A 57671-nucleotide genomic window follows, 5' to 3' on the forward strand; every position below is an offset into this window, starting at 1 on the left:
TCGCGGCACTCATCGCGTCGGTCGTGGCCTTGCTCATCCCGAACGTCCTTCAGCGGCTCGTCGACGGCCCGCTCTCGAGCGGGGACTCGTCGCAGGTCTGGCCGGCATTCGCGATCGTGCTGGGCCTCGGCGTCGTCGAAGCGCTGATGATCATGGGACGTCGCTGGCTCGTGCTGACGCCGAGCACGCACGTCGAGTCGAGCATGCGCAACGGCCTCTATGCGAAGCTGCAGGACCTCCCCGTCGCATTCCACGACCGCTGGCAGAGCGGTCAGCTGCTGAGCCGCTCGGTGAGCGACCTCAGCCTGATCCGCCGCTGGCTGGCGTTCGGCGTCGTGCTGCTGGTGGTCAACTTCCTGACCATCCTGGTGGGCTTCGTCGTGCTGTTCTTCTACAGCTGGCTGCTCGGCATCATCTTCCTCGTGGCGTCCGTGCCGATCTGGGTCGTGAGCATCCGGTTCGAGACCCGGTACTCGGTAATCGCCCGGCGCAGCCAGGACCAGGTCGGCGATCTCGCCACCAGCGTCGAGGAGTCGGTCCACGGCATCCGCGTGCTCAAGGCCTTCGGCCGAGGCAAGCACTCGCTCCGCGACTTCGCGAAGCGGGCCGAAGACCTGCGTGGCACCGAGATCGAGAAGTCGAAGGCTATCGCGCAGCTGTGGCTGTGGCTCCTCCTGGTGCCCGACGTGGCGTTCGCCCTGTGCCTCTTCGCGGGCATCGGGCTCGCAGCCGGCGGCAGCATGACCGTCGGCGAGCTGTTCGCGTTCTTCGCGACGGCGACCGTGCTGCGGTTCCCCGTCGAGTCGATCGGCTTCCTGCTCTCGATGACGTTCGACACGCGCACCGCCGTCGACCGCTTCTTCGAGGTCCTCGACAGCGTCAACACGATCACCGACCCGGAGATCCCCAAGACGATCACCGAGCCCCGCGGGCGCCTGGAGTTCCGGAACACGCACTTCCGGTACCAGGACTCCCCGGCGCAGTTCGCCGATCTCGTCGACGGCGTCGACCTCGTGCTCGAGCCGGGCGAGACGATGGCGCTGGTCGGCCTGACCGGCTCGGGCAAGACCACGCTTCTCGCACTCGCGCCGCGGCTCTACGACGTCACCGGCGGCGAGGTGCTGCTCGACGGCGTCGATGTACGCGACCTGACCCGGGAGGAGCTCCGGCGCCACATCGGGATGGCCTTCGAGGACGCCACGCTGTTCAGCACCACGGTGCGCGACAACGTGCTCCTCGGCCGCCCCGACCTATCGGGCGACGAGGCCGAGGCGGTCATGCGCGAGGCGCTCGAGATCGCTCAGGCCGGATTCGTCGACGACCTGCCCGAGGGCGTCGATACGACCGTCGGCGAAGAGGGTCTCAGCCTCTCCGGAGGGCAGCGGCAGCGGCTCGCCCTGGCGCGCGCCATAGCGGCGCGCCCCTCGGTGCTGGTGCTCGACGATCCGCTGTCGGCACTCGACGTCGACACCGAGGCCCGAGTCGAGGCCGGCCTGCGCCGCGTCCTCGCGGACACGACCTCGCTCATCGTGGCGCACCGCCCCTCGACGGTGAACCTCGCCGACCGGGTCGCGCTCCTCGAGAACGGCCGGGTCACCGCGGTCGGGACCCACTCCGATCTCATCGCCACCAACGACCACTACCGCTACGTGATCTCGTCGCTCGACGACGACGATCAGACCACCCGAGAGGAGGTGCTGGCATGAGCACCACGACCACCCAGGGCGTGAAGGGCGAGGAGCGCGACGACTTCTCCAAGGAGGAGAGCGCGCGCCTCCGCCTCCGCTCGCGGCGCCTTCTCGCGTCGCTCCTCGAGCCCCTGAGGGCTCGCATCGCGGTGACCGCCGTCATCGTCGTCATCTCGACGGCGGCGCAGGTCGCCGGACCGACGCTGATCGCGTACGGCATCGACAACGCGCTGCCCGCGCTGGTGAAGAACAACGACTGGATGCCCGCCATCGTGGTGGTCGGCCTCTACCTCGTGGTCGGAATCGTCGGCGCGATCCTGATGGCCCAGTACACGGTGATCTTCGCCCGGGTGAGCCAGAGCATCCTGTTCGACCTGCGCAAGCGGCTCTTCCTCCACACGCAGCGGCTGAGCCTGGAGTTCCACGAGAGCTACACGTCGGGGCGCATCATCTCCCGGCAGACCAGCGACCTGGACTCGATCCGCGAGCTCTTCGACTCGGGCATCAACCAGCTCGTGCAGGGGCTGCTCTACATGGTGTTCACCGCGATCGCCTTGGTGAGCCTCGACGCCCCCTCAGGTCTGATCCTCGGGGTCGCGCTGATTCCGTTGGTCGTGCTGACCCGCTGGTTCCAGACGCGCTCGCAGAAGCTCTTCCGGTCCACGCGCACGACGAGCGCCCGCGTGATCGTCCAGTTCGTGGAGACGATGACGGGCATCCGGGCTGTCCAGGCCTTCCGCAAAGAGGGCCGCAACGAGAAGCAGTACGGCGGCTACGTCGAGGACTACCGCAAGGCCAACTCGCGGGTGTTCCAGCTGTTCGGAACGTTCGATCCGGGACTCGTCCTCATCGGCAACGCGACACTGGCGGCAGTCGTACTGTTCGGCGCGTTCCGCGTGATCGACGGCGGCCTCGAGGTCGGCGCCCTGCTCGCGGTGGCGCTGTACGCGAAACGCTTCTTCGACCCGGCCGAAGAGCTGGCCATGTTCTACAACGGCTACCAGTCGGCCTCGGCCGCGCTCGAGAAGATCTCGGGCGTGCTGGAGGAGAGCCCCAGCGTTCCCGACCCGGTGCGACCCACCGACCTGTGGCACGCCAAGGGCGCGATCGACTTCGACGACGTCGAGTTCGCCTACAACAGGGACGCCATCGTGCTGCCCGAGTTCGAGCTGCACGTGCCGGCCGGGCAGACCATCGCCCTCGTCGGCTCGACGGGCGCCGGCAAGTCGACGCTCGCCAAGCTGATCGCGCGCTTCTACGACCCCTCGCGGGGCAGCGTGAAGCTCGACGGCGTCGATCTGCGCGACCTGCACCCGAAGGACCTGCGACGAGCGATCGTCATGGTCACCCAGGAGGCGTACCTGTTCTCGGGCTCCGTGGCCGACAACATCGCGCTCGGAAAGCCGGACGCCACGCGCGACGAGATAGAGCGGGCTGCCCGTGCGGTCGGCGCGCACGAGTTCATCGTGGCGCTGCCCGACGGGTACGACACCGACGTGAACAAGCGCGGTGGGCGCGTCTCGGCCGGCCAGCGGCAGCTGCTCTCGTTCGCCCGCGCGTTCATCGCCGACCCGGCCGTGCTGATCCTCGACGAGGCGACGGCATCGCTCGACATCCCGAGCGAGCGGCTCGTGCAGGAGGCGCTGCAGACGCTGCTCTCCGACCGGACAGCACTCATCATCGCGCACCGGCTGTCGACGGTGGCCATCGCCGACCGGGTGCTCGTCATGGAGTACGGCCGCATCGTCGAAGACGGCACGCCCGACGACCTGATCTCGGGCACGGGCCGGTTCGCGCAGCTGCACGCGGCGTGGAGGGACTCGCTGGTCTGAGCGGGCGGGCATCGCTGGCGCCTGGTGCCCGCACGCCGCGGGTGCCAGGGTGCCTCGTCAGCTCCCGGGCGCCCACTCCGCGACGGCCAGGTCGACGCGCCAGGAGGCGCCGTCGCGCGACCACCGCAGCGGCGTGCCCTCGACCCGGTACATCTCGAGGGCCCGCTGCGCGTGGCCCAACGCGGGGTGCCCGGAGGCCCGGATCACCCGCCACCAGTGCGTCTCGGCTCCGGAGTGCGCCATGACCTTGCCGACGCCGCGAGACGAGCGGGAGCCAAGGGCCGCGGCTACGCCGCCGTACGTCATGACGCGCCCCGACGGGATCGTCTCGACGACCTCGAGCACTCGCGAGAACCAGTCGGCAGGGTCGGACTCGAGGGCCTGGGCGTCATCGGCCGCGAGTGCGACAGCATCGGCGCCGTCGGGCTCGAGCCCTTCGGCCTCAGCCCTCGTCACCCTGCGGCGACGGCGAGATGGTCAGCGCTGCGAGGTGCTCGCCGTAGGGGGTCTCGCCGATGACGGCGAAGCCGACGTGCAGGAAGAACGCCTCCGGACCGTCGTCGCCGGGCTCGTACATGACGGTCAGCCGGTCGAACCCGCGGCTGCGCGCCTCGGCGGCGAGAGCATGGACGGCGAATCGGCCGATACCGCGGCCCTGCGCGTCGGCCGACACGTTGATCCGCCAGATGCAGGTGCGAAGCGACTCGTTGTCGCTGTCGGGGTCGAAGTTGCCCATGATGAAGCCGACGACCTCGTCGCCGTCGAGCACGACGCGCGGCCATGCGGTCGACGGATTGACGTACGCCTCGGCGATGGAGTGCGAGACCGGCGCCACGTACTGCTCTTGGCCCGGTTTGAGGGTCAGCGTGTTCGCTGCGACGATGGTCCTGGCCGACAGCTCTTCGAGGCGGAGGTCACTCATGGCCACAGAGTACCGCCCGACCCGGTGGTGCGCCCCAGAGGCAGAAGAGACCTGTGGACAACCGCGCTTGTCCGTGCCGATACAGTGCTGAAGACGGGCAGATCGAGGGCGGGAGGATGCTGATGCGCACCGGCACCAACCTTCCGGCGATCGGCGGCTACAACCAGGCGGTCGTCCTCGACGCCATCCGCAGGGCCTCCGACGGCCTCAGCCGCGTGGAGCTCGCGGAGCGCACCGGCCTCAGCGCGCAGACCATCGGCAACGTGTCGCGCCGCCTCCTCGACGAGGGCCTGGTACGCGAGACCGGCAAGGTCGTCAACGGACCGGGCAAGCCCCGCACGATCCTCCAGCTCGAGGGGCGCGGCAGCTACGCGGTCGGAGTCCACATCGACCCGGCCGTCATCACCTACGTCGTGCTCGACCTGCGCGGCTCGGTCGTCTCGCACTCGCGCACGCGCACCCCGTCGGCGAAGCGGCCGGCCGAGGTGATCGAGCTGATGGCGCGGTCGATCAGCCACCTCATCGACGACTCGGGGGTCGACCGGTCGCTGGTCCTCGGCGTCGGGATCGCCTCGCCGGGGCCGATCGACGCCGGAGCCGGGACGGTGCTCGACCCGCCCATGCTGCCGATGTGGAAGAACGTCCCCCTGCGCGCGGCGCTCAGCGAGGCGACCGGGCTGCCGGTGCTCCTCGAGAAAGACGTCACGGCGGCCGCGGTCGCCGAGCTCTGGTTCTCGCGCGAGAACGAGCGGCAGAACTTCGCCTTCGTCTACTACGGCACCGGGTTCGGAACGGGGCTCGTCCTGAACCGCGAGGCCGTCCGCGGTTCCACGGCGAACGCGGGCGACGCGGGCCACATCACGGTCGACCCGGCGGGCGCGGTCTGCGTCTGCGGACGCGCCGGCTGCGTCGGCGACCTGATCACGCCGCGCTCGCTCGTCCAGCAGGCCATCGCCGCGCAGGTCCTGCCTCCCCTCGAGCCCGACGCCGACGATCCGACCGACATGGCGGCGATCAGCCGCGCGTTCCAGCGTCTGGCCGAGAGCGCAGGAACTGGCCAGCCCGCCGCCCAGCTCATCCTCCGCGAGGCGGGCCTCCACCTCGCCCGCGCCGTCGTCGTGCTCGTCAACCTCCTCGACCTCGACGAGATCGTCTTCGGAGGGCCCTTCTGGGACGAGATCGGCGACGCGCTCCTGGCCGTCCTGCCGACCGCCGTCGAGACGGACCCGGCCCTCATCCCCACGCACTCGCTGCTCTTCGACCGGTCGTCGATCGGGGAGGACGTCGCCGCCGTCGGGGCCGCCTGCCTGGTGCTCGACTACGCCTTCTCGCCGCGTCCGTCGGCGATGCTGATCTCGGTCTGAAGCGTTCTCCACAACCTCTCCAGAAGGGGTTGACACGGATTACTCCATACGATTGAGTAATGCCGAGCGGTTCGGCGATGGCGCCGAGCAGGGCCGCTCGCGCCGGTCGATCTCGCCGGTGCGAGGCCCCTCTATGGAGCAAGGGAGCACCAGGATGTTCAGCACAGCACAGGCAAAGCGGCAACGCGTTGGCTGGGGCCGTGAAGGGGTAGCACGAACCGAAGTCTCCACAGTCGCATCCCCCCGCAGCCACCCCGTGTCGATCCACCACCGCCACCCTCGTCCTGCCCGCGGGCAGAATCTGGAGTCCACCCATGCATGACAACAGCGCATCCGTCGAAGTCCGAGTCGATCGCTTCGTCCTGGAACGCCTCGTCCCAGCCGTCTACCGCCGCACCCGCGCTCTCTCCATCGAGGCCTGGGAGGTGCCCGACGAGCCCGTCCCGTTCACCGAGGCTGTCGCGCAGCAGTATGTGCCCTTCAGCGTGGGCATGCCGTGGAGCAAGCCGTGGGGCACCACCTGGTTCCACGTGACCGGCGTCGTCCCGGACGGCTGGGGAGGCGACGGAACAGCGATCGAGCTTCTCGTCGACCTCGGCTTCAGCAGCCGCCAGCCCGGCTTCCAGGCCGAGGGCCTGGTGTACACGCCCGCTGGCGACATCGTGAAGGCCATCGAGCCGTTCAACGGCTACGTGCCTCTCGACGGCGGGCTCATCGATCTCGGCCCCGGCGATGCGATCGACCTCTACATCGAGGCCGCGTCGAACCCCGACGTCGGCGGCAACTTCTTCTACATCCCGACCCCGCTCGGCGACAAGACGACCGCCGGCACCGACCCGATCTACACGCTCCGTCAGGTCGACGTCGTCGAGCGCGACATCGACGTCTACGAGCTCGAGCGCGACGTGTGGAGCCTGCTCGGCCTGATGCGCGAGCTCGAGCCGAGCCTTCCTCGTCGCGCTGAGATCCTCCGCGCGCTCGAGGATGTCTGCGACGTGGTCGATCCCGACGACGTCGCCTCGACCGCCGCCGCAGGTCGCGCTGCGCTCGCCGCCGTGCTGTCGTCGCCCGCCTACGCCAGCGCCCACGCCGTCACCGCCGTGGGCCACGCCCACATCGACTCGGCCTGGCTCTGGCCGACCCGCGAGACAGTCCGCAAGTGCGCCCGGACCTTCTCGAACGTGCTCCAGCTCATGGACACCGATCCCGACTTCGTCTTCGCCTGCTCGAGCGCGCAGCAGTTCAGCTGGATGAAGCAGTTCTACCCGGCCCTGTTCGAGCGCATCCGCGCCCGCGTCGCCGAGGGCCGATTCGTGCCGGTGGGCGGAATGTGGGTCGAGAGCGACACCAACATGCCCGGCGGCGAGGCTCTCGCCCGTCAGTTCGTGCACGGAAAGGGATTCTTCCTGCGCGAGTTCGGCTACGAGCCCACCGAGGTGTGGCTGCCCGACTCGTTCGGCTACACCGCGGCCATGCCGCAGATCGCGCGCTCGGCGGGCTCCGACTCGTTCCTCACGCAGAAGATCTCGTGGAACGACACCAACCGCATGCCGCACCACTCGTTCCTCTGGGAGGGCATCGACGGCTCGCGCATCTTCACGCACTTCCCGCCGAGCGACACCTACAACTCCGACCTGTCGGGCGCCGACCTCGCCCGCGCGCAGCGTCAGTACGCCGAGAAGGGCCGGTCGAACGTGTCGCTGGCCCTGTTCGGCTGGGGCGACGGCGGCGGCGGGCCCACCCGCGAGATGCTCGCCGCCGCCGCCCGCACTCGCGATCTCGAGGGCTCGCCGAAGGTCACGATCGGATCGCCGAAGCAGTTCTTCGACGAGGCCAAGGCGACGCTCCCCGCTCCGTCCGTGTGGTCGGGCGAGATGTACCTCGAGCTGCACCGGGGCACCTACACTTCGCAGGCCAACACGAAGCAGGGCAACCGCCGCAGCGAGCACCTTCTCCGCGAGGCCGAGCTCTGGAGCTCCGCCGCCGCAGTCGCCGGGCTCCTGGACTACCCGTACGAGCACCTCACGGCCATCTGGGAGACCGTGCTGCTCCAGCAGTTCCACGACATCCTTCCAGGGTCGTCGATCGCGTGGGTTCACCAGCAGGCCGAGGAGAACTACGCGCGCATCATGGGAGAGCTCGAGGAGATCATCGCGACCGCGCAGAAGGCGCTCGCGGGCGACGGCGAGAAGCAGCTCACGTTCAATGCGAGCCCCGTCACCGCCGGAGGCGTGCCCGCGCTGGGAGCCGCGGTGGCCGCGACGACGAGAAGCATCGCGCCGCGGCGGGTGGACGGCGGGGTCGTCCTCGACAACGGACAGGTCTCCGCGCGCTTCGACGACTCCGGCGCCCTCGTGTCGCTGCGCGACCTGGACACCGGCCGCGACCTCGTCGCCCCGGGCGAATCGGCCTCCGTGCTGCAGATCTACCGCGACACCCCGAACCAGTGGGACGCCTGGGACATCGACCGGCACTACCAGAACAACCGCGTCGAGCTTCGGACCCCCACCGAGGTGCTCGTCACGGACAGCACCGTCGAGGTCACCCACGTGCACGGCGACTCGACGTTCACTCAGCGGTACTGGCTCGAGGCCGGCGATCACGCGCTCCAGATCGAGACCGTCATCGACTGGCACGAGCGAGAGAAGCTGCTCAAGCTGGCCTTCCCACTCGACGTGCGGGCCGACCAGGCGTCCTCCGAGATCCAGTTCGGCCACATCAAGCGGGCCACGGCCGTGAACACGTCGTGGGACTACGCACGGTTCGAGACCATCGCCCACCGCTGGGTCCATGTCGGCGAGCCCGGCTTCGGCATTACCGTCGCCAACGGCTCGACCTACGGCCACGACATCACACGGACCACCCGCGATGACGGCGGCACCACGACGCTGGTGCGCGAGTCGCTGCTGCGCGCACCGCGCTTCCCCGACCCGACGGCCGACCAGGGTCGCCACGTTCTCCGCACCGTCCTCGGCGTCGCGCCCGGCGTTCTCGACGCCGCGGCGGAGGGCTACCGCGTGAACCTGCCGGTCCGGACGATCGACGGCGCGGGTGTCGACGTCGTCGAGCCGCTCGTGACGGTGTCCTCGCCGGCCGTGTTCGTCGAGGCGGTCAAGCTGGCCGAAGACCGGTCGGGCGATCTGATCGTGCGGCTCTACGAGGCCGAGGGCGGGCGAGCCACAGCGACGGTGGGCTTCGGCGTGCCGATCACGTCCGCGTGGACGACCGACCTCCTGGAGCGCGACCGGGGCGACGGCGGCTGGGATGCCGCCACGCCCATCGAGCTGACGCTCCGGCCATTCCAGCTGGTGACGCTTCGGGTGAAGCCGGCCTAGCCGCTGAGGCCTGCGTCGCACTACCGGGCGACGAGCTCCGCCGGCCGGCACTCCGCGAGTCCGGGCACGTCGACCACGCCGTCGAGGACGTAGTCGTGCGGCTCGGCCTCGAGCTCCGCGCGACCGAGGGCTCCGGTGAGCACTCCGACGGCGATCACCCCGGCGTTGCGAGCGGCGCGGAGGTCGACGAGGGTGTCGCCGGCGGCGAGGACGGATGAGACGGCCTCGACGCCGGCGAGCTCCATGGCGTGGTGGATCATGTACGGCGCCGGGCGACCGGCCGCGACGTCGGAGGTGGTCACGACGGCGTCGAGCACGACGGCCCGTTCCTGCGGGCCACTGCTCTGCGGGCCACTCTCCTGGACCGCCCCGGGCTGAGGGGCGGTTCGGGCGAGCCCCCACCCCAGCGAGTCGAGCAGCGCCCAAGCCACGTCGCGGTCGAAGCCGGTGGTCAGCGCGACCTTGATGCCGCGGGCGCGGAGGGCTCCCAGGGCCTCGGCCACGCCGTCGAACGCGACCGGCGGCTCGTCGCGGTACGACTCGGCGAGGGCGTCCTTGAAGCGGTCGAAGCGCTCGGCGACCATGGCACCTGAAGGCTCGACCCCGCCGAGGCGGAGGAGGGCTGTGATGGCAGTGACCTTGTCGGTTCCCATCCACGTCTGGAGGTCGGCGTCATCGAGCGTCGCCCCCGCTTCGGTGACGGTTGTGGCGAGGGCGCGGTACACGGCGCCGCCGTCGTCGACGGTCGTTCCTGCCATGTCAAAGACAGCCAATTCGATCATGGTCCGAGCGTAGGGGCAGGGTCGGAACGGCCCGGGCCGGGCGAGAGAACGGTTGCCGAGTGTTGGGAAACCGTTCACCGACCCAGCGTGTCCCCGTAACGGGGGACGGCAACCATTGCCCCGATCAGCCCGCGGATCCCTACTGTCCGGCACCACGGACCCCTGCGGCGATCTTGGAGGAATTCACAGTGCCTGCCCTTTCCACGACACCGCGTCGTATCGCCGCCGGTCTCGCCTTCACGGCTGCCGTCGCCATCGTCCTGACCGGCTGCTCGACCTCGTCGAACGCCGGCTCCGACCCGTCGGCGATCGCCACCGCGAAGACCGCCACCAGCGCCGCCGACTTCGGCGGCATGGACGGCCTCGTCAAGGCCGCCAACGCCGAGGGCGCCCTCAACGTCATCACGCTTCCGCCGTCGTGGGCCAACTACGGCAAGATCATCGCCGGCTTCGAGAAGAAGTACCCCGACATCAAGATCACCTCGGCCAACCCGAACGGCTCGTCGGCCGACGAGGTCGCCGCGGCCAAGTCGCTCAAGGGCCAGTCGACCGCTCCCGACGTCTTCGACCTCGGCACGGCCGTCCTGAACGACAACACCGACCTGCTGGCGAAGTACAAGGTCTCGAACTGGTCGGACATCCCCGACGACTTCAAGGACGCCGACGGCACCTGGTACTACGACTACACCGGCCTCATGTCGGTCGGCTACGACTCGAGCGTCATCAAGACCGCCCCGACGTCGATCAAGGACCTCCTCGGCTCCGAGTACAAGAACAAGGTCTCGATCAAGGGCGACCCGACGCAGGCCAACGAGGCCGCCTCGGCCGTCTACCTGGCCGCGCTCGGAAACGGCGGCTCGGCCGACGACATCCAGCCCGGCATCGACTTCTTCAAGACCCTCAAGTCGGACGGCAACTTCAACTCCACCCTGCCCACGCAGGCCACGGTGAACTCGGGCGAGACCCCTGTCGTGCTCCAGTGGAGCTACAACAACCTCGCCTGGGGTCCCGCGGGCGGCTCGGCCGGCAACCCGAACTGGAAGACGGTCGTCCTGCCGGGCACGGCTCTCGGCTCGTACTACAACCAGGCCATCAACGCCGACGCCCCGCACCCCGCCGCGGCACGCCTGTGGGAGGAGTACCTCTACACCCCCGAGGTCCAGAACCTCTACCTGGCTGCCGGCGCCTACCCCTCCACGCTCGCCGCGATGGAGAAGGCCGGAACGGTCGACAAGGACACCCTGGCCACGGTCGGCGAGGCTCCCAGCGACTTCGTCCAGCTGACCAGCGACCAGGCCACCAAAGCCGCCGCGCTCCTCACGGCCGGCTGGGCCAAGGCGGTCAACTAGCCATCATGACGACGCAATCGATTCCCGATGCACGACCCCGCGCTCGCGGGTCGATCGCGTCGTCCTCCATCGAGACCGGCACCGGCGCCGGGGGCACCGCGCCTCGGCGCCGGAGCGCGGCCTGGCTCGGCTTCACGCCGTTCGCCGCCTACGTCGTCATCTTCCTGGCGATCCCCGCGGTCATCGCGGTCGCCAGCGGGTTCTTCGGCGCCGACGGCGGATTCACCCTCGCCAACCTGAAGGCGCTGACCGACCCGGTCATCGTCAAGTCGTTCCAGGGCTCGCTTCTGGTCTCGGCCGTCAGCGCGGTCGTCGGCGCCGTCATCGGGGCGCTCGTCTGCTTCGCCCTCCTCGGCACGAAGGCCGAGGGCATGCTCCGCACGGTCATCGACTCCGCGTCGAGCGTGCTCGCGCAGTTCGGCGGCGTCATGCTCGCCTTCGCGTTCATCGCGACGGTCGGCTTCCAGGGAATCGTGACGCTGTACCTCAAGAACACGTTCGGCTTCGACATCAACGCCGACGGGGCCCTGCTGTACAAGATCCCGGGCCTGATCCTGCCGTACACCTACTTCTCCGTGCCGCTGATGGTCCTGACCTTCATGCCCGCGATGGAGGGCCTCAAGTCCACCTGGGGCGAGGCGGCCGCGACCCTCGGCGCCACCCGCCTCCAGTACTGGACCAGGATCGCCATGCCCGTCCTCGCCCCCGCGTTCTTCGGCAGCGTGCTGCTCCTGTTCGCGAACTGCTTCTCGTCCTTCGCCACGGCCGCCGCGCTCCTGAGCCAGGGCGGCATCGTCCCGCTCTCGATCAAGCAGCAGCTCACCAGCGAGACGATCGTCGGCGTCTCCAACACGGCAGGCGTCCTGGCCCTCGGAATGCTCGTCATCATGGTCGTCGTCATGTTCTTCTACTCACTCCTCCAGCGCCGGGCCGCGAGGTGGCAGCGATGAGCGCCGTCCCGCTGACCTCGACCGCGGTCGAGCCGACCACCGTTCCCAGCCCCTCGCCCCGACGGGGCAGGACGCCCCGCGTCGGGGCCGAGCCGAGCAGGGCGGCCCGCCTGATCATCCTGATCGCGGTCGGCCTGGTCTTCCTCGTGCCGCTGGGCGCCATGTTCGAGTTCACGCTCCGCACCAGCGGCAAGCCCGGCGTCTACTCGTTCGCGCACTACGCGTCGATCTTCCACACCGATCCCGCCCTCGGCATCAGCTACGAGCCGCTCTTCGAGGGAATCAGGAACTCGCTCCTGATCTGCCTTCTCACCGTCGCGATCATCCTGCTGATCCTGCTGCCGACGATGCTCCTCGTCGAGCTCCGCTACCCGCGGGTGCGGCGCGTGCTCGAGTTCGTCTGCATCCTGCCCATCACAGTCCCCTCGATCGTCCTGGTGGTCGGCTTCGTGCCGGTCTACCAGCGGGTCGCCGCCGTCTTCGGCAGCCAGCCGTGGACCCTCGCCTTCGCGGTCGGCATCATCGTGCTGCCCTACGCCTACCGCCCGATCGCGACGAACATCGCTGCCTTCGACCTGGTCACCCTCACCGAGGCAGCCCGGTCGCTCGGCGCCAGCTGGCCGGTCGCGATCTACCGCGTCATTCTGCCGAACATGCGCCGCGGCGTCATCTCCGCCGTGTTCCTCACGGTCGCGGTGGTTCTCGGCGAGTACACGATCGCCGCCTTCCTCAGCCAGAACACGTTCCAGACGGCACTGCTGCTCATCAGCCAGACCGACTCCTACGTCGCGACGATCTTCGCGCTCGCCGCCCTCGTGTTCGCCTTCGTCATCCTCCTCATCATCGGCCGCTTCGGCGCCGCCAGCCCCGGCTCGCGCCGTCGTCGTCCCAGAAGGGTCCAGTCATGACCTCCACCAGCCCCGCACCCGTCCTGTCCCGCCTCGGCGACGGCGCCACCGTCGAGCTGATCGGCGTGGTCAAGGAGTACCCGGGCGCAGGAACTCGGGCCCTCGACGAGCTGTCCCTCTCCATCGCGCCCGGCGAGTTCATCGCCCTGCTCGGCCCCTCGGGCTGCGGCAAGACGACCGCCCTCCGCGCCCTGGCCGGCCTCGAGCAGATCAACGCCGGCTCGATCCGCATCGACGGCGTCGACGTGGCGTCGACGCCCGTGAACAAGCGCGATATCGGGATGGTGTTCCAGGCGTACTCGCTGTTCCCGCACATGACCGTGCTGCAGAACGTCGAGTTCGGGCTGCAGATGCGCCGCGTCTCGGCCGCTGACCGCGCCGTCCGGGCTCGCGAAGCGCTCGAGATGGTCGGACTCGACCACCTGGCCGAGCGCTACGCGCACCAGATGTCGGGCGGCCAGCAGCAGCGCGTCGCCCTGGCCCGCGCCCTCGTCACGCGCCCCCGCGTGCTCCTCCTCGACGAGCCGCTGTCGGCGCTCGACGCGAAGGTGCGCGTGTCGCTCCGCGAGGAGATCCGCCGCATCCAGACCGAGCTCGGCATCACCACCGTCTTCGTCACGCACGACCAGGAGGAGGCGCTCGCCGTCGCCGACCGCGTCGCCGTCATGCGTGCCGGCGAGATCGAGCAGATCGGAACCCCCGAGGCCCTGTACCTGACGCCGCGGACGCCGTTCGTCGCCGACTTCGTGGGCGTCAGCAACCGCATGCAGGGAGTGCTCCGGAGCGGCACCATCACGGTGCGCGGTGCCAGCCTGCCGTCGATCGACCCCACGTTGCCCGACGGGGAGGTGCTGGCCTACGTCCGCCCGGAGGACATGGTCTTCGTGCCCCTCGACCAGGCCGCGCCGGCCGACATCACCGGGACCGTCGCATCGACGAGCTTCCTCGGCTCGCTCCGCCGCACGACGGTGCGCCTGGACGACGACACGATCGTGTCGGTGCAGCACGGTGTCGAGCAGCAGTTCCTGTTCGGGGACGCGGTGGCGCTGCGGCTCACGGGGCGCCCCGTGGCGTCGAGCCCGGTGGCGGCGTAGCGCAGTTCCTGCGCCCGCCTGTGGATAACTCCGTCGACGGGGTGGCGAGCGAATAGTGTGGACGGAGATGCCAGCGGTCTCACGGGTCGACAAGGTATCTTGATATCAAGACATTCTGCCGGGCCACAAGCCGCGGCGGGCCGCCCAACGAAGGAGTCGCCACTCGCATGAGCAAGATCATCTACACCTTGACCGACGAGGCCCCCAGGCTCGCGACGTACTCGTTCCTCCCCATCGTCGAGGCGTACGCCGCCAAGGCCGGCGTCGAGGTCGAGCCCCGCGACATCTCGCTCGCCGCGCGGATCCTGGCCCATTTTCCCGAGCGCCTCACGCCTGAGCAGGTCGAGCCCGACGAGCTCGCCGCCCTCGGCGCCCTCGCGAAGACGCCCGAGGCCAACATCATCAAGCTGCCCAACATCTCGGCATCGGTGCCGCAGCTGAAGGCCGCGATCGTCGAGCTGCGGTCGCAGGGCTTCGATCTGCCCGACTACCCCGACGAGCCGCAGAGCGACGAAGACACCGATATCCGCGCGCGCTACGACAAGGTCAAGGGCTCCGCGGTCAACCCGGTGCTGCGCGAGGGCAACTCCGACCGCCGCGCTCCCGCCAGCGTCAAGCAGTACGCCCGCAAGCACCCGCACCGCATGGGCGCCTGGTCTCCCGACTCGAAGACGAACGTCGCGACCATGGGCCACGACGACTTCCGCTCGAACGAGAAAAGCACGGTCGTCGCCGCCGAGGGCAGCGTCTCGATCGAGTTCACGGCGGCCGACGGCACGAAGACCGTGCTCCGCTCGGCCGTGCCCGTCACGCAGGGCGAGGTCATCGACGCCACCGTCCTGCACGTCGCGGCACTCCGCTCCTTCCTCAAGGAGCAGATGGCTCGCGCCGAGGCCGAGTGCGTGCTGTTCTCGGTGCACCTCAAGGCCACGATGATGAAGGTCTCCGACCCGATCATCTTCGGCCAGGTCATCCGCGTCTTCTTCGACGAGGTCTTCCAGCAGTACGGCGACGACCTCGCCGCAGCGGGCCTCAACCCGAACGACGGCCTCAACGCCATCCTCGTCGGGCTCGACTCGGTGTCGAACGGCGCCGAGATCAAGGCCGCCTTCGAGGCCGTCCTCGCCAAGGGGCCTGAGCTGGCCATGGTCGACTCCGACCGCGGCATCACCAACCTGCACGTGCCGAGCGACGTCATCGTCGACGCGTCGATGCCCGCCATGATCCGCACCTCCGGCCACATGTGGGGCAAGGACGGAGCCGAGCACGACACCCTCGCCGTCATCCCCGACTCGAGCTACGCCGGCATCTACCAGGCCGTGCTCGACGACTGCCGTGCGCACGGCGCCTTCGACCCGACCACGATGGGCTCCGTGCCCAACGTCGGCCTCATGGCGCAGGCCGCCGAGGAGTACGGCTCGCACGACAAGACGTTCCAGCTTCCCGGCGAGGGTACCGTCACCGTGGTCGACGGCTCGGGCGCGGTCCTGCTCGAGCAAGCGGTCGAGACCGGCGACATCTGGCGCATGTGCCAGACCAAGGACGTGGTCGTGCGCGACTGGGTCAAGCTCGCCGTCACGCGTGCCCGAGCCACCGGCGCCCCCGCCGTGTTCTGGCTCGACGAGTCGCGCGCCCACGACGCGCAGCTCATCACGCTCGTCACGAGGTACCTCGGCGACCACGACACCGAGGGCCTGCAGATCGAGATCCTCTCGCCCGTCGACGCCATGGCCTTCTCGCTGGAGCGCATCCGCCGCGGCGAGGACACCATCTCGGTGACCGGCAACGTGCTCCGCGACTACCTCACCGACCTCTTCCCGATCATGGAGCTCGGCACCTCGGCCAAGATGCTGTCGGTCGTGCCCCTGCTGAACGGCGGCGGCCTCTTCGAGACCGGCGCGGGCGGCTCCGCTCCGAAGCACGTCACGCAGCTCGTCCAGCAGGACTACCTGCGCTGGGACTCCCTGGGCGAGTTCCTCGCCCTCGCGGCCAGCTTCGAGCACCTCGCGACGACGACCGGCAACGCCCGCGCGCAGATCCTCGCCGACACGCTCGACCGCGCGACGGCGTCGTTCCTCGACGAGAACAAGTCGCCGGGGCGCGCCATCGGCACGATCGACAACCGCGGCAGCCACTTCTACGTGGCGCTGTACTGGGCGAACGAGCTCTCGCAGCAGACGGCCGACGCCGATCTCGCGGCCGACTTCGCCAGCCTCGCCGGCGTGCTCGGCGGCGCCGAAGAGGCCATCGTCGGCGAGCTGATCGCCGTGCAGGGCAGCCCCGTCGACATCGGCGGCTACTACCGTCCCGACGACGCCAAGGCCTCGGCAATCATGCGTCCGTCGGCGACGCTGAACGAGGCGCTCGCGGCGCTCTAGCTCCGCCGCACGAAGGCCCCGCGCGTGGTGCGCGGGGCCTTCGTCGTGCTCGGTGCGTGCGTCGCGGCGTGCCCGCGCGGCGCCGGGCCGGCCGCGGGTGCGCGCCGCCGTGCCCGCGCCCAGCTGCGCGCTCCGGGTCGCGTCGGACCGTGCACCGCGCGCCGTGCCGCCGGGCCGCGCCGCGCCGCCGGGCTGCGCCTCGCCGTGCGCGAGATGGCCGTCGTCGTCGCGTTGGTCGTCTTTCGGTGACGCGGAGGGCCATCTCGGGATGGGTGGGGTGGTCTGTCGCGCGGGCGAGGTACTCGTAGGGCCGTCGAGATGGCCGTCGTCGTCGGGTCGGTCGCCCCGCGGCGACCCGGAGGGCCACCTCGGGATGGGTGGGGTGCGGTGGTGCGAGATGGCCGCCGTCCTCGGGTCGGTCGCCCCGACCCGACGCGCGAGGCCATCTCGCGGCGGGTGAGGTCGGGCCGGGTACCGGGTGCGTGGAATCTGCGGCTCAGGGGGCCATTCGGCGCAGGAACTGCGCACTCGACGGCGAGCACCCGCCGCGTCGCGCGCGTGCCGGTCCGCGAGGTGGCCCGCGTTGTCGGGCTGGGCGCCGCGAGGCGACGGCGGTGGCCATCTCGGCGGGGACGGCGCGGCGACGGCGCGGCGGCGCGGCGGCGGCGGGGCGCGCACGACGGCGGGCGGCACGACGGCCCGAGGCCGAGCGCGGCGGGGCGCGGGCCCGCGGGAGCGCAGCGGCCGGGCCGGGCGGAGTCAGGCCCCGAAGCTAGGCGCTGCGGACCACCGAGGAGGGTCGCCCCAGCATGGCGGCGCCGACCGCGGCGACGGGCAGGCCCTCGGGCAGGAGGCTGATGCGGTCGGGGAGGGCGAGCGAGGCGAGGAACGTCGAGGCGGCGGCCCACTCCTCGAGCACGAGACGGACGGCCGAGAGGAGGGGTGCGCCGACGTGGCTGACTCCGCCGCCGATGACGACCCGCTCGACGTCGACCGTGAGCACGAGCAGGCGGACGGCGGCCGCGACTCCCTCGGAGACTCGGCGGCTGACGGCGACGGCGTGCGGGTCTCCGTCGGCGGCTGCACGGAAGAGGTCCTGCGCCGGGTAGGGGTGGTTGGTGGGCCAGAGGCGCGCGATCGCCGAGCCGGCCGCGACGGTCTCGAGGCAGCCGCGCTGGCCGCACAGGCAGAGGTCGCGCTGCGGGTCGACGGGGATGTGGCCGATCTCGCCGGAGACGCCGCGGGCTCCGCGCCAGAGCGCTCCATCGAAGACGAGGCCGGCGGCGAATCCGGTGCCCAGGTTGAGGTAAGCGACGGGACCCTCGAGGCCCATGAGGTGGACGGCGCCCAGGGCCGCCGCGTTGACGTCGTTCTCGACGGCGACCGGCGTGTGCGTGAGGGCTTCGAGCGCCTCGCCGAAGGGGGTGTCGTGGAATCCGAGGTTGACCGCGTGCCGCACCCGCCCGGTGGCCGGGTCGACGAGGCCGGGGATCCCGACGCCGATGCTGTCGAGCGACGCGCCCGTGAGTCGGCGGAGACCCTCGACCGCGGCGGCGGCTCCTGCGACGACCTCCTCTTCGCCGAAACCGGTCGGAAGACGGAGGCTGCCGGTGACCGTGCCGTCGGAGTCGACCGCCACCGCATCGATCTTGGTGCCGCCGATGTCGAGGCCGGCCCTCATCGGCGGGCTCCGCGCGGGGCGCCGGGGGAAGGGCGGGTCGAGGCGTGCATGTTTGTTAGTAAATCTTACGAATCCGATGGCGCGCAAGATTCGCGCGTCACAAATCCTTCAAATCACGGGCAGGTTTCGTCTCGGTTACATCCGAAAAGAGTTCTTGACTTTTGTTTGTAAGGGCAATTTACTAACACAACCAGCCCGTCCGGGCCTTCGAGAGGCGAGAGCATGACAAGCGAGATCGTGGAGCAGGCACCGCGTCGCCGACGGGTGTCGGTCAAGGCGCTGCCGCAGCACAACCGCGTGCACAATCGCTCGCTGGTGCTCCAGGCGCTCTTCCACAACGGCGCCATGAGCCGCGCCGACCTCGCCCGCCACTCGGGCCTCACCCGCCCGACGGTGTCGGTGCTCGTCGCCGAGCTCGAGGCCGACGGCATCGTCTCCGAGATCGGCCAGCGCGCAGACGTCAGGGTGGGCAAGCCCGCCACCCTCGTCGAGATCAACGCCGACGCGTTCCACATGATCGTGCTCGACCTCTCCAGCGCCGACCGCTTCGTCGGAGCCGTCGTCAACCTCCGAGGCGAGGTCGTCGACCGCGCCGAGCTCGAGATCGACGGCGCCGTGGGCGACGACGCGATCGCCCGGGTCATCCGACTCGGCGAGCGCCTGGCCGCGCTGACCACCCGCCGCATCCTGGGCATCGGCGTCGGCTCGCCCGGCATCGTCGACGACCAGGGCGTCGTGCGCGAGGGCCTGCACCTCGAGTGGTTCGACCTGCCTCTGAAGCAGCGTCTAAAGGAGCACTTCCGCGTGCCCGTCCGGGTCGCCAACGACGCGAACGTCGCCGCTCTCGGCGTCCACACCTTCCGCGACGTGCCCGGCCTCAGCCTGATGGTCATCACGATCGAGCACGGCGTCGGCGTCGGCCTCATCATCGGCGGCTCGCTCGTCGAGGGCGAGCAGTTCTCCGCCGGCGAGATGGGCCACGTGACCGTCGACTCGTCGGCCGACGGCAGCGAGGGCGCCCTGTGCACCTGCGGTCGCCGCGGCTGCCTCGAGACGGTCGTCGGCGCCCGCTACCTCAGCGACCGCGTGGCAGGTCTTCCGGCGCAGGAACGCGACGCCGCACTTCGCAGTGCGGGCCGAGCTCTGGGGATCGTCACCGCCCCGGTGATCAGCGCCCTGAACCTCAACGAGGTCGTGCTGTCGGGCCCCGCCGCCCTGCTGGACGGTCCGTTCGCGGAGGCCGCCCTCGCCACCGTCAAGGCGCGCACGCTCTCGGCCGTCGGCCGGGGGCTCACCCTGCGCACCTCCGGCGGCGACACCGATCTCGTCCTCCTGGGGGGTGCCTCGCTCGTCCTCCAGGCCGAGCTCGGCGTCTCCTGACCTGTTCTCTTCCCTTCCGATCACATTCACCACGAGGAGTTAGAAAGTGCGTATTTCGAAGATCGCCGCGGTCGGGGCCCTCAGCCTCGCCGCCGTCGTGGCGCTCAGCGCCTGTTCCAGCAGCGGCAACGCCGGCACCTCCGGCGGTGGCACGCAGTCGGTGCCCACCACCAAGGGCGACGGCAAGACGCTCAAGGTCTGGGTGATGACCGGCGACTACACCGACGCCACCATCGCCGAGATCAACAAGGAGTTCACTGCTAAGACGGGCGCCAAGGTCGACGTCCAGATCCAGCAGTGGGACGGCATCACCACCAAGATCTCGACGGCGCTCGCCACCAGCACGCCGCCCGACGTCATGGACCTCGGCAACACGCAGGTCGCCAGCTACGCCGCCAACGGCGCGCTGCTCGACCTCACGCCGTACAAGAAGGACCTCGCCCAGGGTCAGACCTGGCTGACCGGGCTCTCGGAGCCCGCCACGGTCGACGGCAAGCTCTACGGCCTGCCCGGCTTCGCCGGCGCCCGCGCGGTCATCTACAACAAGACGACGTGGGCGAAGGCCGGCGTCACCGACGCTCCGACCACCTACGACGAGCTCACCGCCGACCTCGACAAGGTGGCCGCCGCCAACAAGTCGACCTCCGACTTCTCTCCCTTCTACCTGCCGGGCCAGCAGTGGTACGCCGGAATGCAGTTCGTCTGGGACGCCGGCGGAGAGATCGCCACCGAGAAGGACGGCAAGTGGACCGCCGGTCTCGGCGACTCGAAGGCGCAGCAGGGTCTCGCCGACTTCAAGGAGTTCCAGAACGCGTACTCGTCGAAGGCCTCTCGGACGCTCGACACCGACAGCCCCGACTTCACGCAGATCTTCGCCGACGGCAAGACCAGCGCCATCCTCTCGACCAACGGGTACGTGGACCTCGTCAAGAAGGCCAACCCGAAGCTGAAGGACAGCGACATCGGCACCTTCCCCTTCCCCGGAAAGTCGGGCAAGACGCAGCCCGTCATGCTCGGCGGCTCGGACTGGGGCATCGCGGCGAAGTCGAAGAACACCGACCTCGCGCTGCAGTGGGCCAAGATCGCGGCCAGCCCGTCGGTCCAGTCGAAGTGGGTGTACGGCAACGACGGCTGGATCCCGAACAGCACCGACGGCATCAAGGCGGCCGACTCGACGCTGAGCGACATCGACAAGGGCTTCTTCAACGCGGCTCTCAACTCGAAGGCCACTCCGGCCTCGGGCGAGTGGGCGGGCCTCGAGGGCGACAAGAGCATCAACCAGCTCTTCTCGGCCGTCGCCTCGGGCTCGAAGACGCCTGAATCGGCTGCGTCGAGCTTCGACACCGCAGCGGACAAGACGCTCAACGCGAAGTAGACGGGCCGGGGCGACGCTCCGGCGCCGCCCCGCTCGTCTCCTCTCACCGCGCTCCACCGATCGACCGAAGGGCACCGAATGGCCATCTCGACCGTGAACCCCGGCCTCCGCAGAGCGGCGAAGGGGCCTCGCAGGAGCCTCGCGCCGCTGTGGCTGCTCAGCCCGGCGGGAATCGTCCTGCTGGCGGTGCTCGTCGCACCGATCATCTACCTGGTCGTGACCTCGTTCACCGACTACGACCAGCGCACGCTCTACACCGGCGCCTACGACTCGGTCGGCATCGCGAACTACCTGTCGCTGTTCACCGATCCCGACTTCTGGTGGTCGCTGATCCGCACGGTGCTCTTCACGGCCGCGATGGTCGCCGGCAGCATCGTGATCGGCACCGGTGTCTCGCACCTCCTGACACGGCTGTCGACGGTGATGCGCTACGTCGTCACGATCGTCCTGATCTTCGCGTGGGGCATGCCCAACGTCGCCTCCTCGCTGGTGTGGAAATGGCTGTTCCAGCCGGGCTACGGCGTCATGAACTGGTTCCTGACGCATCTGCACGTCTTCGGCGACATGACGAACGTCGACTGGTCGAACAACGCCTTCCTCTCGTACGCGTCGATCTGGATGCTCATCGTCTGGCAGGCGGTGCCCTTCATCGCTCTCACCCTCTACGCGGCCGAGACGCAGATTCCCACCGAGCTCAAGGAGGCCGTCCGTCTCGACGGCGCCTCCGAGTGGGGCGTCTACAAGACGATCACCCTGACCTTCCTCAAGCCGACCCTCCTGCTCGTCACGATCCTCTCGGTGATCTGGGACTACAACGTCTTCAACCAGATCTGGCTCGTCTCGCAGGGCGGCCCCGACGATGCGACCTCCACCCTCGGCGTCTTCACGTTCACGACGGCCTTCGTCGGGTTCCATCTCGGGCAGGGCGCCGCGATCTCGGTCGTGACGACGCTGATCCTGCTGATCCTCACCGTGTTCTACATCCGCAACCTGATCCGCTCGGGAGAAGACCTGTGACCACGACCGCGCCCCGCCTCTCGACCGACGAGGTCTCCGACCACGCCCCCGCATCGGCGCCGACAGCGGTGAAGTCGACGCGTCGCCGCAAGCGCCCGCGCTGGATCAGCCACACGATCGCGGTCGTCTTCTCGATCGTCTGGATCTTCCCGGTCTACTGGATGATCAACACGGCCTTCAAGCCCCGTACCGAGGCGATGACGTCCAAGCCGGAGTTCTATCCCCACCACCCGACGCTGCACAACTTCGCGGTCGCGTTCACGCAGGGCGACTTTCTCGTCTACCTGCGCAACTCGGCGATCGTCGTGTCGGGTGCCGTCATCCTCTCGATCCTGCTCGGCCTGTTCGCCGCAGCCGCTCTCTCGCGCTTCCGGTTCCGCGGGCGCCGCTCGATCATGGTCGTCATCCTGGTCGTCCAGATGCTGCCGGCGACGGCCCTGCTGATCCCGCAGTTCTTGATCTTCAGCCAGATCGGACTCATCGGCACCTACGTCGGCCTGATGCTCGCCTACGTCGCGGCCGTCCTGCCATTCACCATCTGGGTCATGCGCGGGTTCTTCCTGGCCATCCCGATGGAGGTCGAGGAGGCCGCCCGGATGGACGGGGCGTCGACGTGGCAGGTCCTGACCCGGGTGCTCTTCCCGCTGGTCATGCCGGGCGTGATCGCCTCGGGCGTCTTCGCGTTCATCGCGGCGTGGAACGACTACATCGTCGCCTACACGTTCATGCAGGACCAGAGCCACTACACGCTGCCGGTGTGGCTGGCGTCGTTCACCACTCAGACCTCGGGCACCGACTTCGGCGGGCAGATGGCGGCCTCCGTGCTGTTCTCGCTGCCGGTCGTCGTGTTCTTCATGATCATCCAGCGCAATCTGGTGTCCGGCATGTCGGCCGGCGCCGTGAAGGGATAGCAGTACCGATGACGATCTCACTCGTTCCCCGTCCGTCCAGCCTGGTGGAGGGCACCGGCTCCTTCGCCCTCGACGCCCGCACCCGCGTGGTCGCGCCGGAGGCCCTCGACGGCGAGGCCGCGCTCCTGCAGGCGGCGCTCCGCCCGTCGACCGGCCTCCCGCTGAAGGAGGCCGACCTCGCCGACCGCGCCATCGTGCTCGGCCTCGCCGCCGACCTCCGCGCGTCGGAGTGCCGCCTCGAGGTCACCGTCGACGGCGTCGTCGTGCAGGGCGGCGATGCGGCCGGCGTGTTCCACGGCATCCAGACACTGCTTCAGCTCCTGCCCGCCGAGTCGTACCGCCGTTCACCGGTCGAGGGCGTCGCCTGGACCCTCCCGGCCGTGACGATCGTCGACTCCCCGAAGTTCGGCTGGCGCGGCGCCATGCTCGACGTGGCCCGGCACTTCATGCCGAAGCACGACGTGCTCCGCTTCATCGACCTGATGGCGATGCACAAGCTGTCGGTGCTCCACTGGCACCTCACCGAGGACCAGGGTTGGCGCATCGAGATCGACAAGTACCCGCGCCTCACCGAGGTCGCGTCGTGGCGCAAGAACTCGCAGGTCGGCGCGGGCCCCGAGGCCACCTTCGACAACCGCCCGCACGGCGGTTTCTACACGAAGGCCGACATCCGCGAGGTCGTCGCCTACGCGAGCGCCCGCCACATCCAGGTCGTGCCCGAGATCGACGTGCCCGGCCACAGCCAGGCCGCCATCGCCGCGTACCCGGAGCTCGGCCTCGACCCGTCGAAGCAGCTCGACGTCTACCCCGCCTGGGGCATCATCCACGACGTGCTCAACATGGAGCAGTCGACCGTCGACTTCTACAAAGACGTCTTCGACGAGATCCTCGACCTCTTCCCGTCGCCGATCATCGGAGTCGGCGGCGACGAGTGCCCGCGCGACGCCTGGAAGGCCGACGCCCGCACGCAGGAGATCATGCGCGAGCGCGGCTTCACCGACGAGACCGAGCTGCAGACCTGGTTCATCGGCGAGCTCGACGCGCACATCACGGCGAAGGGCCGCCGCATCTACGGCTGGGACGAGATCCTGGAGGGCGAGATCTCGGAGTCGGCGATCGTCGCCTCGTGGCGCGGCATGACGGGTGCCGTCACGGCGGCGAAGCGCGGTCACGACGTCGTCGCCTGCCCGGACGACCAGGTCTACCTCGACTACCGCCAGTCGACCGACCCCGACGAGCCCATCCCCGTCTCGATCCCGCTCACCGTGGCCGACGTCTACGCGTTCGAGCCGGTCCCCGCGCTGCTCACCGCCGACGAGGCCGCCCACGTGCTCGGCGGCCAGGGCAACATCTGGACCGAGCACATGGACTCGCCCCGCACCGTCGACTACCTCGTCTTCCCTCGCCTGTGCGCGCTCGCCGAGGCCGTCTGGACCGAGGGCGATCGCGACTTCGCCGAGTTCGAGCCGCGCCTCGAGGCGCACCTCGCCCGGCTGGACGCGATCGGCGTGGAGTACCGGAAGGCGTCGGGGCCGCTGCCGTGGCAGATGCGTCCGGGGGTGCCCGGTCGTCCGTCCACTCGCGAGGAGCGCGCGGCGTTCATCGCCGAGCTCGTCGCGAACATCGCGGAGTAGCGCGTGGAGGTCATCGTCAAGCCGACCCCCGCCGAGGTCGGCCGCACGGCCGCGGCCCTGATCGCGCGGGTGTCGCGCGAGAAGCCCGAGGCCGTCCTGGGGCTCGCGACCGGCTCGTCGCCGCTCGGCATCTACGAGTCGCTCGCGGCGCTGGTCGACGCCGGCGACCTCGATCTGTCGAGAGCGTCGGGCTACGCGCTCGACGAGTACGTCGGAATCCCGCTCGACCATCCGGAGTCCTACGCGTCGGTCATCGCCCGCGACGTCGTCGGGCCTCTCGGCATGGACCCGTCGAGGGTCCGCGTCCCCGACGGGCGAGCCTCCGACATCGAGGCGGCGACGCGCGACTACGACGAGGCGATCCGCTCGGCCGGCGGTATCGACGTGCAGATTCTCGGGATCGGCGCGAACGGCCACATCGGCTTCAACGAGCCCTCGTCGTCGTTCGCCTCGCGCACCCGCATCAAGACTCTGGCCCCGTCGACCCGCGAAGCCAACGCCCGCTTCTTCGACGATCCCGCCGACGTTCCCACGCACTGCCTCACGCAGGGGCTCGGCACGATCCTCGAGGCGAAGCGCGTCGTGCTGGTCGCGCAGGGGGCAGCCAAGGCCGATGCGGTGGCGGCGATGGTCGAGGGGCCGCTCTCGGCGATGTGCCCGGGGTCGGCCCTCCAGCTCCACGAGCACGCGACGATCGTCGTCGACGAGGCGGCGGCGGCCCGGCTGACCTTGCGCGACTACTACGACTACACGTACGCCAACAAGCCGACGTGGCAGCGGTTCGAGTAGCGGTCTTCCGCGGCGCGACGGTCCATGACGGCACCGGCGCTCCGAGCAGACCGGCCGACGTCGTCGTCGAGGCCGGCCTCATCACAGCGGTCGAAGCAGGCGCAGCGGCACCCGTCGGTGCCGAGGTCGTCGACGCGTCCGGCCGGGCGATGCTCCCGGGCTTCATCGACGCGCACTCGCACGACGACGCCGCGCTGTTCCGCCCCGGCGGCCTCGACCCCAAGACCGGCCAGGGCGTGACGACGACCGTGCTCGGCAACTGCGGGCTCGGCGTCGCACCGTCGTCGCCCGGCCTCGCCGAGAGCGCGACGCCTGTGCTCGGGCCGTTCCCCGACCGCCACTGGCCCACGTTCGGCGACTATCTCGCCGAGATCGCCGCCGAGGCCCGAGCCGTCAACACCGTGGCGCTGGTGCCTCATGCTCCGCTGCGAGCCGCCGCCCTCGAATTCGAACGCCGCCCGGCCACAGCGGCTGAAGTCGATGCGATCGCAGGAACTGCGGCCTCAGCCCTCGACGCAGGCGCAGCCGGCATCTCGCTCGGCCTCATGTACGCACCGGGTGACGAGGCCACCCGCGACGAGCTGCTCGCGCTGGCGACCGCCGCCGCACGGCACGACCGCCTGCTCGTGGCGCACATCCGCAACGAGGCCGACCACCTGCGCGCTTCCATCGACGAGATGGCCGACCTCGCCCGAGCCACCGGCGCTCGCCTCCACATCAGCCACCTCAAGGTCACCGGGCCCGCGAACGCCGGCGGCATGCCGGCGATCATCGACCACCTCGATGCGCTCCGCGACGAGGGCATCGACGTCACGGCCGACGTCTACCCGTACGACGCCGGGTCGACGACCGTCGCCTCGCTCTTCCCGCCGGACGCCCAGGGCGCACTGGTCGCGCTCCTGTCCGACCCGACGACGCGGCGGCCCCTCCTCGCGCGGCTCGACCACCCGTGGCCCGCCACCGCCCTCGAGAACCAGTGGGCCGCCGTCGGGCCCGGCCGCATCCTTCTGGCGGGGTTCCCCGCGACGATGGCCGAGTACGAGGGGCTGTCGGTCGACGCCATCGCCGCGTCGCGGGCGCAAGACCCCCTCGACGCGCTCGCGGACCTCGTCGTCGGGGCCGCCGGGCAGCTCACCGTCGTCGTCTTCCACACCGACCCCGACGGCATGCGGCAGGCCCTCGCGTGGCCGCACACGCTCGTCGGCAGCGACGGGCTCCCGCGCGAGGCCGGATTCGTGCACCCCCGCCTCTACGGCACCTTCCCGCGGGCGCTGACCCTGGGGGTGCTGCCGTTCGACGCGGCCCTCGCGCGGATGACCTCGGCCACGGCCGACCGGTTCGGGCTGGCCCGACGAGGCCGCATCGAGGTCGGGGCCGCCGCCGACCTGCAGCTCGTCGACCTCGGCGCCTACGCCGACCGGGCGACGTACGACGACCCGCGGCGCAGCCCGGCGGGCCTCGCCGGCGTGTGGGTCGGCGGGGTGCGCGTGGGTGCGGCGGCGGCCGGCCAGTTCCTGCGCCCCGCCCCTGCTGCCCCTGCTGGCCCCAACAAAAGCGGGTGAGGGGTCGCTCGTTGTCGGGCGAGAGGGTGGTTCGGAGCAACGAGCGACCCCTCACCGGGCTTTATCGGGACGATTGAGGGGACCTCTCCAGGTGCGCGTAGTCGGGGAGGGCGATCTTGTCGGCGGGCGGGGAGAAGAGCTTGGCGCCGAGACGGGAGGCGACGCGGCTCGATGCGACGCGGAGGCCGGTGTGGAACGCTGCGAGACCTGCCCGGGTGCGCGGGTTGGCGACGCGGGGGACCCCCGGCGGCAGCTTCTGGGCCTGGTCGACGAAGGGCCGCATGATCCGGTCGTAGCCGGCGAACGCGTCGCGGTGATCGACGTGGGCGGCGAGCTCGCCCGCGAGCACGTAGGCGCCGACGAGCGAGAGGCTCGTGCCCATGCCGCTGAGGGGGGACGCGCACCAGGCGGCGTCTCCGGTGAGGGCGACCCGGCCTCGCGACCAGCTCGGCGCGTGCACCTGGCCGACCGACTCGAAGTAGACGTCGTCGGCCTTGTCGAGCTCGTCGAGCACCCGCGGCGCCTCCCAGCCGGAGCTCCCGAACTGGTCGCGAAGGCGGGCCCGCTGCTCGTCGGGGCTCCGGCGGCTGGCGCGCTGCGTCGCCTCGTCGTCGTAGAGGATCGACGTCAGCACGGCGCGGGTGGTCCCGTGGCGGTCGGGCCGCAGGGTCACTGCGAGCCCGCCGGGCTCGCTGTACCAGCGCCACCAGTCGACGTCCGACTCGGTGCGCGGGATCGTCAGGTACGTCATCTCCATGCCGAGGGGCCGGACCACCGCCTCGTCGCCGAAGACCAGCCGACGGGTCGACGAGCCGATGCCGTCGGCCGCGATCACGAGGTCGAACCGGCGCGGCTCGCCGTGCTCGAACGTGACGTCGACACCGTCGCCGGTGTCGTCGAGTCCGGTGATGCGGTCGCCGAAGACGTACTCGGTGGTGCCGGTGGATGGTGCGACGGCCGACGTGCCGGACGTACCGGACGTGCCGCGTGTCGCGCCGGACCCCGCGTCGCTGGTCGCCTCCACCAGGATCCGCGAGAGGTCGCCGCGCAGGATCTCGACTTCCGCAGTCGCGCCGCTCGTCTCGGACGCCGTCGCCGGGAACTCGGCGACGACCGCGCCGCCAGCGCCAAGGAAGCGCGTGCCGAGCTCGCCCGTCGTAGCGGCCTTGACGGCGTCCTCGAGCCCGGCGCGTCGGAGCACCTCGCGGGCGGCGCCGCGCACGTCGATGTTCTGGCCGCCCTCGCGGAACGCTGGCGCCCGCTCGACGACAGTGGTGCGCCAGCCGTAGCGGCCCAGCCAGAAGGCGAGCGATGGGCCGGCGATGCTCGCGCCGGAGATCAGGACGTGCGGTCGCGTCATGGGTGCCTCTCACGGCGTCGCACAAGCGCCGCCCGTCTGTTCTCTCCAGTCAACAGCACGTCGTCGAAGCCGGTGAGGGGTCGCTCGTTGCTCGCGGCGAAGCGCGCCGGGAGCAACGAGCGACCCCTCACCGGAGGGCGGGAGGCCCGCGTGCAGCGACACCCCAGCACTGGGGCGAGAGGCCCGAAGGCGGGCGAGACACAATGAGGGCGTGACCACCCTCTACGTCTGCGACCTCGACGGCACCCTGCTCGGGCCCGAGGCGAGCCCGAGCGCCTTCACCGTCGACACCGTGAACGGCCTCGTCGCGCACGGCGTGCACGTCGCCGTGGCGACGGCCCGCTCGGCCGTGTCGCTGCGCCGCGTGGTCGGCGACCTCGACCTGCGCGGCCCGGCCTGCGTCTACGGGGGTGCGTTCGTGGTCGACCTCTCGACCGGCGAGACCCTCGTTCAGCGGGTGCTCGACACGGCCGTGGTCGACGGGATCCTCGACGTGTTCGCGCGCACGGGGACCTCGCCGCTGGTGTACTCGCTCGATCCTGCGGCCGAGGCCTCGGAGGAGACCGTCGCCGGCGCCGGAGAGCACGCGGACACGGTCGGCTGGGTGCGGGGCCACGAGGGCCCCGGGATCGCCTGGTACCTCGGCGACCGGGGCGACGACCCGAGGTTCCGGCCAGTCGACAGCCCCGCCGACCTGACGCGCGAGGGCACGTTCTCGATCGTCGCGCTCGCTCCCGAGTCAGACCTCGAGCCGGTGCGGCGGACGATCGAGCGCGAGTTCGCCGGTCACGTCACGGCCACGCTCCAGGAGGAGACCTACCTGCCCGGCATCTACTGGCTGGAGCTGGCGGCGCCCGGCGCCGACAAGGGGCACGGGGTGCTCGAGCTGAAGAGCCTGCTCGGCGCGGACCGCGTCGTGGTGTTCGGCGACAACCGCAACGACCTGGCGATGTTCCGGGTCGCGGATGCGTCGTACGCGGTCGCGAACGCGAGCGCAGAGGTCCGCGAGGCGGCGACCGGGGTGATCGGCTCGAACGCCGATGACGGCGTCGCGCACTGGCTGGCCGCGCACGCGAGGGTCCCGGCCAGGCGCTGACCCAGCCCTGAAGCGGGGAGCTAGCCTACGACCGCGAGCGCGTCGATCTCGACGAGCATGGCCTCGTTCGGCAGCTCGACGAACACCGTGGTGCGGGTCGGGTACACGCCCGACGGCACGTTGGCCCGGATGTACTCGGCGTAGGCGGCGTTCATCTCGGCGAAGTCGCGGCGCTCGGTCAGGAACACGCGGAGCGAGAGCACGTCGTCGAAGGTGCCCCCGGCGGCCTCGACGATGGCCCTGACGTTGTCGAGCGTGCGGATCGTCTGCAAGGTGACGTCGCCCGGGTGGAGGTACTCGCCGGTGGCGGGATCCTGCGGCCCCTGGCCCGACACGGAGACGAACCCGCCCTTCTTCACTCCCTGCGAGAATGCCGTCATAGGGGTGGGCGCTCCGGTCGTCTCGACGCGGATCTTGCTCTCGGCCATCGTGGGGTCCATCCTGTCGTGCATCGCGTTCGTCCTACCCAACGACGCTACTGCACCACCCACCCGAGCGAAGGATCAGGCCCATGACACTCAGCACCGAGCAGCCGTCGAAGGTCGCGTTCACCGGGAGGGCCTGGCCCATCCCCCTCGGGGAGCTCCCGACACCCGTCCTGACCATCGACTCGGAGGTGCTTCGGCACAACATCGACACGATGGCCGGCTGGTGCCGCGAGGCCGGCGTCGACCTCGCCCCGCACGGCAAGACGACGATGTCGCCCGACGTCTGGCTGAGGCAGATCGACGCCGGCGCCTGGGGCCTCACCGTCGCGACGGCCTACCAGGCCGAGATCGCGCGCGAGGCCGGCATCGCCAACATTATCATGGCGGGCACGACCTTCGCCCCGGATGCACTGGCCGGTCTGGCCCGGCCGGGGAGCGAGGTCATGATGTGGCTGGACTCCGTCGACGGCGTCCGGCTCGTCGACGAGGCGCTGGCCCGGATCGCGCCGGACCGGTCGCTGCCGATCCTGGTCGAGATCGGCGCGGCGGGCGGCCGCACGGGGGCGCGCACGATCGAGGCGGCGCTCGCTGTGGCGGCGGCGGTGGGCGAGGCCGACCACCTGGTGCTGGCGGGCGTCGCCGGCTACGAGGGGGCCCTGACGCATGGCACCGACTCGGCGGCGCTGCAGCTGATCGACGACTACCTGGCGACGATGATCGAGTTTCGCGACCTGCTCGACGGCGACTCGTTCGGCCCGTGGCTCGCCCGCGGCGGAGACGTGATCCTGACCGCCGGCGGCAGCGTCTACTTCGACCGCGTCGTCGAGGCTCTGGGCTTCCGGCACGACCCCGAGGGGCTCCGCGGTGCACGGACGCGAGTGGTGCTCCGCTCCGGCTCCTACGTCACGCACGACCACGACCTGTACCGGCGGCTCACGCCCTTCGAGCGGCTCGACGCGGCGGAGTCGTTCCGCCCGGCCCTCGACCTCTGGGCGAGCGTGCTCTCCCGGCCCGAGCCGACGCTGGCGCTCCTCAACGTCGGCCGTCGCGACACCGCCGACGACGAGGGCCTGCCGCTGGTCATCGAGGCGTACCGTGTGCAGGGCTCCGACGCCCGCCGCGTGCCGGGTGCCGCGCAGGGCGCCGTCGTCACGGGCCTCAACGACCAGCACGCCTTCGTGACCGTGCCGCCCGAGTCGGCGCTCGCCGTGGGCGACCTCGTGCGGCTCGGCATCTCGCACCCGTGCACGACGATCGACAAGTGGAACGAGATCGCCGTCATCGAGGACCACCTCGGCGAGGCCCGCGGCCTGCCTCTGGTGACGTCGACGATAGAGACGCGGTTCTGACCCGGGCGACGAGGACGGCACGCCGGAAGCCGCGCAACCACGGCACGCCCCCGCACGAGGCGAGGGCGCGGTGGCGCTGTGCGGGGTAGGGGTCCCGCTAGCGCGGCGCCTTGCGACCCGACCTCGGCCAGGTGTCGCCAGCGACACCACGACGCAGGTACAGGGTCAGCCCGATGCCGAGCAGGAGGCCGACGAACCCGATCGGAAGGCAGATCGCCGCGGCCATGATGGGCGCGGTCGTCAGCATGAGAGTGATCGCGGCGATGAGGAACAGACCGCCGACCATCCCCGAGATGATGGCGATCCGCTCGGTGAGTCCGCGCGCGCCTGAGTTCATACCCCGAGGCTAGGGGCCGGGCGGCACCGGCGCAGTCGGACCTTCGGGGGACACCCTCGAGCCCCCGGGCTCAGGCGGTGAGGCGGTCGTACAGCGCGTCGACATCCCGGTCGACGACCCGGCGGCTCGCGTCGGCGTCGTGCCAGGCCAGGATGCGCCGGGCCCCTTCGGCGAAGGGGATGCGCGGCGCCCAGCCGGGGGCGAGCGACTCGATCTTCGAGGTGTCGAAGATGGCGGCGTGGCTCCGGTCGCCGCGCAGCGCCTCGTCCCAGACGGGCGCCTCTTGCACGAGATCGTGGGTCGTCCGGTGCACGAGATGGGGTACCTCCACGCCGGCGGCGTCGGCCAGGTCCAGCGCGATGGAGTTCCAGGTGAGCAGCTCGGGCGACATGATGTTGAACGCCTCGCCGATCGCCTCCGGCGCACCCAGCACGTGCACGAACGCGGTCGCGAAGTCGTCGGAGTGCGTGATCGCCCAGGGCGAGGTCCCGTCGCCGTGCAGCACGATGGGCAGGCCGCGGCGCATCCGGTCGATGGCCGTCCAGCCGCCGAGCAGGGGAACCTGCGTCCGGTCGTACGTGTGCGACGGCCGCACGACCGTCACCCGGATGCGCCCCGCGGCGTGCTCGTCGCGCAGCAGCCGCTCGCACGCGATCTTGTCGCGCGAGTACTGCCAGAACGGATTGTGCAGCGGGGTCGCCTCATCGATCGGCAGCCGGGCCGGCGGCTTCTGGTACGCCGACGCCGAGCTGATGAACACGTACTGCTCGGTCCGGTCGCCGAACAGCCGGACCGCGCGAGACACCTCGGCGGGCGTGAACGTGATGAAGTCGGCGATCGAGTCGAAGCGCCTGTCGCCGAGGGCCGTGCGGACGGCGTCCTCGTCGCGGATGTCGGCGGTGATGACCTCCACCCCGGCGGGCAGCTCCCGCGACAGGGTCGTGCCTCGGTTCAGGACAGTCACCGCGATCCCGTTCGCGCACGCCTCTCGGACGCACGAGGCGCTGATCTGGCCGGTACCGCCGATGAACAGGAGTGACGTCGTTGTCATCCGACGATCATGGCACGATCGGCGACCCCGCGGCCCAGACGCGCTCCACCGTCCAGCCGGGCGTCCACGCGACGAGGTCGGCGGCGAAGCCCGGCTCGACGAGGCCGAGCGTGCGCTCGAGGCCGAGCGCGGCGGCCGGCGTGAGGGTGAGGGCGGCCACCGCGTGAGCCGGCGGGAGCCCGACCTGGTCGATCGCGAGGCGCAGCGCCGCGTCCTGCGTGAGGGTCGAGCCCGCGATCGTTTCGGTTCCCGACAGCGTGGCGGTTCCGTCGGCGACCGTGACGTCGAGCGAGCCGAGACGGTACTCGCCGTCGTCCGCACCGGCGGCGGCCATCGCGTCGGTGATCAGCGCGATGCGGCCGGGGGCGGCGGCGAACAGCATCGCGGCGACCCGCGGATGCACGTGCACCCCGTCGAGGATGAGCTCGAGCGTCACGCGCCCGTCGTCGACCGCGGCCACGACGGGGCCCGGGGCGCGGTGGTGGATGCCGGGCATGGCGTTGAAGGCGTGCGTCAGCAGCCGCGCGCCGGCGTCGAAGCCCGCACGCGTCGTGGCGTAGTCGGCGACGGTGTGCCCCAGTGCCACGGCGACGCCCGCCCCCGACAGCCGCGCGATGGCATCGAGCGCTCCCGGCAGCTCGGGGGCGACGGTGACCTGACGGAGCGCGGCGCCGCCGGCCTCCAGCAGCGCGTCGAGAACGGCACCGTCGGGGGCCGAGAGGAAAGCCGGGTTGTGCGCCCCGCAGTTGCCGGGCGACAGGAGGGGGCCCTCGAGGTGCGCGCCGAGCACGAGGGGGTCGGACGCGCAGAGGTCGCTGATTGCGGCGAGGGAGGCGCGGAGTTCCTGCACCGGATTCGCGACGAGGCTGATCACCGAGCGCGTGGTGCCGTGCGCGCGGTGCACGGCCAGCGCAGCCGCGAACGCCGCGGGGTCGGTGGCGCCGTCGTCGAACGAGAAGCCGCCGCCGCCGTGGCCGTGCAGGTCGATGAGGCCGGGCGTGAGCGTCGCGCCGCCGAGCTCGACTTTCTCGTCGACGACGGCGCCCACGAAGTCGCCGGGGCCTCCGACGGCGGCGATCCGCCCCGCTTCGATGAGAACGCAGTAACTCGCCCGCTCACCCCGCGCATCGAGCACCGCCGCATCGCGCAGCAACGACCTCATGCGCGGTTCTCGCGGCGGAAGTTCACCACTCCCGACACCAGCGCCACGACGGCGAACACGGCGCCGACCAGCGGGTAGCCGAGGCTCACCCAGCAGTACGCCGCCGACCCCATGACGGCGATCTCGACGATGGCGCGCCCGACGGGGTCGGTCTTCACCGGCGCCCTCGGCGACCGGAACAGCGCCCAGAGCACGATGGCGAACAGCGGGGCGCCGACGATGAAGAACCAGGCCGGGAACGGGTAGGGCCAGGCGTAGTAGCCCCAGAAGCCGAGGCTGAAGAAGGCGAACAGCTCGAGCACGAGCCGCAGCACGTCGTTGGCGGTCAGCGTGAAGCCCCGACCGCCGTCGCCGCCGCCGCGACCGGGCCTGCGCTTGGGAGTGTCGAACACGGCGCCTCGCTAGCGGAACACGATCGTGCGGGCGCCGTCGAGCAGCACCCGGTCTTCGGCGAACCAGCGGACGGCCTGGGTGAGCGTGCGGCTCTCTTCGTCCTGGCCGATCGCCATCAGGTCTTCGGGGGTGCGCGTGTGATCGACGCGCACGACGTTCTGCTCGATGATCGGGCCCTCGTCGAGGTTGCTCGTGACGAAGTGCGCGGTGGCGCCGATCAGCTTCACCCCGCGGGCGTGCGCCTGGCGGTAGGGGCTGGCCCCCTTGAAGCCGGGGAGGAACGAGTGGTGGATGTTGATGGCGCGGCCCTCGAGCGCCGCGCACAGCTCGGGCGACAGAATCTGCATGTAGCGGGCCAGGACGACGAGCTCGACGTCGTGCTCCTCGACCACGTCGAGCACGCGGCGCTCGAACTCGGCCTTGAGCTCCGGGCCGACGACGGGGCGGTGCTCGAACGGCACGCCGTAGAACTCGGCGAGGCCTCCCAGGTCGGGGTGGTTCGCGAGCACGAGCGGGATCTCGACCGGGAGCTGCCCGGCGCGCTGGCGGAACAGCAGGTCGTTCAGGCAGTGCGCCGCCTTGCTCGCGAGCACGAGCGTGCGGAGGGGGCGGCCGACGACGTCGAGCTTCCACTCCATGCCGTAGCGCTCGGTCACCGGCGCGAGCGCGTCGACGAACGTCTGGGGGCCCGTCTCGGAGACGACCTGCAGGCGCATGAAGAACGTGCCGGTGTCGTGGCTCGAGAACTGCTGCGACTCGGTGATGTTGCCGCCGGCGTCGACCACGGCGCCGCTGATCGCGTGGACGATTCCCGGGCGGTCTTCGCAGACGAGGGTCAGGGTCCAGTGGGTTTCGCTCACCGCTCCAGGATAGAGGCCAGGCCTAGGCCGCCGGCACGGTTTCGGGCTCCGGAGCGACGACGGGGGCGCGCCCCCGTCGCAGGGCGCGGTCGAGGATGGTCAGCGCACTCAGCACGACCGCGATCCCGACGATGACCCAGCCGAGCTCGTGGAGGGCGCCGGTCGTCGGGGCGTCGCCGTATGCGACGCCGATCAGGCTGGTCGACGCGATGGCGCCGATGTAGATGCTCGTGCGCGAGAGCCCGGCCGCGGCGCCCATCGTCGCCGGGTCGACCTGGCGGTAGAGGGCCGCCTGGTTCGACACGGAGGCGAGGCCCTGCGGGATGGTGAAGAAGACCGTCGCGACCACGAACAGCCAGACGGGCGAGCCGCCGGTGAGCGTCAGCACGATGAAGCCGCCGACGAGGGGGATGACGGCCGCCGCGATCAGCGGCAGGCGCACGCCGGCCTTGCGGGCGAACCAGAACGAGGCGACGCCCGCCAGGATCGCGCCGGGCAGCTGGATCAGGCCGGCCGTCTGCGACGAGATGTGCGCGACGTCCTGCACCCACTGCGAGAAGCCGTAGGTCATCGTGTAGGCGATCCCGTAGAGCAGGAAGAGGCGCAGGTAGGTGCGGGTCAGCGCGCCGTTCGAGGCGAGCATCCGCACGTCGATGAACGGCGCGACCGCGCGGCGCTCCCACAGGATCAGCGCCGCGAGGGCGAGCGCCGTGACGACGAGGAGCCACCAGAGCCCGGACGACAGGTCGAGCAGGAAGACCAGCAGGCTGCCGATCGTGATCGCGAACAGGGCGAGGCCGGCGGGGTCGATGGCCTGGCGGATCGGCAGGGGGGTGGCGCGGATCGGGCGGATACGGTCGGACGGCAGCCACAGCGCGCCCAGCACGAGGCCGATGCCGGCGAGCGGCACGTTGACCAGGAAGATCGCGTGCCAGCTGAAGGCGCCGATGAGCACGCCGGCGAGCGGAGGGCCTGCCGCGGCCGACACGAGCGACGAGATGGACAGCCCGCCGAGCACGAGCGGCGGCGTCAGGATGCCGAGGCGGTCGGACTGGTTGCGGATCGCGCTCATCGCCGCGGGGTATGCCGACGAGGTGCCGATGCCGATCAGGACGCGCGAGACGAGAGCCGCCCCGAACGTCGGGAGCACCGCGGGCAGGATGCCGGCGATGATGACGACGACCATCCCCATCAGGAAGATCTTCTTCGGCCCGAACCGGTCGGCCAGCTTGCCCATCGTCGGCTGCGCGATGGCGCTCGCCAGGTAGAGCGACGACACCAGCCAGATGGCCTGGTCGCTGCCGATGCCGAGGTCTCTCGAGATGGGCGCCAGCGCCACGGCGATCATGGTGGTGTTGATCGGGTTCAGAAGGGGCCCGAACAGGATCGGGATGACGAAGCGGGGGCCGAAGCCGGTCTCTTTGTACGTGGGGGATCGCCTACTTTGCAGTCACGGAGATCTACAGTCTAGCTGTATAAATCGGTCATGGGTAGCCGACGAACCAGAGCAGCACGACCGCGACGGCCTGGAGCACGACGGCCGACGCGAGCACGACGACGCGTCGGCGCCGCGTCTTCGAAAAGAGCTCGCTGCCGAGGAGGGGCGCGACGGGCATCATCAGGCGGACGAGGCTCTGCTGCGGGAGGAACACGGCGACGAGGTACAGCCAGTACGAGGCCGTGAACGCTACGAGGTCGCGGCCGAGTTCCTGCGTCGATCTGCGGGTCAGCCAGAACACGCCGGCAGCGATCGCGGCGAGCACCACGGCCACGCCCGCCCACCCCAGATATGTCGACGCCATCGTGAACCACGGCGTGAGCGGCGTGAAGTGCCGCCGGCCGACGAAGCCGACCCACCACGACAGCTCGGTGTCGAGGTACGCGCTCGGGTGGCCGGTCGCAGCCGTGGCTATCGGCGGCCAGGCCAGGCCGGCAGCGCACGTCACGGCTCCCGCGACGACGATCCGCACGACGTCGCGCCCGGGAAGCGGGTCGGTCTCCCGCGACCGCCACCGCATCAGCAGGTGGACGCCGAGCGCCAGGGCCAGCGCGAGGATCCCCGGCCGGGTGAAGGCGGCGAGCACGGCGAACGGGATCAGCGCGAGGTAGCGCCGCGTCAGCAGGCACCACAGCGCCGCGAACAGGAAGAACAGGAAGGCGCTCTCCGCGTACGCCGCCTGCAGCAGGAACCCCATGGGCCCCACGCAGAACAGCGCGACTGCGAACAGGGCCCGGGGCGCAGGAACTCGCAGCACCAGCACGCGGTAGAGCATCAGGGCGGCCCCGGCGCCGAACAGCATCGCCACCACGACGCCCGCCGGATAGAAGCCGAGCCCCGTCGCGCCCGACACGAACCGGACGATCCCCGGGAAGACCGGGAGGAAGGCCCACGGGTTCGGCACCACGTGGCCGCTCGCGTCGACCGGGAGCGTCGTCGGATACCCGTGCTCGGCGATCGTCTTGTAGAACGAGGCGTCCCAGGAGCCGGAGAACGTGAAGAACGACGGATTCGACCGGTGGCTCGCGAACGTCCAGCCCTGAGCGGTCGCAAGCGCGAACATCGCGCCGAGGAGAGCCGACGACAGCACGCGCGACGCGGCGTAGACCGCGAGCACCGCGAGCCATGGTCTCTCGGTCAGGACTCGGCGCACGCCGACCAACCTAGCGGTGCCGCCGGATGCGGATCGGGCCCTTCGCGGTCGACGGGTCGACGACGCTGCCGCCCTGGGTGATGTCGACCTCGCCCGCGGCGACGAGGCGCCTCGCCGCCCGACGGGCCGGCTCCATCAGCTCTCGCCAGCCCTCGTCGTCGCCCTGGTAGACGTCGCGAGCCGCGTCGGACGGGCAGATGGTCGACGTCGCGGCGCGTGCCTCCAGGAGCCGGCGGATGCTCGCCTCGAGCTCCCGGTCGACCGGGCGCACCTTCCGCTTGCGGCAGGCGTCGCTGCAGTACGCGACCTCGTCCCAGTTCTTCGCCCACTTCGCGCGCCGCTCGATGCGCCGTCCGCACGATCGGCAGGTCTTCTCGTCCACCGGTCCGTTGTACTCGTCCGACCTGCCACTAGGCTTTTCCGGTGACGACGACCACCCGTGCCCGCTTTCCCTGGGCCGGTCTGCTGGCCCTCGCCATCGCCTCGTTCCTCTCCATCTCGGGCGAGATGCTGCCCACGGGCCTCCTGCCCGAGATGGGGCGCGACCTGCACGTCAGCGAGTCGGCCGTGGGGCTGCTCGTCACCGTCTTCGCGTTCACCGTGGTCTGCACCAGCACGGTCCTCACCTCGCTGACGGCCCGGTTTCCGAGACACCGCCTGCTCGTCGGCCTGATCCTGATCATCGCGATCGGCGCCGTCGGCACCGCGCTGGCGCCCACGTACGCGTGGATGGTGGCCGCCCGCGTCGTCGGAGGACTCGCCCACGGCGTCTTCTGGGCCATCACCGGCGCCTACGCCGCCCACCTGGTGCCGCGCGAGCAGGTCGGTCGGGCGCTCGCCGTGTCGTCGTCGGGCGGAACCCTGGCGTTCGTGCTGGGCGTGCCGCTCGGGACGGCCCTCGGCCAGGCCGTCGGCTGGCGGATCGCGTTCGGCATCCTCGCCGGCCTCATGGTCGTCGGGGCCGTGCTCGTCTGGCGGCTCCTGCCCGACGTCGGATCGGGTGCCGAAGACGCCGCGACCCTCCGGCGCGAGGCCAGCGACGCCATGACCGGTGCGACGCCGGTCGGCCCCGGCGCCCTCGCGACCGGCTCGATCCCGATCATCCGCAACGGACGCCTGCCCCGAGAGGAGGTCGACCCGAGCGTGCTCGGCGTGGTGCTCACGTGCATCGTGACGGGCCTCTTCATGGTCGGGCACTACTCGCTGTACACCTACGTCGCCCCGTTCCTGACGCGGTCGAGCGGGCTCACCGGCGACTCGCTCAGCGTCGCGCTGTTCGCCTACGGGATCGCCGGCGCCTTCGGCCTCCTGCTCGTCGGGCTCGTGCTCGGCAAGCGGGTGTCGCTGAGCATCCCGCTGTTCATGGCGCTCGTCGCCGTCACAGTTGTCGGCCTCCTGGTGTTCGAGGGCAACCCCGTGGCCTCGTTCGTGGTGTTCGTGGTGCTGGGGATCACCTTCGGCGCCCTGCCCCCGCTGCTGCAGACGCGCCTCCTTCAGATGGCCCCGGCCCGCATCCGCGACCTCGCCTCGTCGTTCTACACGTCGTCGTTCAACCTCGGCATCGGCTCGGGCGCGCTCGTCGGCGGCTTCGTGCTGTCCGGCGCCGGGCTGGGCGCGCTGCCGCGCCTCTACATCGTGATCGCGGTCGTCATGCTCGCCGTCGTGCTGCTCTCCGACCGCCTGCTCACGCGCCGGGATGCCCGGCGGAAGGCCGCTCGGAGGGCTGCACGAGAGGCGCGGCGCCTCGGCGCCTAGCGGTCGAGGGCCCTGACCAGGGTCTCCTGCACGAAGCCGAGCCACTCGTAGACGGCCCGCAGGTAGGCGGCCTCCTGGTCGGCCGGGGCGTCGAAGCCGTCGGCCGTCACGCCGAGCCGCGTGCCCAGCGTGAGCCGCACGTCGTTCAGCGTGCGCAGCCAGGCCTGCTCGGCCTCCTTCGACAGCGGCGCCTTCGGGTCTCCCGCGAGGGTCTCGAGCACGAGCGTCGCCGTCTCGACCTTGCGCGCCGTGAGATCGTCGACCGTCAGTCGCCGGAACTCCGCATCGGCGTCGTCGTCGCCGCGATAGCCGGCGGGCAGCAGGCGCGCGACGGCCGGGTCGGCCTCGTCGCGCTCCTCCAGCAGGGTCACGATCTGCGAGACGAGCTGCTCGATGAGCGACCTCTCGTGACCGGCGAACGAGAAGTGGACGCCGTCGCGCTTCCGGGAGAACGGGAACAGGCTCACTCGTCGGCCTTCGACACGGTCGCCCAGAGTCCGTAGCCGTGCAGCGCCTCGACGTGCATCTCCATCTGCTCCCGTGCGCCGGTCGCGACGACGGCCTTGCCCTTCGTGTGCACCTGCATCATCAGCCGCTCCGCCTCCTTCGACTGGAATCCGAAGTACGTGCGGAAGACGAACGACACGTACGACATCAGGTTGATGGGGTCGTCCCAGACGAGCGTCACCCAGGGGACGTCGGGGGCTTCGAGACGACGCAGGTCGGTCTCGTCGAGGGTCATGCTCACAGAGTCCAGGGTGGCACGACTTATTGAGAGCCGTGCCTGTGAGTTGTTATGCTCCAGGAGTCGCAACTGGCGTTCGGGTGGTCTACCACCGGGGAGCGACTCACACGGTCGGCAGCCGTACGCCTGGGCTGCCGCTGGACCATCTCCTTCTATCCGTGTGCATTGGAGCTTTCCATGACTGTCACCTCAGATCGCCTGCCCTCCACCTTCAACGCCCCGCTCTCGGAGGTCGACCCCGAGATCGCAGCGGTCCTCGAGCAGGAGCTCGGCCGCCAGCGCGACTACCTCGAGATGATCGCCAGCGAGAACTTCGTCCCGCGCGCCGTGCTCGAGTCGCAGGGCTCCGTGCTCACGAACAAGTACGCCGAGGGCTACCCGGGCCGCCGCTACTACGGCGGCTGCGAGTTCGTCGACATCGCCGAGAACCTCGCCATCGAGCGCGCCAAGAAGCTCTTCGGCGCCGACTTCGCCAACGTCCAGCCGCACTCCGGCGCACAGGCCAACTCGGCCGTCCTCGCCGCGATCGCGACCCCCGGCGACACCATCCTCGGCCTCGAGCTCTCGCACGGCGGCCACCTCACGCACGGCATGAAGCTGAACTTCTCGGGCAAGCTCTACAACGCCGTCGCCTACGAGGTCGACCCGAAGACCTACCTGATCGACATGGAGACCGTCCGCCAGCAGGCGCTCGAGCACAAGCCGAAGGTCATCATCGCCGGCTGGTCCGCGTACCCCCGCCAGCTCGACTTCGCCGCGTTCCGCGCCATCGCCGACGAGGTCGGCGCGTACCTGTGGGTCGACATGGCGCACTTCGCCGGGCTCGTCGCCGCGGGCCTCCACCCGTCGCCGCTCCCGCACGCCCACGTGGTGTCGTCGACGGTGCACAAGACGCTCGCCGGCCCGCGCTCGGGCGTGATCCTCTCGAACGAGGAGTCGCTCTTCAAGAAGCTCAACTCGGCCGTCTTCCCCGGCCAGCAGGGCGGACCGCTCATGCACGTCATCGCCGCCAAGGCGACCGCGTTCAAGCTCGCGGCCGAGCCCGAGTTCAAGGACCGCCAGGAGCGCACCATCCGCGGTGCCAAGCTGCTCGCCTCGCGGCTGATGGAGGCCGACGCGAAGGCCGCCGGTGTCGACGTCCTCACCGGCGGCACCGACGTGCACCTCGTGCTCGTCGACCTCCGCGCCAGCGAGGTCGACGGCAAGCAGGCCGAGAACCTCCTCCACGAGGTCGGCATCACTGTCAACCGCAACTCGGTGCCGTGGGATCCTCGCCCGCCGATGACCACGTCGGGCGTCCGCATCGGCACGCCGGCGCTCGCGACCCGCGGCTTCGGCGACGTCGAGTTCACTGAGGTGGCCGACATCATCGCGCTGACCCTGATGCCGAACCCCGACATCGCGGCCCTCGCCGCTCGCGTGAAGGCGCTCACCGAGGCCTTCCCGCTCTACGCCTGATGTCGGCAGAGATCGGCGTCAGCCGGGCAGTCTCCATCGACGGCACCGCCCTGGCGGCGTCCGTCAAGGACGACCTTCGGGAGCGCGTCGCCGCCCTCAAGGCGACCGGCGTGCACCCGGGGCTCGGCACGATCCTGGTCGGCTCGAACCCGGGCTCGCTCTCGTACATCGCGGGCAAGCACCGCGACTGCGCCGAGGTCGGCATCGAGTCGATCCGCCTCGACCTGCCCGAGACGGCGTCCGAGAGCGACATCCGCGACGCCATCCGGTTCATGAACCAGAACCCCCTCGTGACGGCTTTCATCATCCAGCTGCCGCTGCCCGACGGGATCGACCCGACGTCGATGCTCGAGCTGATGGACCCGTCGAAGGACGCCGACGGGCTGCACCCGCTGAACCTCGGCGAGCTGGTGCTGGCCGTGCCTGGCGGCAAGGGCTCGATCGACACCCCGCTGCCGTGCACCCCGCGCGGCATCGTCGAGATGCTCCGCGCCTACGACATCCCGATCGAGGGGCGTCATGTCACGATCATCGGCCAGGGCCTCACGGTCGGGCGCCCCCTCGGGCTCCTGCTCACGCGCCTGGAAGCGACGGCGACCCTGACCCACTCGCGCACGGTCGACGTGGCAGCCGAAGTGCGCCGAGCCGACATCGTCATCGCCGCGGCCGGGGTCGCCGGCCTGGTCAAGCCCGACTGGGTGAAGCCCGGCGCCGCGGTCATCGACGTGGGCATCACGCGCGTGCTGAACGAGGAGACCGGCAAGTACAAGCTGCGCGGCGACGTCGACCCGTCGGTCGCCTCCGTCGCGGGGCACCTCTCGCCCGTCCCCGGCGGTGTCGGCCCGATGACCCGCGCCATGCTCCTCAAGAACGTGGTCGAGGCGGCCGAGCGCCGCTAGCCGCGGCCCTGCGGCGCCCCGGCGGCGGCGCCCTGCCCGCGGCCCCGCGAGCCAGGGCCAGCGCAGGCCAGACCCCAGGTCGCATGCCGCAGGAACTCGGGGCGGCCGGCTTCGAGAGCGAGCTAGACCCGTCGCGCCCCGTCGGCGGCGTGCACCGCGAAGACCGTCGGCTCGCGATACCCCGCGACGGCGAACGCCGCCAGCACGGCCGCCGTCACGGCGTCGCGCGCGGTGGTCGGCACGAGCGCGATCGCCGAGCCGCCAAAGCCGCCGCCGGTCATGCGTGCGCCGACGGCGCCGGTGGCCTGCGCCGTCGCGACGGCCAGGTCGAGCTCGGGCACCGAGATCTCGAAATCGTCGCGCATCGACGCGTGCGAGGCGTCGAGCAGCGCGCCGATGGCGCCCGGGCCCTTCTCGCGGAGGGTGCGCACGGTGTCGAGCACGCGCCGGTTCTCGGTGAGGATGTGCCGCACGCGGCGGAACGTCTCGTCGTCGAGCACCTCGGCGGCGCGAGGCAGGTCGTCGACGTCGAGGTCGCGCAGCGACGACACGCCCATCTCGCGGGCTCCGCGCTCGCACGAGGCGCGGCGGTCGACGTACCCGCCGGTGGCGTGCGCGTGCTCGACGCGGGTGTCGATCACGAGCAGCTCGAGGGAGGCGGCGGAGAAGCCGAGGTCGATCACCTCGGCGTCGAGGCTGCGGCAGTCGAGGAAGACGGCGGAGTCGGCGCGGCCGAGCAGCGACGCCGACTGGTCCATGATGCCGGTGGGGGCTCCGACGGCGTCGTTCTCGGCGAGCTGCCCGACGGAGGCCAGGAACGGCCGGGTCACGTCGAGGTGCCAGAGGTCGGTGAGGGCGACGGCGACGGCGCACTCGATGGCCGCGGACGACGACAGGCCCGCGCCCACGGGGACGTCGGAGTCGACCCAGATGTCGAGGCCGACGGCGGTGGTGAGTTCCTGCGAATCACTGCCCTGCGCCCCGAGCTTCTGCTGCAGAGCCCACGCGATGCCGAAGACGTAGGCCGACCAGCCGGACATCTGCGTCGTGTCGAGGTCGTCGAGCGAGATCTCGTGGACGCCGGCCTCGAAGGAGGAGGCCACGCGGAGGAGGCGGTCGTCGCGGACTCCGACGGTGATGGTCGTGTCGCGGTCGATCGCGAGCGGAAGCACGAAGCCGTCGTTGTAGTCGGTGTGCTCGCCGATCAGGTTGACCCGGCCGGGGGCCGCCCAGCGCCCGACGATGGCGGTGTCGAAGGCGCCCTCGAAGGAGGTGGCGCCCTCGAAAGATGCGCTGCTCTCGGAAGAAGATGGTGACGTCATGCTCGCTCGATTGTCTCTCGGATCAGTTCGGCGCTCTTCTCGGGGACGAGGTCGCCGATCCAGGCGCCCATCGCGGCCTCCGAGCCGGCCAGGAATTTGAGCTTCGACGCCGCCCGGCGCGGGGACGTGATCTGCAGCATGAGACGCACCGTATCGCGACCGACATTGATCGGCGCCTGGTGCCACGCGGCGATGTACGGCGTGGGGTCGTCGTAGAGCGCGTCGACGCCGCGCAGCAGGCGGCGGTACATCACGGCGAGCTCGTCGCGCTCGTCGGGGGTGAGCCCGGCGAAGTCGGGTACGTGGCGGTGCGGCAGCAGGTGGATCTCGACGGGCCAGCGCGCGGCGAACGGCACGAACGCCGTGAAGTGCTCGCCCGACAGAAGCACGCGCGGGCCGGTGCGCTCGCTCTCGAGCAGGTCGGCGAACAGCGTCGGCCCGTACTGGTCGATGCTCGTGAGGAGGCGCTGGGTGCGCGGCGTGACGTAGGGGTAGGCGTAGATCTGGCCGTGCGGGTGGTGCAGCGTGACGCCGATCGCCTCGCCGCGGTTCTCGAACGGGAAGACCTGCTGGATGCCCGGCAGCGCGCTGAGCGCCTCGGTACGGTGCGCCCACGCCTCGACGACCGTGCGGGCGCGTGACTCCGACAGCCCGGCGAACGAGCCGTAGGTGTCGGGGCTGAAGCAGACGACCTCGCAGCGGCCGACCGACGTGCGAGTGCGGCCGAAGCCGAGCGACGAGAGGTCGGCGAGGTCGTGCGGCGCGTTGGCGGCGTCGGGCGGGAGCTCGGGTCCGAACGACGGCGAGCGGTTCTCGAACACGGCCACGTCGTAGTTGTCGGGGATCTCGGACGGGTTCGTCTCGCTGGCCGGAGCCAGCGGGTCGAGCTCGGCCGGTGGAAGGAAGGCGCGGTTCTGACGTGAGGCGGCGATCGACACCCACTCGCCCGTCAGGACGTCCTGCCGCATCGTCGCGGTCTCGGGGCGCGGGTCGAGCGGGCGCAGGTCGGGCTTGCGCTCCGGCGACAGCGTCGTGTCGGCGTCGTCGAAGTAGATGAGCTCGCGGCCGTCGGCGAGGACGGTCGGGCGGATCGCGATGGGCATGCCCCTCCTTGGGTGTGCACGGTTCAGGTATGCACGGTGCCTCCGTCTTTCGCTTGCGAAGGCAGTTGAAAGTATACGAAGATCGGGTCATGGAATCCACCTCCGGCGCCACAGCCGCACGTCGGCGAGATGGGGTCGTCGCCTACGTCGAGGCGCACGGCTTCGCCCGCACCGCCGACCTGGCGCGCGAGTTCGGCACCTCCGAGGTCACGATCCGCACCGATTTCGAGGCCCTCGCGACGTCCTCGCGCGTGGTCCGCGTGCACGGGGGCGCGATGGCCGTCGACCAGGCCCCCGTCGAGCGGTCGTTCGAAGAGGTCGAGGCCGTCGGCTCCGACGCCAAGCGCGCCATCGGGGTCGCAGCCGCCGCGATGGTGCGCGACGGCCAGTGCGTCGTGCTCGACGTCGGCACGACGACGACGCAGGTCGCTCTCGCCCTCCTCGAGCGCACCGACCTGATCGGCGTGACCGTCGTGACGAACGGCCTCACGATCGCCCTGGAGCTCGAGCGCGCCGTGCCGCGCTTGACGGTGATCGTCACCGGCGGCACGCTCCGCCCGCTGCAGCACTCGCTGGTGAATCCCCTGGCGACCACCGTGCTCGACGGCATCACCGCCGACATCGCCTTCCTCGGCTGCACCGGGATCGACGTCGACCACGGGGTCACCAACGTGAACCTCCCCGAGACCGACCTCAAGCGCCTCATGGTCAAGACCGCCCGGCGTTCGATCATCGTGGCCGACGGGGGCAAGATGGGAGAAGCGCATCTCGGCGTGATCGGTCCGCTCGACAGGTTCGACGGGCTCGTCACCGCCGGTGCCTCGACGGAGAGCGTGGCCGCCCTCCGAGCGGCCGGGCTCGCCGTGGTCGAGGCGGATGCGCCTCTTTCCAGCTGACATCCCGACCTAGGAGTCCCGCGTGACCGACGTCGCCCCGCCCACCGGCGAGCAGTACCACCTCCGACTCGACGCCCCCGGCGGCGTCGTGACGGCCATCGTCACCGAGGTCGCCGCGGGTCTCCGCGCCCTCGAGGTCGGCGGAGTGGCCGTCGCCGAGACCTTCTCCGAGCACGAGGCGCCCCCGTCGGCTTCCGGCATCACCCTCGTCCCGTGGCCCAACCGCGTCGACGGCGGCACCTGGACCCTCGACGGCAAGCCCCAGCAGCTCGACATCACCGAGGTCGCCAAGGGCAACGCCAGCCACGGCCTCCTCCGCTTCTCGCCCTACCGCGCCGTCTCGGTCGAAGAGCACGCGATCACGCAGTCGGCGTCGGTCTTCCCGCAGCACGGCTACCCGTTCCGCCTTGACACCACCGTGCGGCACGAGCTCGTCGACGGAGGCATGGTCGTCACGCACACCGTGACCGGCCGGGGCGCAGGAACTGCGCCGATCGCCGTCGGGGCCCACCCGTTCTTCCGTGTCGGCGACCACGACCCCGCCTCCCTCCGGGTCACCCTCGACGCCGCCACCCGCTTCGAGACGAACGTCCGCAGCATCCCCGTCGGCACGGCGCCCGTCGCGGGCACTCCGTTCGACCTGACCGGCTCCCCGCTGCTCGGCGACCTCGACATCGACGCCGGCTACACCGACATCGCCACCGACGGCGAGGGGCACCGCCACATCACGCTCGCGGCCCCCGACGGCTCGTCGACGACAATGTGGATGGACGCCGCGTACCCGTACATGCAGGTGTTCACGCCCCGCAACTTCCCGCGCGACGGCGTGAAGGGCCTGGCCTTCGCGGCCGAGCCGATGAGTGCTCCGGCCAACGCGCTGGCCTCGGGCGAGGGCCTGGTGTGGCTCGCCCCCGGCGAGACCTGGACCGGCCGGTGGGGCGTCGCCTACTCCCCGGCCCCCTAGTCGCCGCCCTCCAGCGGGCGACAGACCCGGCGGACGGCCCCGCAGCTGTCTGAGAAGGCAACGTCGCCGCCGTTACGATACGAGTGGGCCCCGTGGGGCTCGAACCCACGACCAACGGATTAAAAGTCCGATGCTCTACCGACTGAGCTAGAGGCCCGTGCAGTCATCAAGCCTAGCAACCTCGTGGGCGACCAGGCGTACCCTTGGGCGAGTGCCCCCACGCGACTTCCACCGCCCCACGCAGTTCGCCGGCCACGAGTTCGAGGCGTTCCAGGGCGGCGACGACCCGGCCGTCATGCACCGCGTCGCCCACGAGTCGGCCGCGGCCCTCCTGGCTCGCGTCCGCAACGACCCGACGCCCGAGATCCTCGACCGCCTGGTCGCCTTCACCGACTCGCATGGGATCGACGCGCTCGCTGAGCTGTGGGCTGGCGCGACCCCGCACAGCCTGCCCGGCGCGCTCTGGCGCATCTACCTGCTGCGCGCCGTGATCCGCCAGAGCCCGGACGACATCACCTACCTGTTCGAGCGCGGCTCCCGCATCAGCGCGACCATCGACCCGATCGTGGCGGGTGCGCCGATGCCGGCCAGCCCGGAAGAGATCCTCGAGCTCGCCGACCGTATCCTGCGCGGCGTTTTCGAGGGCGACTTCGGCCTCGCTCTCGAGCGCGGCGCCGCCTTCGCCCGTCTGGCGGCGTCGGGTGCGGCCAGCGTCGCCGACGACCTCGACGTCATCGAGCCCGACCGCTCCGTCGAGCTCACCCGTCGCGCGCTCCGCCTCACCGAGCTGGCGACCGACCTGCACGCCTGCTCGGCCCGGTGGCGCGACGGCAGCCTGGATTAGACGGCAGCCTCGACAAGACGAGCAGCCTCGACAAGACGGCAGGACACACGCCCGGCTATTCCCGAGTTCGCTCTGTGCGGACTCCCCGGCCCGCGGTCGAGGTTCTCGCTACAGTGGATGTCGCCGGGCCGCAGCAAACCCCGGGCTCCAAAATTAGCCGCTTCGAGCGGCCTCGCGCCGAGAGGCGTTTCTGCGGCCCGGCGCTTTCTCGCTAACGAGGTCTTTCAAGAAACCTCCCAGGCAGGCCAAACCCCCTGGGCCGCGGTGCCGAACACCTTGCGAGAGAACAACCCGCAAACATCTCCACCAGGCGCTAATCGGACTCCCTAGGTCCGGTTCACCGAGGTGGTCCTCTCGCACGCACCCGGGCTCCGGCCATCCCAGACGGCGTTCGTGCGGGAGGGCCACCTCAGTACCAGCGCCGACAACCACGACAAGTGCGGATGGAGGTGCAACCTGACATGCTGGAGCTTGTGAGCCGAGATATGGATGATCCCGGGCGTGACACGGGAGTCCCGCCGACTCCCGAGGCACTCCTCGAGCGAGTTGCCGAAGGCGACCGCGACGCTTTCGCGCAGTTGTACGACATGACGGCACCCCGCGTGCTGGGCTTGATCAAGCGACTCTTGAAAGACCACTCGCAGTCCGAAGAGGTCACCCAGGAGGTGTTCCTCGAGATCTGGCAGACCGCGACCCGCTTCGACCACAACAAGGGCGGGGCCTCGAGCTGGATGCTCACGATGGCCCACCGCCGAGCGGTCGACCGCGTGCGGGCCAGCCAGTCGAGCCGCGACCGCGACACCAAGATCGGAATCCGCGACTTCGAGACCGATTACGACTCGGTCACCGAGCAGGTCGAGATCCGCATCGAGCACGAGCGGGTCGAGCGAGCGCTCGGCCGCCTGACGGAGCTGCAGCGACAGGCTGTGACTCTCGCCTACTACGGGGGCTTCTCGCACAGCGAGGTCTCCGACATGCTTCACGTTCCCATCGGCACGGTGAAGACCCGACTCCGCGACGGCATGATCCGCCTTCGCGACGAACTAGGAGTGGCGTCATGAGCAAGCACAGCTCGACGTCCGGCGGCGGCCCCATGAACCCTGACATCGACACCCTTTCCGGCGCATATGCGCTCAACGCCCTCGACGAGGCCGAGCGCGAAGCGTTCGAAGCCCGCCTCGCGGACGACCCCGACCTCAGACAGGAGACCGCCGAGTTGACCGACACGGCCCTGCTCCTCGGCTACGCCGTCGAGCCCATCACTCCTTCGCCGGCTCTCCGTGCGAGCGTCCTCGACCTCATCGGCTCGACGCCGCAGCTGCCCCGGCTCTCCGCTCCCGACGTCACGGATGTGGCGCAGGAACGCCGGCCCGCCGCCGACGCCCCCGCCGCATCGACCGAGGCCGAGATCCTCGAGCCCATCCCGCTGGCGCGTCAGCGCTGGTTCATGCGTCCCGGCGTGCTCCTCATCGGCGCAGCCGCAGCCGTCGGCCTGTTCTTCGGCGGCGTGGGCATGGCCAACCAGTTCACCCCGTCTCCGTCGACGAGCAGCGCTCCGATCGCGGCCGGCGACGTCGGCGCGATCCTGGCCGCGAGCGACGTGCAGCACACGGCGTCCGACCTCTCGACAGGCGGCAAGGCGACCCTGTACTGGTCGAACGACCTCCAGCGCTCGGCTGTCGTCGTCAACGGCGCCACGGCCCTGCCCTCGGGCAAGACCTACCAGCTCTGGTACATCAAGGGCTCCGATGTCAAGTCGGCCGGCACCATGGCCGTCAACGGCAACTCCGTGACGCAGGTGCTCCAGGGCGACCTGCAGAAGGGCGACACCGTGGGCATCACGGTCGAGCCTGCCGGAGGGTCGAAGCAGCCGACCTCGACGCCGGTGGTCGCGCTGCAGAGCGCTTAGCCGCCGCCAGGAAGTTCCTGCGCCTCTCTGAGTGTGAGGGAGCGCAACCGCAAAAGGCGTGAGCCCCAGTCACACGACTGGGGCTCACGCCTTTGGCGCGTGGCCGCCGATCAGCCGAAGCGGCCCGAGACGTAGTCTTCGGTGGCCTGGACCGACGGGTTCGAGAACATCGTCGCAGTGTCGTTGTACTCGATGAGCTTGCCCGGCTTGCCGGTGCCCGCGATGTTGAAGAACGCGGTCTTGTCGCTGACGCGCGAGGCCTGCTGCATGTTGTGGGTCACGATGACGATCGTGTACTGCTGCTTGAGCTCCTCGATGAGGTCCTCGATGGCGAGGGTCGAGATCGGGTCGAGGGCTGAGCAGGGCTCGTCCATGAGGATCACGTCGGGCGAGACGGCGACGGCGCGCGCGATGCAGAGGCGCTGCTGCTGACCGCCCGAGAGGCCGGAGCCGGGCTTGTCGAGGCGGTCCTTGACCTCGTTCCAGAGGTTGGCGCCGGTCAGCGACTTCTCGACGAGCTCGTCGGCCTCGACCTTGCCCATGCGGCGGTTGTTGAGCTTCACGCCGGCGAGGACGTTCTCGCGGATCGACATCGTCGGGAAGGGGTTCGGGCGCTGGAAGACCATGCCCACCTGGCGGCGCACGAGCACCGGGTCGACGCCCTCGCCGTACAGGTCGTTGCCGTCGATGAGCACCTCGCCCTCGACGTAGGCGCCGGGGATGACCTCGTGCATGCGGTTGAGGGTGCGGAGGAAGGTCGACTTGCCGCAGCCGGACGGACCGATGAACGCCGTGACGGTGCGGGGCTCGATGGTGATGTTGACGTCTTCGACAGCGCGGAACTTGCTGTAGTAGACGTTGAGGTCTTTGACTTCGATGCGCTTGGACACGGTTTCCTTAGTCGAGGTTGCTGGCTAGCGGAGGCTGTTGCTTCCGCTGTCTAGCGGAGGCTGTTGTTTCCGCTGTCTAGCGGAGGCTGTTGCTTCCGCTGTCTAGCGGAGGCTGTTGCTTCCGCTGTCTAGCGGAGCTTGGGAGAGAAGAGGCGGCCGATCAGGCGAGCGAGGAGGTTCAGCGCCATGACGATCAGGATGAGCACCAGGGCGCCCGTCCAGGCGCGCTCGAGGAACGGCGTCGCGTCAGGACCCTGGTTCGCGTACTGCGTGTAGACGAAGACGGGGAGCGTCATCATGCGGTCACTGAAGAGGTCGTAGTTCATGCTCGTCGTGAAGCCCGTGGTGATCAGCAGCGGCGCGGTCTCGCCGATGACGCGCGAGATGGCGAGCATGACGCCTGTCGTGAGGCCGGCGATCGACGTGGGCAGGATGATCTTCACGATCGTGAGCCATTTCGGCACGCCGAGGGCGTAGCTGGCCTCGCGCAGCTCGTTCGGCACGATCTTGAGGATCTCCTCCGACGACCGGACGACGACCGGGATCATCAGGACGCTGAGCGCGACCGAGCCGACGATGCCGGCGCGGATCGAGGGGCCGGCGAAGAGGGCGAAGAGCGAGTAGGCGAAGAGCCCGGCGACGATCGACGGGATGCCCGTCATGACGTCGACGAAGAAGGTGATGGCGCGGGCCAGGCGACCGCGGCCGTACTCGACCAGGTAGATCGAGGTGAGCAGTCCGATCGGGATCGAGATGAGCGCGGCGAAGGCGGTGACCTCGAGGGTTCCGACGATGGCGTGGACCGCGCCGCCGCCGGCGCCGATGACGTTGCGCATCGACTCGTTGAAGTAGGCGGAGTCGAACCGTGCGACGCCTCGCGAGATGACCGTGTAGATCAGCGAGATCAGCGGCAGCAGCGTGATGATGAAGGCCGTCGTCACCAGCGAGGTGACGAGGCGGTCCTTCGCCTTGCGACCGCCCTCGACCACCATCGAGATGACGACGATGAGGATGTCGAAGAGGATCGTGCCGAAGAAGAAGGCTCCCACCACGTTGAAGTCCGTGGTCGTGCCGGATGCCTGCAGAAGAGCGAAGACGCCGATGAAGATGAGCCAGCTGACGATGAGCAGGCCCCACGGTGCGCCCTTGGGGAGCTTCCCGGCGGTCAGGGTGTTCGCGCTGGTGTTGCGGACGGCGACCGACATCAGTTGGCTCCCGAGAAGGCCTTGCGGCGGTTGACGATGAATCGCGCGGCCATGTTGACCAGCAGCGTGATAACGAAGAGGACGAGGCCGGACGCGATGAGCGTGTTCAAGGCGACGCCCTGGGCCTCGGGGAACTGCGTCGCGATGTTCGCCGCGATGGTGTTCGGGTTCTGGCTCGTCAGCAGGAAGACGTTGATCACCGTCGCCGGCGACAGGACGATGGCGATGGCGAGGGTCTCGCCGAGCGCGCGACCGAGCCCGAGCATGATGCCCGACACCATGCCGGAGCGGGCGAACGGCAGGACGGCCATCTGGATCATCTCCCAGCGCGTCGCGCCGAGGGCCAGAGCGGCCTCTTCGTGGAGGCGCGGGGCCTGGAGGAAGATCTCGCGCATGACCGCGGTCATGATCGGCAGGATCATCACGGCCAACACGATGGCGGCGGTGAGGATCGTCTTGCCGGTGCCCGACACCGGACCCTGGAAGAGCGGGATCCAGCCCAGTGTGTTGACCAGTGTCGTGTAGAACGGCTGGATGAACTTGGCCAGGACGAGCACGCCCCAGAGGCCGAACACGACGGAGGGGACGGCCGCCAGGAGGTCGATGATGTAGCCGAGCAGCTGGCTGATCCGGCGCGGCGCGTAGTGCGAGATGAAGAGCGCGATGCCGATCGAGAGCGGGGTCGCGATAATGAGCGCGAGCAGGGCCGCCCAGACGGTGCCGAAGACCAGCGGGCCGACGTAGACCCAGAAGTTGGCCGCGTCGTTCGGGATCTGGCCCGGCTTCGCCGTCAGCGCCGGGAGGCTCTGGACGATCAGGAAGACAGCGGTCGCAGCCAGCACGACCAGGATCAGGGAGCCGGACAGCACGGTCGCGAGCGAGAACACCCGGTCGCCGATCCGGATGACCGCCTTCGGGGGAGTGGCGGTCTTCGTGGGGCTTTCCGCGGAAGCGGTCATGAAGTGAAATCCTGCTCTGGCCGGGGGCCGCATGACTGTCGGGTGGTGAAGCGCGTTGGGCGAATGCCAGGTGAATCAGAGGAGGTCCGGGTCGCAGCCGCGGGGGCCGCGACCCGGACCAGGTGATGCTGGGTGGAGCGGGTGCTACTTGATCGTCGCAGCGGCGGTCGCGACCTTGGCAGCGAGGTCGCTGTCGAGGGGAGCGGAACCGGCCTGAGCAGCGGCGGCCTTCTGGCCGGCGTCGCTCGCGGCGTAGGTGGCGTAGGCCTTGACCAGGTCGCCCTTGGCGCTGTCCTTGTACGTGTCGCAGGCGATCATGTACGAGACCAGGACCATCGGCCAGTCGCCCGAGTCCGTGAGGGTGCGGTCGATGTTGATGGCGAGGTCGTTGTCGGCGCGGCCCTCGACGAGCGGCGACTTCGCGACGACAGCGGCAGCACCGTCGGCGCTGATCTTGGTGGCGGTGCCACCGACGACGAGCTGCGACACCGAGAGGCCGGTTGCGGCCGACTCGTCGATGTAGGTGATCGAGTTCTTCGAGTTCTTCGTGGCGTCGGCGACACCCGAGGTGCCCTTGGCCGCGTCACCCACCGAGTAGGGGAAGGTCTGCGAAGCGGGCTTCGTCCAGACCGACTTCGCCTCGGCGGCGAGGTACTCGGTGAAGTTCTGCGTGGTGCCCGAGTCGTCGGAGCGGTGCACGACCGTGATGGAGGCACTGGGCAGCGTCGCGTCGGGGTTCAGCTTGGTGATCGCCGAGTCGTTCCACTTGGTGATCTTGCCGCTGAAGATGCCGGCGATGGTGTCGGCGTCGAGGATGAGGTCCTTGAGGCCGTCGACGTTGTACGCGACGGCGATCGGGGAGATGTAGACGGGGAGGTCGATGGCCTTCGAGTCGGCTGCGCAGCCGGCGAAGGTCGACTTGATCTCGTCGTCCGAGAGAGCGGCGTCGGAGCCGGCGAAGTCGGCGGCACCCGAGATGAAGCTGGTGCGCCCGGCGCCGGAACCCTGCGGGTCGTAGTTGACGGTGACGCCGGTTCCGTTGGCCTCCTGGAAGCCTGCGGCCCAGGTGGTCTCGGCGACGCCCTGGGCGGACGAGCCGATGCCGTTGATGGTGCCGGAGAGGCTGGTTCCGCCGCTCGACGAGCTGCCGGGGGCGGCATCCTCGTTCGAGGCGCAGGAGGAGAGCGCGATGGTGCCGACGAGGGCGATGGCGGCGATGCTGCCAACTCGCTTGATGTTCACAGATTTCCTTTCGGGGAAGTCGTGTCGTGATGCTGGACCTGCTCGTCGCATCGCAGTGCCTCAGGCGCTGGACCTCGTCGAGCATCGGGCCGGTGCTGACCCGCGAGCGAGGCTACGTTTGCGCGTTAACGACGTTCGTCCGATTGGGTGAACGGAAGGTTAACGCCGGGGGAACAAGCGCCGGGCATCGCGGCTTCGAGGCCGCCGCGGAGTAATGAGCCGTTCACGGTCCGCCTCGTCGCGATGAGCGCGGGCGCGGGGCCCGAATTGGGCGCAGGAACTCGGGGTGGTCGCTAGACGGTCGGACCGTGCGTCTCGACGGCGACCAGCGTGCCGTCCGAGTGCGCGACGTGCAGCACGGTGTAGTCGGCCAGCCCCAACGACGCGTACTGCCTCAGATCGAGGCGGTGGCCGCCGCGCGTCTGCGACGCCACCTGGCGGATGATCTCGGGCAGCACGGGTCCGTGGCTGCAGAGCACGGCGTCGACCTGCTTCTTGAGGCGCTTCTTCACGGCGCCGGCGATGTCATCGGTGCCGGACTCGTAGGCGTCCTGGCTGATCGCATCACTGTCCTTCACGCCGACGCGCGTCGCCGTCGACAGGGGCTCGACCGTCGCGAGGCACCGGGCGGCCGTGCTGCTGACGATCTTCCGGGGGCGCCAGGCCGCGATACCGGGCGCGACGCTCCTCGCCTGTTTGCGGCCGGCGGGAAGCAGGGGCCGCGTCGAGTCGCTCCCGGCCCATTCGCCGGGCGAGATGGCCTTCGCGTGGCGAAGGGCGACGATCGCGAACGTCCTGGCCTGGTCGGCAGCGACGCGGTCGGCGAAGCGATCGAGGATCTCGGCGTCGCGCTCGTAGGTGAGCTGGTGGCGGGCCTTGGCGATCGGGACCCACTCGATCCGTGCCACCTCGTCGTTCGGTGCGAAGACGCCGGCGGCGGCATGCTGCTCGTCGGTCACCTCGGCCGCCCAGTAGTGGACGACCTTGTCGCGCCCTCCGGGCAGCAGGTACTCGGCTGTGCCGAGGGGGGCGCCGAGGCCGACGCGGTAGCCCGTCTCTTCGGCGATCTCGCGCACGGCGGCTTGCGGGGTGGACTCGCCGGGATCGACCTTGCCCTTCGGGAAGGAGACGTCGTGGCGGTGGTCGCGGTGGATCAGCAGCACCCGGACCTTGCCCTCCACCATGCGCCAGCACACGGCTCCCGCGGCGACGACGGTGGTCGCCGAGGAGCGCGCGCCGGGGTGGACCGTCGAAGCGTCTCGCATGCTCACCGGGCGGAGCGCCTTCTCTTGCTGATCTGCCGCATGAGGCCGTCTTGCATGTCGGAGAGGATCTGGCCGTCGTCACCGCGCGCGTGCCTGGTCCACTCGCCGTCCGGCGTGAGGTGCCAGGAGGTGGTCTCGGGCGACATGGCGAGGTCGAAGAGCGCGGAGATCTCGGCCAGGTGGTCGTCCTGTACGAGGCGGACCAGGACCTCGACGCGACGGTCGAGGTTGCGATGCATCATGTCGGCGCTGCCGATGTAGACCTGGGGGTCGCCCTCGTTGTGGAACCAGAACAGGCGGGAGTGCTCGAGGTAGCGGCCCAGGATGGAGCGGACGCGGATGTTCTCGCTGAGACCGGGGATGCCCGCCTTCAGCGCGCAGATGCCGCGCACCCAGATGTCGATCGGCACCCCGGCGTTGCTCGCGTGGTAAAGCGCGTCGATGATCTCCTCGTCGACCATCGAGTTGATCTTGATGCGGATGCCCGAGGGCTTGCCCGCGGCGGCGTTCTCGGCCTCGACGGCGATGCGCTTGATGAGCCCCTTGCGCAGGTGGAGCGGTGCGACGAGGAGGCGCTTGAACTTCTTCTCGATCGCGTAGCCCGACAGCTCGTTGAACAGGCGCGTGACGTCTTTGCCGACCTGATCGTCGGCGGTGAAGAGGCCGAGGTCTTCGTAGATGCGGCTCGTCTTGGGGTTGTAGTTGCCCGTGCCGATGTGCGTGTAGTGACGCAGCCGGCCGTCTTTCTCCTGGCGGATGACGAGGGCGAGCTTGCAGTGCGTCTTCAGGCCGACGAGTCCGTAGACGACGTGGACGCCGGCCTTCTCGAGCTTGCGGGCCCAGGTGATGTTGTTCTGCTCGTCGAAGCGGGCCTTGATCTCGACCAGGGCCAGCACCTGCTTGCCGGCCTCGGCGGCGTCGATGAGCGCCTCGATGATCGGGCTGTCACCCGACGTCCGGTAGAGCGTCTGCTTGATGGCGAGCACGTTGGGGTCGGCGGCGGCCTGCTCCAGGAAGGCCTGGACGCTCGTCGCGAAGGACTCGTAGGGGTGGTGCACCAGCACGTCGCGTCGGCCGATGCTCGCGAAGATGTCGGGCTTCATGTTGGGCTCGGTCGGGAGCAGCTGGACGGCAGTGGTCGGCAGGTGCTTGGCGAAGTGGAGCTCGGGGTTCGTGATCTTGGCGATCTCGAACAGACCGGCGAGGTCGAGCGGCGCCGGGAGGCGGTAGACCTCCTGGTCGGTGATGTCGAGCTCGCGGACGAGGAGCTCGAGCGTCACGGGATCCATGTCTTCAGTGATCTCGAGACGGATCGGCGGACCGAAACGACGGCGCAGGAGCTCTTTCTCGAGGGCCTGGATGAGGTTCTCGGACTCGTCCTCGTCGATCTCGACGTCTTCGTTTCGCGTGACGCGGAAGACGTGGTGCTCGATGATCTCCATGCCCGGGAAGAGGTCTTGGAGGTGGTTCGCGATGAGGTCTTCGAGGGGGATGAACCGCAGGCGGCCGCTCGAGTCGTCGGGGAGCTGCACGAACCGCGGGAGCACCTGGGGCACCTTGAGGCGCGCGAACTCCTGCTTCTCGTTCTTCGGGTTGCGGACGCGAACAGCGAGGTTCAGCGACAGGCCGGAGATGTAGGGGAAGGGGTGCGCCGGGTCGACCGCGAGCGGCATGAGCACGGGGAAGATCTGGTTCGAGAACACGTCGTGCATGGTCGCGCGGTCGGCCTCGGCGAGGTCGGACCACATCTCGACATGAATGCCGGCGGTGTCGAGGTCGGGCTTGATGGAGTCCTGGAAGGCCGCCGCGTGCCGGGCCTGCAGGGCGTACGCCTTGCGGTTGATCGAGGCCAGGACGTCTTTCGGGGCCGTGCCGATGTTGGTGGGCACCGCGAGGCCGGTCGAGATGCGGCGCTTGAGACCGGCGACGCGCACCATGAAGAACTCGTCGAGGTTGCTGGCGAAGATGGCGGCGAAGTTGGCCCGCTCGAGAAGCGGCGTCGTGGGGTCTTCGGCGAGCTCCAGAACGCGCTGGTTGAACGCCAGCCAGCTGATCTCGCGGTCGAGGAAGCGGTCGGTGGGCAGGGTGCCATCGCCGTCGAACGAGACGATGTCGTCGAAGTCGTCCATGAGGTCGTTGCTCACGGCTGCGCCGTCAACGTAGGGTTCGCTGTCCATTGCTCAATCCTGCCACCCGCCGGTGCCCGACCGTGCGGCCGAGCGTGAACTGTTGGTAACTCCGGCCGCATTGCGGTGAAATCCGTGTGTGATGTATTAATGAATGGCCTCAGGGGGATTGAGAGGGGTTGTGAAGAGCAGGATCGTTGCCAGACTCGCGGTTGTCGGGGTTCTCGTCGGGGCGAATGCGCTGCCGGCCTCTGCCGCTGATGGGGAGCCGAGGAGTGGGCGCGCCACAGAAGTGGATTCGGCTTGCAAGCAGGCCGTGGTCGAGGTGGGGGGATCGATGACGGAGGTCGCGAGCGTCTGCTCCGTCGTGACGGAGTCGACGTCTGGCCCCACGATCGTCGTCGATGCGTCCGAGCTCGACGACGTCGTGGTCGACGCGGACCAGACTGGC

The 57671-nt window shown here is 70.1% G+C and carries 52 protein-coding genes, 1 tRNA gene and 1 riboswitch (2 of these 54 cut by a window edge); of the genes, 28 read left to right on the forward strand and 25 right to left on the reverse strand.

The features are described from left to right. Window positions 1–1706 carry the 3' portion of an ABC transporter ATP-binding protein gene (locus tag AC07TY_RS13775; RefSeq protein WP_488625437.1) on the forward strand. 106 nt of this gene lie to the left of the window's left edge, so 1706 of the gene's 1812 nt are visible here — the last part of the coding sequence; its start codon lies off the left edge, out of view; its stop codon occupies window positions 1704–1706. Next, window positions 1703–3520 carry an ABC transporter ATP-binding protein gene (locus AC07TY_RS13780; RefSeq protein WP_123506998.1) on the forward strand — a complete coding sequence of 606 codons (1818 nt, stop codon included), beginning with the start codon at window positions 1703–1705 and terminating at the stop codon, window positions 3518–3520. Before AC07TY_RS13775 ends, AC07TY_RS13780 begins: the two co-directional genes overlap by 4 nt. 57 nt (window positions 3521–3577) lie before the next feature. On the opposite strand, the gene AC07TY_RS13785 is transcribed toward AC07TY_RS13780, so the two are convergent. Both AC07TY_RS13785 and AC07TY_RS13790 read right to left on the reverse strand, forming a co-directional pair. Then, the gene (locus AC07TY_RS13785; RefSeq protein ID WP_494785683.1) at window positions 3578–3976 is read right to left on the reverse strand and encodes an MGMT family protein; all 399 of its coding nucleotides are present in this window, start codon (window positions 3974–3976) and stop codon (window positions 3578–3580) included. Continuing rightward, window positions 3963–4442, reverse strand: coding sequence for a GNAT family N-acetyltransferase (locus AC07TY_RS13790; RefSeq protein ID WP_494785684.1), 480 nt, complete (start codon window positions 4440–4442; stop codon window positions 3963–3965). The genes AC07TY_RS13785 and AC07TY_RS13790 overlap by 14 nt, the downstream gene beginning before the upstream one ends. Before the next feature lie 122 nt (window positions 4443–4564). Between AC07TY_RS13790 and AC07TY_RS13795 the strand changes: the two genes are divergently transcribed. Together AC07TY_RS13795 and AC07TY_RS13800 are read left to right on the forward strand one after the other, a co-directional pair. Beyond that, the gene (locus tag AC07TY_RS13795) at window positions 4565–5806 is read left to right on the forward strand and encodes an ROK family transcriptional regulator (RefSeq protein ID WP_123507124.1); all 1242 of its coding nucleotides are present in this window, start codon (window positions 4565–4567) and stop codon (window positions 5804–5806) included. Between the two features lie 314 nt (window positions 5807–6120). Continuing rightward, complete coding sequence (locus tag AC07TY_RS13800) at window positions 6121–9141, forward strand: alpha-mannosidase (RefSeq protein WP_494785685.1); 3021 nt, start codon at window positions 6121–6123, stop codon at window positions 9139–9141. A 20-nt stretch (window positions 9142–9161) separates the two neighbouring features. Here the strand turns inward: AC07TY_RS13800 and AC07TY_RS13805 are convergent, their stop codons facing one another. Further along, window positions 9162–9923, reverse strand: coding sequence for an HAD family hydrolase (locus tag AC07TY_RS13805; RefSeq protein ID WP_494785686.1), 762 nt, complete (start codon window positions 9921–9923; stop codon window positions 9162–9164). Between the two features lie 188 nt (window positions 9924–10111). Between AC07TY_RS13805 and AC07TY_RS13810 the strand changes: the two genes are divergently transcribed. The 6 genes from AC07TY_RS13810 (at window position 10112) to AC07TY_RS13835 (ending at window position 16851) form a co-directional block, all read left to right on the forward strand. Continuing rightward, window positions 10112–11272, forward strand: a complete 1161-nt coding sequence (locus tag AC07TY_RS13810) for an ABC transporter substrate-binding protein (RefSeq protein ID WP_199738285.1) — start codon at window positions 10112–10114, stop codon at window positions 11270–11272. Between the two features lie 5 nt (window positions 11273–11277). Next, entirely contained in the window at window positions 11278–12222 is a 945-nt protein-coding gene (locus AC07TY_RS13815) for an ABC transporter permease (RefSeq protein ID WP_494785687.1), read from the forward strand. Continuing rightward, window positions 12219–13130, forward strand: a complete 912-nt coding sequence (locus AC07TY_RS13820) for an ABC transporter permease (RefSeq protein WP_494785688.1) — start codon at window positions 12219–12221, stop codon at window positions 13128–13130. Before AC07TY_RS13815 ends, AC07TY_RS13820 begins: the two co-directional genes overlap by 4 nt. Beyond that, the gene (locus AC07TY_RS13825) at window positions 13127–14224 is read left to right on the forward strand and encodes an ABC transporter ATP-binding protein (protein WP_494785689.1); all 1098 of its coding nucleotides are present in this window, start codon (window positions 13127–13129) and stop codon (window positions 14222–14224) included. Before AC07TY_RS13820 ends, AC07TY_RS13825 begins: the two co-directional genes overlap by 4 nt. A gap of 167 nt (window positions 14225–14391) precedes the next feature. Then, window positions 14392–16602: an NADP-dependent isocitrate dehydrogenase gene (locus AC07TY_RS13830; protein WP_494785690.1), complete on the forward strand. Its 2211-nt coding sequence runs from the start codon at window positions 14392–14394 to the stop codon at window positions 16600–16602. 24 nt (window positions 16603–16626) lie between these two features. Next, window positions 16627–16851, forward strand: coding sequence for a hypothetical protein (locus tag AC07TY_RS13835; protein WP_494785691.1), 225 nt, complete (start codon window positions 16627–16629; stop codon window positions 16849–16851). A gap of 523 nt (window positions 16852–17374) precedes the next feature. On the opposite strand, the gene AC07TY_RS13840 is transcribed toward AC07TY_RS13835, so the two are convergent. Then, a complete protein-coding gene (locus AC07TY_RS13840; protein WP_494785692.1) occupies window positions 17375–18283 on the reverse strand; it encodes an ROK family protein in 909 nt (302 codons plus the stop codon). 222 nt (window positions 18284–18505) lie between these two features. Between AC07TY_RS13840 and AC07TY_RS13845 the strand changes: the two genes are divergently transcribed. The 7 genes from AC07TY_RS13845 to AC07TY_RS13875 all read left to right on the forward strand — a co-directional run bounded on the left by AC07TY_RS13845 (window position 18506) and on the right by AC07TY_RS13875 (window position 26951). Further along, window positions 18506–19663, forward strand: a complete 1158-nt coding sequence (locus AC07TY_RS13845) for an ROK family transcriptional regulator (protein ID WP_123507007.1) — start codon at window positions 18506–18508, stop codon at window positions 19661–19663. A gap of 46 nt (window positions 19664–19709) precedes the next feature. Beyond that, the gene (locus AC07TY_RS13850; RefSeq protein ID WP_123507008.1) at window positions 19710–21038 is read left to right on the forward strand and encodes an extracellular solute-binding protein; all 1329 of its coding nucleotides are present in this window, start codon (window positions 19710–19712) and stop codon (window positions 21036–21038) included. A 78-nt stretch (window positions 21039–21116) separates the two neighbouring features. Beyond that, window positions 21117–22055: a carbohydrate ABC transporter permease gene (locus tag AC07TY_RS13855; protein WP_494785693.1), complete on the forward strand. Its 939-nt coding sequence runs from the start codon at window positions 21117–21119 to the stop codon at window positions 22053–22055. After that, window positions 22052–22966 (forward strand): carbohydrate ABC transporter permease, encoded by a 915-nt coding sequence (locus AC07TY_RS13860; RefSeq protein ID WP_494785694.1) that lies wholly within the window; start codon window positions 22052–22054, stop codon window positions 22964–22966. Before AC07TY_RS13855 ends, AC07TY_RS13860 begins: the two co-directional genes overlap by 4 nt. A gap of 8 nt (window positions 22967–22974) precedes the next feature. Beyond that, complete coding sequence (locus tag AC07TY_RS13865; RefSeq protein WP_494785695.1) at window positions 22975–24600, forward strand: beta-N-acetylhexosaminidase; 1626 nt, start codon at window positions 22975–22977, stop codon at window positions 24598–24600. Window positions 24601–24603: 3 nt separating this feature from the next. Then, the gene (gene nagB / locus AC07TY_RS13870; protein WP_494785696.1) at window positions 24604–25389 is read left to right on the forward strand and encodes a glucosamine-6-phosphate deaminase; all 786 of its coding nucleotides are present in this window, start codon (window positions 24604–24606) and stop codon (window positions 25387–25389) included. Then, window positions 25371–26951: an N-acyl-D-amino-acid deacylase family protein gene (locus tag AC07TY_RS13875; RefSeq protein ID WP_494785697.1), complete on the forward strand. Its 1581-nt coding sequence runs from the start codon at window positions 25371–25373 to the stop codon at window positions 26949–26951. The genes nagB and AC07TY_RS13875 overlap by 19 nt, the downstream gene beginning before the upstream one ends. Window positions 26952–27012: 61 nt before the next feature. Here the strand turns inward: AC07TY_RS13875 and AC07TY_RS13880 are convergent, their stop codons facing one another. Further along, the gene (locus AC07TY_RS13880; RefSeq protein ID WP_494785698.1) at window positions 27013–28311 is read right to left on the reverse strand and encodes an FAD-dependent monooxygenase; all 1299 of its coding nucleotides are present in this window, start codon (window positions 28309–28311) and stop codon (window positions 27013–27015) included. 211 nt (window positions 28312–28522) lie between these two features. Here AC07TY_RS13880 and AC07TY_RS13885 point away from each other — a divergent pair, with 211 nt between their 5' ends. After that, window positions 28523–29407: an HAD family hydrolase gene (locus AC07TY_RS13885; RefSeq protein WP_158614265.1), complete on the forward strand. Its 885-nt coding sequence runs from the start codon at window positions 28523–28525 to the stop codon at window positions 29405–29407. A gap of 20 nt (window positions 29408–29427) precedes the next feature. Here AC07TY_RS13885 and AC07TY_RS13890 read toward each other — a convergent pair whose 3' ends face one another. After that, entirely contained in the window at window positions 29428–29859 is a 432-nt protein-coding gene (locus AC07TY_RS13890) for a RidA family protein (RefSeq protein WP_494785699.1), read from the reverse strand. A gap of 59 nt (window positions 29860–29918) precedes the next feature. On the opposite strand from AC07TY_RS13890, the gene AC07TY_RS13895 reads away from it, so the two are divergent. After that, window positions 29919–31184: an alanine racemase gene (locus tag AC07TY_RS13895; protein ID WP_494785700.1), complete on the forward strand. Its 1266-nt coding sequence runs from the start codon at window positions 29919–29921 to the stop codon at window positions 31182–31184. Window positions 31185–31281: 97 nt separating this feature from the next. On the opposite strand, the gene AC07TY_RS13900 is transcribed toward AC07TY_RS13895, so the two are convergent. The 8 genes from AC07TY_RS13900 to AC07TY_RS13935 all read right to left on the reverse strand — a co-directional run bounded on the left by AC07TY_RS13900 (window position 31282) and on the right by AC07TY_RS13935 (window position 38020). Further along, the gene (locus AC07TY_RS13900) at window positions 31282–31521 is read right to left on the reverse strand and encodes a hypothetical protein (protein WP_488625453.1); all 240 of its coding nucleotides are present in this window, start codon (window positions 31519–31521) and stop codon (window positions 31282–31284) included. Between the two features lie 70 nt (window positions 31522–31591). Continuing rightward, a complete protein-coding gene (locus tag AC07TY_RS13905; protein WP_123507017.1) occupies window positions 31592–32572 on the reverse strand; it encodes an NAD-dependent epimerase/dehydratase family protein in 981 nt (326 codons plus the stop codon). Between the two features lie 7 nt (window positions 32573–32579). Further along, window positions 32580–33734: an N-acetylglucosamine-6-phosphate deacetylase gene (nagA, locus tag AC07TY_RS13910; RefSeq protein ID WP_494785701.1), complete on the reverse strand. Its 1155-nt coding sequence runs from the start codon at window positions 33732–33734 to the stop codon at window positions 32580–32582. After that, window positions 33731–34126 carry a YrdB family protein gene (locus AC07TY_RS13915; protein ID WP_123507019.1) on the reverse strand — a complete coding sequence of 132 codons (396 nt, stop codon included), beginning with the start codon at window positions 34124–34126 and terminating at the stop codon, window positions 33731–33733. Before AC07TY_RS13915 ends, nagA begins: the two co-directional genes overlap by 4 nt. Window positions 34127–34135: 9 nt before the next feature. Next, window positions 34136–34987: a formyltetrahydrofolate deformylase gene (gene purU, locus AC07TY_RS13920; protein WP_494785702.1), complete on the reverse strand. Its 852-nt coding sequence runs from the start codon at window positions 34985–34987 to the stop codon at window positions 34136–34138. 22 nt (window positions 34988–35009) lie between these two features. Beyond that, a complete protein-coding gene (locus tag AC07TY_RS13925) occupies window positions 35010–36437 on the reverse strand; it encodes an MFS transporter (protein ID WP_494785739.1) in 1428 nt (475 codons plus the stop codon). A 34-nt stretch (window positions 36438–36471) separates the two neighbouring features. Then, window positions 36472–37638, reverse strand: a complete 1167-nt coding sequence (locus AC07TY_RS13930; protein WP_233580048.1) for a putative hexosyltransferase — start codon at window positions 37636–37638, stop codon at window positions 36472–36474. Window positions 37639–37648: 10 nt separating this feature from the next. After that, complete coding sequence (locus AC07TY_RS13935) at window positions 37649–38020, reverse strand: DUF3253 domain-containing protein (protein WP_123507023.1); 372 nt, start codon at window positions 38018–38020, stop codon at window positions 37649–37651. 41 nt (window positions 38021–38061) lie between these two features. On the opposite strand from AC07TY_RS13935, the gene AC07TY_RS13940 reads away from it, so the two are divergent. Then, the gene (locus AC07TY_RS13940) at window positions 38062–39393 is read left to right on the forward strand and encodes an MFS transporter (protein ID WP_233580049.1); all 1332 of its coding nucleotides are present in this window, start codon (window positions 38062–38064) and stop codon (window positions 39391–39393) included. Here AC07TY_RS13940 and AC07TY_RS13945 read toward each other — a convergent pair. Together AC07TY_RS13945 and clpS are read right to left on the reverse strand one after the other, a co-directional pair. Next, window positions 39390–39860 carry a DUF2017 domain-containing protein gene (locus tag AC07TY_RS13945; RefSeq protein WP_158614266.1) on the reverse strand — a complete coding sequence of 157 codons (471 nt, stop codon included), beginning with the start codon at window positions 39858–39860 and terminating at the stop codon, window positions 39390–39392. The two genes, AC07TY_RS13940 and AC07TY_RS13945, sit on opposite strands and share 4 nt — an antisense overlap. Beyond that, on the reverse strand, window positions 39857–40135 hold the full coding sequence (gene clpS / locus AC07TY_RS13950; RefSeq protein ID WP_123507025.1) for an ATP-dependent Clp protease adapter ClpS: 279 nt from the start codon (window positions 40133–40135) through the stop codon (window positions 39857–39859). Before clpS ends, AC07TY_RS13945 begins: the two co-directional genes overlap by 4 nt. A gap of 58 nt (window positions 40136–40193) precedes the next feature. Then, window positions 40194–40277: riboswitch (ZMP/ZTP riboswitch) on the forward strand. A gap of 38 nt (window positions 40278–40315) precedes the next feature. Between clpS and glyA the strand changes: the two genes are divergently transcribed. Next, complete coding sequence (glyA, locus tag AC07TY_RS13955; protein WP_494785703.1) at window positions 40316–41596, forward strand: serine hydroxymethyltransferase; 1281 nt, start codon at window positions 40316–40318, stop codon at window positions 41594–41596. Then, on the forward strand, window positions 41596–42495 hold the full coding sequence (locus AC07TY_RS13960) for a bifunctional methylenetetrahydrofolate dehydrogenase/methenyltetrahydrofolate cyclohydrolase (protein ID WP_494785704.1): 900 nt from the start codon (window positions 41596–41598) through the stop codon (window positions 42493–42495). Before glyA ends, AC07TY_RS13960 begins: the two co-directional genes overlap by 1 nt. A gap of 122 nt (window positions 42496–42617) precedes the next feature. Here the strand turns inward: AC07TY_RS13960 and galK are convergent, their stop codons facing one another. Beyond that, window positions 42618–43817, reverse strand: coding sequence for a galactokinase (gene galK / locus AC07TY_RS13965; RefSeq protein WP_494785705.1), 1200 nt, complete (start codon window positions 43815–43817; stop codon window positions 42618–42620). Beyond that, window positions 43814–44920, reverse strand: a complete 1107-nt coding sequence (gene galT, locus AC07TY_RS13970) for a galactose-1-phosphate uridylyltransferase (protein WP_494785706.1) — start codon at window positions 44918–44920, stop codon at window positions 43814–43816. The genes galK and galT overlap by 4 nt, the downstream gene beginning before the upstream one ends. Before the next feature lie 89 nt (window positions 44921–45009). Here galT and AC07TY_RS13975 point away from each other — a divergent pair, with 89 nt between their 5' ends. Continuing rightward, complete coding sequence (locus AC07TY_RS13975) at window positions 45010–45816, forward strand: DeoR/GlpR family DNA-binding transcription regulator (protein ID WP_494785707.1); 807 nt, start codon at window positions 45010–45012, stop codon at window positions 45814–45816. Window positions 45817–45838: 22 nt separating this feature from the next. After that, entirely contained in the window at window positions 45839–46780 is a 942-nt protein-coding gene (locus AC07TY_RS13980) for an aldose 1-epimerase family protein (RefSeq protein ID WP_494785708.1), read from the forward strand. 84 nt (window positions 46781–46864) lie between these two features. On the opposite strand, the gene AC07TY_RS13985 is transcribed toward AC07TY_RS13980, so the two are convergent. After that, window positions 46865–46937 (reverse strand) — tRNA-Lys (locus AC07TY_RS13985). A 54-nt stretch (window positions 46938–46991) separates the two neighbouring features. Here AC07TY_RS13985 and AC07TY_RS13990 point away from each other — a divergent pair. The 3 genes from AC07TY_RS13990 (at window position 46992) to AC07TY_RS14000 (ending at window position 49533) form a co-directional block, all read left to right on the forward strand. Beyond that, a complete protein-coding gene (locus AC07TY_RS13990) occupies window positions 46992–47624 on the forward strand; it encodes a DNA-directed RNA polymerase subunit beta (protein ID WP_123507033.1) in 633 nt (210 codons plus the stop codon). Window positions 47625–48085: 461 nt separating this feature from the next. Next, window positions 48086–48685, forward strand: coding sequence for a sigma-70 family RNA polymerase sigma factor (locus AC07TY_RS13995; RefSeq protein ID WP_370454116.1), 600 nt, complete (start codon window positions 48086–48088; stop codon window positions 48683–48685). Then, window positions 48682–49533, forward strand: a complete 852-nt coding sequence (locus AC07TY_RS14000; RefSeq protein ID WP_123507035.1) for an anti-sigma factor — start codon at window positions 48682–48684, stop codon at window positions 49531–49533. The genes AC07TY_RS13995 and AC07TY_RS14000 overlap by 4 nt, the downstream gene beginning before the upstream one ends. Window positions 49534–49643: 110 nt before the next feature. Here the strand turns inward: AC07TY_RS14000 and pstB are convergent, their stop codons facing one another. The 6 genes from pstB to AC07TY_RS14030 form a co-directional block, all read right to left on the reverse strand. Next, the gene (gene pstB, locus AC07TY_RS14005; protein ID WP_123507036.1) at window positions 49644–50423 is read right to left on the reverse strand and encodes a phosphate ABC transporter ATP-binding protein PstB; all 780 of its coding nucleotides are present in this window, start codon (window positions 50421–50423) and stop codon (window positions 49644–49646) included. Window positions 50424–50551: 128 nt separating this feature from the next. Next, window positions 50552–51628, reverse strand: coding sequence for a phosphate ABC transporter permease PstA (gene pstA / locus AC07TY_RS14010; RefSeq protein ID WP_123507037.1), 1077 nt, complete (start codon window positions 51626–51628; stop codon window positions 50552–50554). Beyond that, entirely contained in the window at window positions 51628–52587 is a 960-nt protein-coding gene (gene pstC, locus AC07TY_RS14015) for a phosphate ABC transporter permease subunit PstC (RefSeq protein WP_123507038.1), read from the reverse strand. Before pstC ends, pstA begins: the two co-directional genes overlap by 1 nt. A 144-nt stretch (window positions 52588–52731) precedes the next feature. Continuing rightward, window positions 52732–53829, reverse strand: a complete 1098-nt coding sequence (gene pstS, locus AC07TY_RS14020) for a phosphate ABC transporter substrate-binding protein PstS (RefSeq protein ID WP_123507039.1) — start codon at window positions 53827–53829, stop codon at window positions 52732–52734. Between the two features lie 293 nt (window positions 53830–54122). Further along, complete coding sequence (locus AC07TY_RS14025; protein ID WP_488626760.1) at window positions 54123–55094, reverse strand: NUDIX hydrolase; 972 nt, start codon at window positions 55092–55094, stop codon at window positions 54123–54125. A gap of 2 nt (window positions 55095–55096) precedes the next feature. Next, a complete protein-coding gene (locus AC07TY_RS14030) occupies window positions 55097–57271 on the reverse strand; it encodes an RNA degradosome polyphosphate kinase (RefSeq protein ID WP_123507042.1) in 2175 nt (724 codons plus the stop codon). 286 nt (window positions 57272–57557) lie between these two features. On the opposite strand from AC07TY_RS14030, the gene AC07TY_RS14035 reads away from it, so the two are divergent. After that, window positions 57558–57671, forward strand: partial view of a hypothetical protein gene (locus AC07TY_RS14035; protein ID WP_494785709.1) — the 5' end (the start) only. 360 nt of this gene lie beyond the right edge of the window; the window shows 114 of its 474 coding nt (coding positions 1–114); it begins with the start codon at window positions 57558–57560; its stop codon lies beyond the right edge, outside the window.

This window comes from Frondihabitans sp. GW821-FHT04F02, from assembly GCF_059420045.1.

Coding starts and splice junctions, on each gene's coding strand:
- AC07TY_RS13780 (WP_123506998.1), top strand. CDS start 1,703: ATGAGCACCACGACCACCCAGGGCGTGAAGGGCGAGGAGCGCGACGAC.
- AC07TY_RS13790 (WP_494785684.1), bottom strand. CDS start 4,442: ATGAGTGACCTCCGCCTCGAAGAGCTGTCGGCCAGGACCATCGTCGCA.
- AC07TY_RS13795 (WP_123507124.1), top strand. CDS start 4,565: ATGCGCACCGGCACCAACCTTCCGGCGATCGGCGGCTACAACCAGGCG.
- AC07TY_RS13800 (WP_494785685.1), top strand. CDS start 6,121: ATGCATGACAACAGCGCATCCGTCGAAGTCCGAGTCGATCGCTTCGTC.
- AC07TY_RS13805 (WP_494785686.1), bottom strand. CDS start 9,923: ATGATCGAATTGGCTGTCTTTGACATGGCAGGAACGACCGTCGACGAC.
- AC07TY_RS13815 (WP_494785687.1), top strand. CDS start 11,278: ATGACGACGCAATCGATTCCCGATGCACGACCCCGCGCTCGCGGGTCG.
- AC07TY_RS13820 (WP_494785688.1), top strand. CDS start 12,219: ATGAGCGCCGTCCCGCTGACCTCGACCGCGGTCGAGCCGACCACCGTT.
- AC07TY_RS13825 (WP_494785689.1), top strand. CDS start 13,127: ATGACCTCCACCAGCCCCGCACCCGTCCTGTCCCGCCTCGGCGACGGC.
- AC07TY_RS13830 (WP_494785690.1), top strand. CDS start 14,392: ATGAGCAAGATCATCTACACCTTGACCGACGAGGCCCCCAGGCTCGCG.
- AC07TY_RS13840 (WP_494785692.1), bottom strand. CDS start 18,283: ATGAGGGCCGGCCTCGACATCGGCGGCACCAAGATCGATGCGGTGGCG.
- AC07TY_RS13845 (WP_123507007.1), top strand. CDS start 18,506: ATGACAAGCGAGATCGTGGAGCAGGCACCGCGTCGCCGACGGGTGTCG.
- AC07TY_RS13855 (WP_494785693.1), top strand. CDS start 21,117: ATGGCCATCTCGACCGTGAACCCCGGCCTCCGCAGAGCGGCGAAGGGG.
- AC07TY_RS13865 (WP_494785695.1), top strand. CDS start 22,975: ATGACGATCTCACTCGTTCCCCGTCCGTCCAGCCTGGTGGAGGGCACC.
- AC07TY_RS13880 (WP_494785698.1), bottom strand. CDS start 28,311: ATGACGCGACCGCACGTCCTGATCTCCGGCGCGAGCATCGCCGGCCCA.
- AC07TY_RS13890 (WP_494785699.1), bottom strand. CDS start 29,859: ATGCACGACAGGATGGACCCCACGATGGCCGAGAGCAAGATCCGCGTC.
- AC07TY_RS13895 (WP_494785700.1), top strand. CDS start 29,919: ATGACACTCAGCACCGAGCAGCCGTCGAAGGTCGCGTTCACCGGGAGG.
- AC07TY_RS13900 (WP_488625453.1), bottom strand. CDS start 31,521: ATGAACTCAGGCGCGCGCGGACTCACCGAGCGGATCGCCATCATCTCG.
- AC07TY_RS13905 (WP_123507017.1), bottom strand. CDS start 32,572: ATGACAACGACGTCACTCCTGTTCATCGGCGGTACCGGCCAGATCAGC.
- nagA (WP_494785701.1), bottom strand. CDS start 33,734: ATGAGGTCGTTGCTGCGCGATGCGGCGGTGCTCGATGCGCGGGGTGAG.
- clpS (WP_123507025.1), bottom strand. CDS start 40,135: ATGACCCTCGACGAGACCGACCTGCGTCGTCTCGAAGCCCCCGACGTC.
- glyA (WP_494785703.1), top strand. CDS start 40,316: ATGACTGTCACCTCAGATCGCCTGCCCTCCACCTTCAACGCCCCGCTC.
- AC07TY_RS13960 (WP_494785704.1), top strand. CDS start 41,596: ATGTCGGCAGAGATCGGCGTCAGCCGGGCAGTCTCCATCGACGGCACC.
- galK (WP_494785705.1), bottom strand. CDS start 43,817: ATGACGTCACCATCTTCTTCCGAGAGCAGCGCATCTTTCGAGGGCGCC.
- galT (WP_494785706.1), bottom strand. CDS start 44,920: ATGCCCATCGCGATCCGCCCGACCGTCCTCGCCGACGGCCGCGAGCTC.
- AC07TY_RS13975 (WP_494785707.1), top strand. CDS start 45,010: ATGGAATCCACCTCCGGCGCCACAGCCGCACGTCGGCGAGATGGGGTC.
- AC07TY_RS13995 (WP_370454116.1), top strand. CDS start 48,086: ATGCTGGAGCTTGTGAGCCGAGATATGGATGATCCCGGGCGTGACACG.
- AC07TY_RS14000 (WP_123507035.1), top strand. CDS start 48,682: ATGAGCAAGCACAGCTCGACGTCCGGCGGCGGCCCCATGAACCCTGAC.
- pstA (WP_123507037.1), bottom strand. CDS start 51,628: ATGTCGGTCGCCGTCCGCAACACCAGCGCGAACACCCTGACCGCCGGG.
- pstC (WP_123507038.1), bottom strand. CDS start 52,587: ATGACCGCTTCCGCGGAAAGCCCCACGAAGACCGCCACTCCCCCGAAG.
- AC07TY_RS14025 (WP_488626760.1), bottom strand. CDS start 55,094: ATGCGAGACGCTTCGACGGTCCACCCCGGCGCGCGCTCCTCGGCGACC.
- AC07TY_RS14030 (WP_123507042.1), bottom strand. CDS start 57,271: ATGGACAGCGAACCCTACGTTGACGGCGCAGCCGTGAGCAACGACCTC.